The organism is Bartonella sp. SD1336NMGDW, from assembly GCF_042193565.1.
In the GTDB taxonomy this organism is placed as follows: Bacteria; Pseudomonadota; Alphaproteobacteria; order Rhizobiales; family Rhizobiaceae; genus Bartonella; species Bartonella grahamii.
In genome coordinates, this window is record NZ_JBHILW010000007.1 from 57,672 (window position 1) to 115,342 (window position 57,671).

The 57,671-nt window shown below is 36.7% G+C and carries 41 protein-coding genes, 2 tRNA genes and 7 pseudogenes (1 of these 50 only partly in view); 27 read left to right on the forward strand and 23 right to left on the reverse strand.

Features of this window, described 5'->3' with window-relative positions:
- The 3 genes and pseudogenes from ACFIKH_RS05515 to ACFIKH_RS05525 form a co-directional block, all read left to right on the forward strand.
- A pseudogene (locus ACFIKH_RS05515) lies at window positions 1-125 on the forward strand (YbfB/YjiJ family MFS transporter) (it extends 299 nt beyond the left edge of the window).
- 406 nt (window positions 126-531) lie between these two features.
- Entirely contained in the window at window positions 532-663 is a 132-nt protein-coding gene (locus tag ACFIKH_RS05520) for a hypothetical protein (RefSeq protein ID WP_375626221.1), read from the forward strand.
- A gap of 308 nt (window positions 664-971) precedes the next feature.
- Entirely contained in the window at window positions 972-1,100 is a 129-nt protein-coding gene (locus tag ACFIKH_RS05525; RefSeq protein ID WP_375671165.1) for a hypothetical protein, read from the forward strand.
- Between the two features lie 608 nt (window positions 1,101-1,708).
- On the opposite strand, the gene ACFIKH_RS05530 is transcribed toward ACFIKH_RS05525, so the two are convergent.
- Window positions 1,709-3,277 carry a TerC family protein gene (locus ACFIKH_RS05530; RefSeq protein ID WP_375627217.1) on the reverse strand — a complete coding sequence of 523 codons (1,569 nt, stop codon included), beginning with the start codon at window positions 3,275-3,277 and terminating at the stop codon, window positions 1,709-1,711.
- 437 nt (window positions 3,278-3,714) lie between these two features.
- Here ACFIKH_RS05530 and ACFIKH_RS05535 point away from each other — a divergent pair.
- Window positions 3,715-3,790, forward strand: a tRNA-Lys gene (locus tag ACFIKH_RS05535).
- A 1,308-nt stretch (window positions 3,791-5,098) separates the two neighbouring features.
- Here ACFIKH_RS05535 and ACFIKH_RS05540 read toward each other — a convergent pair.
- From ACFIKH_RS05540 to ACFIKH_RS05555, 4 genes are all read right to left on the reverse strand, one after another.
- The gene (locus ACFIKH_RS05540) at window positions 5,099-6,052 is read right to left on the reverse strand and encodes a YbhN family protein (RefSeq protein ID WP_375627219.1); all 954 of its coding nucleotides are present in this window, start codon (window positions 6,050-6,052) and stop codon (window positions 5,099-5,101) included.
- A 15-nt stretch (window positions 6,053-6,067) separates the two neighbouring features.
- Window positions 6,068-7,819 carry a YbaL family putative K(+) efflux transporter gene (ybaL, locus tag ACFIKH_RS05545; protein WP_375671149.1) on the reverse strand — a complete coding sequence of 584 codons (1,752 nt, stop codon included), beginning with the start codon at window positions 7,817-7,819 and terminating at the stop codon, window positions 6,068-6,070.
- Window positions 7,820-7,918: 99 nt separating this feature from the next.
- A complete protein-coding gene (gene secD / locus ACFIKH_RS05550) occupies window positions 7,919-10,432 on the reverse strand; it encodes a protein translocase subunit SecD (protein ID WP_375626215.1) in 2,514 nt (837 codons plus the stop codon).
- Window positions 10,433-10,523: 91 nt separating this feature from the next.
- Entirely contained in the window at window positions 10,524-10,901 is a 378-nt protein-coding gene (locus ACFIKH_RS05555) for a hypothetical protein (protein ID WP_375648630.1), read from the reverse strand.
- Window positions 10,902-11,080: 179 nt separating this feature from the next.
- Here ACFIKH_RS05555 and ACFIKH_RS05560 point away from each other — a divergent pair, with 179 nt between their 5' ends.
- From ACFIKH_RS05560 to ACFIKH_RS05570, 3 genes are all read left to right on the forward strand, one after another.
- Window positions 11,081-13,456, forward strand: a complete 2,376-nt coding sequence (locus tag ACFIKH_RS05560) for a mechanosensitive ion channel domain-containing protein (protein WP_375651892.1) — start codon at window positions 11,081-11,083, stop codon at window positions 13,454-13,456.
- On the forward strand, window positions 13,450-13,722 hold the full coding sequence (locus ACFIKH_RS05565) for a hypothetical protein (RefSeq protein ID WP_375626209.1): 273 nt from the start codon (window positions 13,450-13,452) through the stop codon (window positions 13,720-13,722). The genes ACFIKH_RS05560 and ACFIKH_RS05565 overlap by 7 nt, the downstream gene beginning before the upstream one ends.
- Before the next feature lie 560 nt (window positions 13,723-14,282).
- Window positions 14,283-15,239 carry an outer membrane protein gene (locus tag ACFIKH_RS05570; RefSeq protein WP_375671152.1) on the forward strand — a complete coding sequence of 319 codons (957 nt, stop codon included), beginning with the start codon at window positions 14,283-14,285 and terminating at the stop codon, window positions 15,237-15,239.
- Window positions 15,240-15,565: 326 nt separating this feature from the next.
- Here ACFIKH_RS05570 and ACFIKH_RS05575 read toward each other — a convergent pair.
- A pseudogene (locus tag ACFIKH_RS05575) lies at window positions 15,566-15,925 on the reverse strand (hypothetical protein); the annotation flags it as partial.
- 177 nt (window positions 15,926-16,102) lie between these two features.
- Here ACFIKH_RS05575 and ACFIKH_RS05580 point away from each other — a divergent pair.
- Window positions 16,103-16,296: pseudogene (locus tag ACFIKH_RS05580) on the forward strand (hypothetical protein); the annotation flags it as partial.
- 6 nt (window positions 16,297-16,302) lie between these two features.
- Window positions 16,303-16,602: pseudogene (locus ACFIKH_RS05585) on the forward strand (BrnA antitoxin family protein).
- A gap of 51 nt (window positions 16,603-16,653) precedes the next feature.
- On the opposite strand, the pseudogene ACFIKH_RS05590 reads toward ACFIKH_RS05585, so the two are convergent.
- A pseudogene (locus tag ACFIKH_RS05590) lies at window positions 16,654-17,180 on the reverse strand (antA/AntB antirepressor family protein).
- Between the two features lie 59 nt (window positions 17,181-17,239).
- On the opposite strand from ACFIKH_RS05590, the gene ACFIKH_RS05595 reads away from it, so the two are divergent.
- The 3 genes and pseudogenes from ACFIKH_RS05595 to ACFIKH_RS05605 all read left to right on the forward strand — a co-directional run bounded on the left by ACFIKH_RS05595 (window position 17,240) and on the right by ACFIKH_RS05605 (window position 18,424).
- Window positions 17,240-17,494: a hypothetical protein gene (locus ACFIKH_RS05595; RefSeq protein WP_375626205.1), complete on the forward strand. Its 255-nt coding sequence runs from the start codon at window positions 17,240-17,242 to the stop codon at window positions 17,492-17,494.
- Between the two features lie 68 nt (window positions 17,495-17,562).
- Window positions 17,563-18,151 (forward strand): annotated as a pseudogene (locus ACFIKH_RS05600) (lambda exonuclease family protein).
- 68 nt (window positions 18,152-18,219) lie between these two features.
- Window positions 18,220-18,424 (forward strand): annotated as a pseudogene (locus ACFIKH_RS05605) (helix-turn-helix transcriptional regulator).
- Between the two features lie 99 nt (window positions 18,425-18,523).
- On the opposite strand, the gene ACFIKH_RS05610 reads toward ACFIKH_RS05605, so the two are convergent.
- The 8 genes from ACFIKH_RS05610 to rpmH form a co-directional block, all read right to left on the reverse strand.
- A tRNA-Leu gene (locus tag ACFIKH_RS05610) sits at window positions 18,524-18,608 on the reverse strand.
- A gap of 112 nt (window positions 18,609-18,720) precedes the next feature.
- Window positions 18,721-19,341: a 2,3-bisphosphoglycerate-dependent phosphoglycerate mutase gene (locus ACFIKH_RS05615; RefSeq protein ID WP_375627231.1), complete on the reverse strand. Its 621-nt coding sequence runs from the start codon at window positions 19,339-19,341 to the stop codon at window positions 18,721-18,723.
- Between the two features lie 28 nt (window positions 19,342-19,369).
- Window positions 19,370-20,182, reverse strand: a complete 813-nt coding sequence (dapB, locus tag ACFIKH_RS05620; RefSeq protein ID WP_375626501.1) for a 4-hydroxy-tetrahydrodipicolinate reductase — start codon at window positions 20,180-20,182, stop codon at window positions 19,370-19,372.
- A gap of 1,041 nt (window positions 20,183-21,223) precedes the next feature.
- On the reverse strand, window positions 21,224-21,916 hold the full coding sequence (locus tag ACFIKH_RS05625) for a glutathione S-transferase family protein (protein ID WP_208439566.1): 693 nt from the start codon (window positions 21,914-21,916) through the stop codon (window positions 21,224-21,226).
- Between the two features lie 138 nt (window positions 21,917-22,054).
- Window positions 22,055-22,699: a ribosome biogenesis GTP-binding protein YihA/YsxC gene (yihA, locus tag ACFIKH_RS05630; RefSeq protein WP_273788101.1), complete on the reverse strand. Its 645-nt coding sequence runs from the start codon at window positions 22,697-22,699 to the stop codon at window positions 22,055-22,057.
- A complete protein-coding gene (gene yidC, locus ACFIKH_RS05635) occupies window positions 22,696-24,534 on the reverse strand; it encodes a membrane protein insertase YidC (protein ID WP_375671154.1) in 1,839 nt (612 codons plus the stop codon). Before yidC ends, yihA begins: the two co-directional genes overlap by 4 nt.
- Window positions 24,524-24,916, reverse strand: coding sequence for a ribonuclease P protein component (rnpA, locus tag ACFIKH_RS05640; protein ID WP_015856278.1), 393 nt, complete (start codon window positions 24,914-24,916; stop codon window positions 24,524-24,526). The genes yidC and rnpA overlap by 11 nt, the downstream gene beginning before the upstream one ends.
- A 117-nt stretch (window positions 24,917-25,033) precedes the next feature.
- Entirely contained in the window at window positions 25,034-25,168 is a 135-nt protein-coding gene (gene rpmH, locus ACFIKH_RS05645) for a 50S ribosomal protein L34 (protein WP_005864709.1), read from the reverse strand.
- A 602-nt stretch (window positions 25,169-25,770) separates the two neighbouring features.
- On the opposite strand from rpmH, the gene ACFIKH_RS05650 reads away from it, so the two are divergent.
- Entirely contained in the window at window positions 25,771-26,832 is a 1,062-nt protein-coding gene (locus ACFIKH_RS05650) for an Mrp/NBP35 family ATP-binding protein (RefSeq protein WP_375626510.1), read from the forward strand.
- Window positions 26,833-27,228: 396 nt separating this feature from the next.
- On the opposite strand, the gene ACFIKH_RS05655 is transcribed toward ACFIKH_RS05650, so the two are convergent.
- The 7 genes from ACFIKH_RS05655 to ACFIKH_RS05685 all read right to left on the reverse strand — a co-directional run bounded on the left by ACFIKH_RS05655 (window position 27,229) and on the right by ACFIKH_RS05685 (window position 34,805).
- Window positions 27,229-28,020, reverse strand: a complete 792-nt coding sequence (locus ACFIKH_RS05655; RefSeq protein WP_375627239.1) for a pyrroline-5-carboxylate reductase — start codon at window positions 28,018-28,020, stop codon at window positions 27,229-27,231.
- A 55-nt stretch (window positions 28,021-28,075) separates the two neighbouring features.
- The gene (locus tag ACFIKH_RS05660; protein WP_330168884.1) at window positions 28,076-28,321 is read right to left on the reverse strand and encodes a hypothetical protein; all 246 of its coding nucleotides are present in this window, start codon (window positions 28,319-28,321) and stop codon (window positions 28,076-28,078) included.
- A gap of 102 nt (window positions 28,322-28,423) precedes the next feature.
- Window positions 28,424-28,792 (reverse strand): YraN family protein, encoded by a 369-nt coding sequence (locus ACFIKH_RS05665; RefSeq protein ID WP_375627263.1) that lies wholly within the window; start codon window positions 28,790-28,792, stop codon window positions 28,424-28,426.
- 4 nt (window positions 28,793-28,796) lie between these two features.
- Entirely contained in the window at window positions 28,797-29,684 is an 888-nt protein-coding gene (rsmI, locus tag ACFIKH_RS05670) for a 16S rRNA (cytidine(1402)-2'-O)-methyltransferase (RefSeq protein ID WP_375648616.1), read from the reverse strand.
- A gap of 1,734 nt (window positions 29,685-31,418) precedes the next feature.
- Window positions 31,419-33,083, reverse strand: coding sequence for a 4Fe-4S dicluster domain-containing protein (locus ACFIKH_RS05675; RefSeq protein ID WP_375671157.1), 1,665 nt, complete (start codon window positions 33,081-33,083; stop codon window positions 31,419-31,421).
- A 3-nt stretch (window positions 33,084-33,086) separates the two neighbouring features.
- Window positions 33,087-34,007, reverse strand: coding sequence for an electron transfer flavoprotein subunit alpha/FixB family protein (locus ACFIKH_RS05680; protein WP_375653860.1), 921 nt, complete (start codon window positions 34,005-34,007; stop codon window positions 33,087-33,089).
- A 51-nt stretch (window positions 34,008-34,058) separates the two neighbouring features.
- Complete coding sequence (locus ACFIKH_RS05685; protein WP_375627246.1) at window positions 34,059-34,805, reverse strand: electron transfer flavoprotein subunit beta/FixA family protein; 747 nt, start codon at window positions 34,803-34,805, stop codon at window positions 34,059-34,061.
- Window positions 34,806-35,330: 525 nt separating this feature from the next.
- Between ACFIKH_RS05685 and ACFIKH_RS05690 the strand changes: the two genes are divergently transcribed.
- The 3 genes from ACFIKH_RS05690 to ACFIKH_RS05700 all read left to right on the forward strand — a co-directional run bounded on the left by ACFIKH_RS05690 (window position 35,331) and on the right by ACFIKH_RS05700 (window position 38,077).
- Entirely contained in the window at window positions 35,331-36,167 is an 837-nt protein-coding gene (locus tag ACFIKH_RS05690; RefSeq protein ID WP_375653862.1) for a hypothetical protein, read from the forward strand.
- Between the two features lie 177 nt (window positions 36,168-36,344).
- Window positions 36,345-37,265, forward strand: a complete 921-nt coding sequence (locus ACFIKH_RS05695) for a sulfite exporter TauE/SafE family protein (RefSeq protein ID WP_375627248.1) — start codon at window positions 36,345-36,347, stop codon at window positions 37,263-37,265.
- Window positions 37,266-37,267: 2 nt separating this feature from the next.
- On the forward strand, window positions 37,268-38,077 hold the full coding sequence (locus tag ACFIKH_RS05700) for a TIGR02186 family protein (RefSeq protein ID WP_375627249.1): 810 nt from the start codon (window positions 37,268-37,270) through the stop codon (window positions 38,075-38,077).
- Window positions 38,078-38,099: 22 nt separating this feature from the next.
- On the opposite strand, the gene ACFIKH_RS05705 is transcribed toward ACFIKH_RS05700, so the two are convergent.
- Complete coding sequence (locus ACFIKH_RS05705; protein WP_375651883.1) at window positions 38,100-38,381, reverse strand: DUF6460 domain-containing protein; 282 nt, start codon at window positions 38,379-38,381, stop codon at window positions 38,100-38,102.
- Window positions 38,382-39,476: 1,095 nt separating this feature from the next.
- Here ACFIKH_RS05705 and ACFIKH_RS05710 point away from each other — a divergent pair.
- From ACFIKH_RS05710 to ACFIKH_RS05760, 11 genes are all read left to right on the forward strand, one after another.
- Window positions 39,477-41,102, forward strand: a complete 1,626-nt coding sequence (locus ACFIKH_RS05710) for an ABC transporter substrate-binding protein (RefSeq protein ID WP_375653863.1) — start codon at window positions 39,477-39,479, stop codon at window positions 41,100-41,102.
- A 927-nt stretch (window positions 41,103-42,029) separates the two neighbouring features.
- The gene (locus ACFIKH_RS05715) at window positions 42,030-43,661 is read left to right on the forward strand and encodes an ABC transporter substrate-binding protein (protein WP_375671159.1); all 1,632 of its coding nucleotides are present in this window, start codon (window positions 42,030-42,032) and stop codon (window positions 43,659-43,661) included.
- Between the two features lie 830 nt (window positions 43,662-44,491).
- The gene (locus tag ACFIKH_RS05720; protein WP_375627253.1) at window positions 44,492-46,123 is read left to right on the forward strand and encodes an ABC transporter substrate-binding protein; all 1,632 of its coding nucleotides are present in this window, start codon (window positions 44,492-44,494) and stop codon (window positions 46,121-46,123) included.
- A gap of 401 nt (window positions 46,124-46,524) precedes the next feature.
- Complete coding sequence (gene xseA, locus ACFIKH_RS05725; RefSeq protein ID WP_375627254.1) at window positions 46,525-47,955, forward strand: exodeoxyribonuclease VII large subunit; 1,431 nt, start codon at window positions 46,525-46,527, stop codon at window positions 47,953-47,955.
- Complete coding sequence (locus ACFIKH_RS05730) at window positions 47,933-48,559, forward strand: DNA-3-methyladenine glycosylase I (protein WP_375627255.1); 627 nt, start codon at window positions 47,933-47,935, stop codon at window positions 48,557-48,559. The genes xseA and ACFIKH_RS05730 overlap by 23 nt, the downstream gene beginning before the upstream one ends.
- Before the next feature lie 1,612 nt (window positions 48,560-50,171).
- Window positions 50,172-51,797: an ABC transporter substrate-binding protein gene (locus ACFIKH_RS05735; protein ID WP_375671161.1), complete on the forward strand. Its 1,626-nt coding sequence runs from the start codon at window positions 50,172-50,174 to the stop codon at window positions 51,795-51,797.
- 365 nt (window positions 51,798-52,162) lie between these two features.
- A complete protein-coding gene (locus tag ACFIKH_RS05740; RefSeq protein WP_375627257.1) occupies window positions 52,163-53,764 on the forward strand; it encodes an ABC transporter substrate-binding protein in 1,602 nt (533 codons plus the stop codon).
- Window positions 53,765-53,876: 112 nt separating this feature from the next.
- Window positions 53,877-54,950: an ABC transporter permease gene (locus tag ACFIKH_RS05745; RefSeq protein WP_015856298.1), complete on the forward strand. Its 1,074-nt coding sequence runs from the start codon at window positions 53,877-53,879 to the stop codon at window positions 54,948-54,950.
- Between the two features lie 2 nt (window positions 54,951-54,952).
- Window positions 54,953-55,882 carry an ABC transporter permease gene (locus ACFIKH_RS05750; protein WP_375627258.1) on the forward strand — a complete coding sequence of 310 codons (930 nt, stop codon included), beginning with the start codon at window positions 54,953-54,955 and terminating at the stop codon, window positions 55,880-55,882.
- Window positions 55,875-56,759 carry an ABC transporter ATP-binding protein gene (locus tag ACFIKH_RS05755; RefSeq protein ID WP_375671163.1) on the forward strand — a complete coding sequence of 295 codons (885 nt, stop codon included), beginning with the start codon at window positions 55,875-55,877 and terminating at the stop codon, window positions 56,757-56,759. Before ACFIKH_RS05750 ends, ACFIKH_RS05755 begins: the two co-directional genes overlap by 8 nt.
- Window positions 56,746-57,528, forward strand: coding sequence for an ABC transporter ATP-binding protein (locus ACFIKH_RS05760; RefSeq protein WP_375653875.1), 783 nt, complete (start codon window positions 56,746-56,748; stop codon window positions 57,526-57,528). Before ACFIKH_RS05755 ends, ACFIKH_RS05760 begins: the two co-directional genes overlap by 14 nt.
- The last annotated feature ends 143 nt before the right edge of the window (window positions 57,529-57,671 follow it).

Below are 57,671 nucleotides of genomic sequence, written 5' to 3' on the forward strand. Positions count from 1 at the left end.
CAGGAGTTGGTATTCTATTAGGTAATGAATATGTTATTATTAGTTTGAACAGGGCGCGTGATGCGACAAACATTTGGTTTGAAGTATGCTATTCTTTAAGCGCATGCAATTTATGTTATCGATAATTTCAAACGATTACGTTTTTAACAATGCGATTTGTGTGTGATAAAAACGTATCATAAAGTTTATGAACTGTTATGAATGATAGCTGCTTTTCACTTTATTTGAATGTTTACATGCCTTATAACATTTGCATCATAATTTGCTTTTTATAGTCTATTCATACATGGCAATTGTTTATAAAAAATGGTCAATTGAATCACGTATAAAGTGTGAATTCTAAATGGAATTCATATGAAATAATTTCACACAAACTATTGACTTTGTTGTGTGTTTTTTATGATAAGATTCTTCTCTTATACGGCGTTATCAATTTTATTTGCAAAAATCTGCTTCGCTTTTGACTTTTGATATGGATACAACCTCTTTTGAGGTAGAGCAAAGAATTTTTTAGCCATGGAGAGTGCAACAGTGTTCTTCAAAAATCTTGATTGGTCTGTTGAAAAAATTAAAGAGGTAGATAATTATTCAGCACGTTATCAACTACCAGATTGTGAAGTACAAATTCTTTATAATGACGCAATTATCAAAGGTTATCCGTAATTTGATGTTGGAGTTTCGATTAGTACTGGTATTTTAGCTACTGCCTGCATGGTAATTGATCCCTATCAATTCTCAGCACTTACAAGATCTACAACTTGATTTTTATAAAAAGGGGTTGAGAGTTTGTGAAGAAGAAATATATGCGGATTGGTTGGAATTAAGCTTGATTATCTCTTGAAATAGGCGATAGAAAAAAATTGATCTTCATAAATGCTTTTATTCCAGATATGGAGCACTACCTTGGCAAAAGAGTGAAGTTGAGGCAATAAGGTTATCAAGATAGATGATGCAGATTATAGCTACTTCATATTGGTGCACTGGCTTTATTGGGTAATGTTGCAACCTTACAATCTTATTATCAAAGTTTCAGTGCAGGGGATCATTTAGCTTTGATGAAAATACCCAAAAGACTCATCGTGAACGTGCATTGGCTTTAGCCAAAGAAGTGGTGAAATCTAAGAAACTCAGCTACACTTTAATTGCAAAAGTAGCAAAAAATATGAGCCATGTGGAAGAAAAACAAAGTTCTTAATAAGAGCTTTCCAGAGAGGTGGAGCTTCATTCTTGGAAGGAAAAAAATAGCTAAATTTATCGAAACAAAAGATAAGAAATATCAAGAAGATCTCAAAAAATTATAGGAACCAGAGTCTAGTTTAACGCTGCCATTATCAGTTGAGTGAACCCAACAATGGCGGAGTTCTATCCATTGGCAGAAATCTGATGTTTGAAAGATGATTTCTTGATGTGAAGCTAATGTTATAATAAATAATTATTATAAATCAATATGTTGTATATATTCATAATTTTTGAGATTAATGACCATTGACAAATAATTTTGCATCATTTTTTCTCTTACAGCTTTTTGTAAATCATCAATGAAAATTTTTATAATGGAAAGTTTATTGATAACATAACTTTTGTATGTTCATTACTTTACGCTTAAAAAATATAAAAATAATGAAATGCAATTAAGTCATCAACTTCTTATTCTTTTCAATTTTTAATCATAAAAAAATCTTTTTATTCATCTTGCTTATAAAAAGAATTAGCTTTTTTCTGGTAAGACAATTGGAGAAATAAGGATTTTAGATATGTTTCGGCGTTCCATTTCAATCACTTTAAAGTGTAAACCATCAGTTTCAAAACTTTCTCCCTCATTTGGTAAATGACCAAACTGCCAAAGCATAAAGCCTGCCAGAGTCGTATAACGATCTGCTTCATCCACAAGGTTACGCCCAAGATAACCACTTAAACGGCGGATATCAGCATATCCCTCAACAAGAAGACTGCCATTTTCAAGTTGTTCTGCGATCATGAGTTCTTCATCGTCATCGGGAAAGTCTCCTGCAATAGCTTCAAGAATATCGGTTGGTGTTGCAATTCCTTCAAAAGATCCATGTTCATCAACAATAATTGCAAGCTGAATCGAAGAATGACGTAATTGCTCCATCAATCGTAAAACACTTGTATTTTCATGAACAACGAGGGGTTCTCGCATAGCTTTTTTCCAATTAATTTTTTTCCCCTCAGCCAAATTCAAAAGAAGATCTTTTGTCAACGCAACGCCAACAAATTCATCTACTTTTTCACGCGCAAGAATTAAGCGGCTATGTTTAACCTTTTGTAATTCTTCACGCATTTCATTTTCATCAGCATTTAAATCTAACCACTCAATCTCATTACGCGGCGACATGATAGAGCGAACAGGGCGATCAGCTAAATCGAGAACACCACGAATCATCTCCTTTTCTTCTGGTCTAAACAACTCAGAAGCTGCAGCCTGTTCAGCAATAACATCTACAGTCTCAGCAAGATGACTATCTTTACTTCCTCCTCCTAAGAGCCTCAAAACAGCATCAGCTGTTCTACTGCGTAGATCATTTGTTTTAATCATTTTTTCACGGTTACGACGTCCAATTTGATTAAAAGCTTCAATGAGAACAGAAAAACCAATAGCAGCATACAAATACCCTTTTGGAATATGAAAACCAAATCCTTCAACAATGAGAGTAAAACCAATCATCATCAAAAAACCAAGACAGAGGATTACAATAGTGGGATGACGATTAATAAAACGCATAAGAACACCAGATCCGCACATCATTACTCCCATAGCAGCTATGACTGCGATATACATAACTGTTGCCTGCTCTTTTGCAATCATCCCTGTTGCGGTAATAATACTGTCTAGTGAAAAAACGGCATCCAGCACCACGATTTGAACAATTACTTGCCAAAAAACAGCATAAGCAACGCCTGTTTTTCTTTCATGTGATACCCCTTCTAATCTTTCATGTAATTCTAGCGTTCCCTTTGCGAGCAAAAAGGCTCCACCACCGATTAAAATAAAGCTATGCCAACTAAAGACAAAAGATGAAAATGAAAGAATTACCCTATCGAGTCTCATAACCCATCCGATAACTGTAAGAAGGAAGAGCCGCATAATTAATGCTAAAGTAAGACCTAGAAAGCGTGCGCGGTCACGCAAATGCAGTGGCAATTTTTCAGCTAAAATTGCAATAAAGATAAGGTTATCTATTCCTAAAACAATTTCGAGAAAAACCAACGTGATCAAACCAAACCACGCATGGGGATCAGTGATCCATTCCATCATTCCTTACCTTTTAGAAGCTTAAAAGCGCGCGATTGACAAAAAAAATTCATAGGCTTTTATTCGTATATTGGATCATGAACATTGAATGTAAAAAAATTTATATTCAACGAAAAAACCAGCAAAATATTGCTTGAATGCATGTGATTACTGATAAAACAAAATGATGCCCCATCCCGCTTAAAACCACAAGAAGGTTCCTCTAAATTTTGCTCGGGCATTATGCTCGATAATCCTCCAACTATAGATTCTGTATAACAATCAGAACATTTATTTATAAAGCTTCTTATAATGGGTTTATTTTTATATAAGATCAAGTGGAGAATATCATATTTTTAACCTTACAGACAATGAGTCTATATAACAAACAACAAAATATCTGGACATCCATCCTTAGGAGCGTTATAGAAACGCTCATTCTCATCTTTTGGGAAGCTTATGGGTGATTAGCTCAGTCGGTAGAGCAGCTGACTCTTAATCAGCGGGTCGTGGGTTCGATCCCCTCATCACCCACCATTCGATTTTATACCATAAATAACTTAATTGATTGCGTAAATTTTTTAAGATACGAGTTGCTAAATAAAATTGGGAAGTAGGATTTCCCCATATGCGTTTGTTTAAAAGTGAAGATTGTTGATATAGCTTAGTCATCAGGTTTTGTACTTTTAGAGGGCTTAAAGAACTTCCAAAAGACATTTAAAGATCTTTTAATGCGTATTGTTTCTTTTTTTTAATCGCAATTGGTAAGGAGAAGTTTCTTACCGACAATTGTGTTATTAAAGGGGTATAAAAATCAACAGTTTTCACTTCTTTTAATATAAATTGATTAAATTTTTTTTGGATTTTTGGCATATTGTTTAAAGATAGAAGAAACTTTACATTTTAGTTGTGTCAGTAGCGTGGATATTTTTTGATAACTCTCCTACTTAAACAAAAAATCTCTGTAATAATCATCAGTATTCCAAGAGGATAAATCAAGATAAAACAAAGTAGTTAGATGGACATAACAGGAATAAAATTAGATCAGTTTAATTGTTTAAAGCTAATACCTGCTAAACGACAGAAAATAAGCTTTAATAAGGCTTCAAGTTTTTAAATATTAGACCTTACAGTTACGCTATACTGTTTTGCCTTTAGCTTAACCGCTAAAAAGATAAACATTAAGAAAGCTGCTCAGAATCATTATAATATATTGATTTATAATAATTAATTATTCTTTTTTGAAAAAAAACTTTATTGTAATAAACTTCTTTTGTTTCAATCCCTCTTATAATGAATTAATTAAAATTATTATTTTTGCATCATAAATGAGATTAACGTGTGGATAAAGACTATTGAAGAAAAGCATAAAAATGATTCTTATTAACGTTCTGAAGCGCTAAAAGTTATCACAACATTGGAAAAATAGTATAATGGTGCAGGCTTGCTCTTTCATTAAAAGGGTTCTTTAGGTATTCTTTATCTATAATAAATTTTCTTTTCAAACAATAAAATGAAATTATTTTCAGATAGAGGTTTTTAATTTTGCGCATTTGTTTTTTGCAAAAAGTTTTGCAATCATGTGCTTTATCTAACATAAAAATCGATTACACTATGAAATAGTACTTTTAGTATCCAATTTTATGGGAGTTTTTTTGAAGGAAAATAGATAAATATTTCTATGTTTTTCGTAAAGTAAGATTCTTATAAAAGGGGACCTTCAAGTTTCAATATAAAAAAGATAAATACAAATAATGATTGTATTAATTTACATATACAATCGAATTTAGTATAGATTATAATCTTTATAGGCATACAAAAAAGAAGTCGTTGATAGCCTTTTATTTATTCAGGTGGTGTTTTGGAGGCTCTTTTCCAATATTGATGCGCTTCAAAAATGGCGACCACAAATAATGAAATGATGAGCGGTATAATCAAATAAAACATTCTAAAGACAATAAGTGCTGCAATAACATCGGTTGGATTTATATTGGGCATACCTGTTATGAAGAGAGCTTCAAGAACTCCTACTCCTCCTGCTGGAGCATTGGAGAGAAGAGTTATCGTAAAAGATGCTAGGAAAACACCAAGAACAGAGATAAAATGAATATCTGCATTGTGTGGGAGAACAGCATATATAATTCCTGCTGCTCCTAAAAGCTCTAGAGGGCTAATGAGAAGCTGTTGAATAACAATTTTCAACCGTGGATAAGAAAGTTGAATTTTCTTACCTAAGCGTAAGGGTTTTAACTGAAGCCAGCTACCAAACGTATAAAGTGCTATACAGCTGAGTAAAATTGCTCCAACCGTTGTTCCTAACCATTCAGGAAGTTCTTTGTGAATGAGGGTGATAATTTCGGGTTGCAGCACCAAAACGATTCCCAAAAGTAAGATTGTTCCGATTACAAAAGTAAAAGAGCAAAAACCTACTAATATTGCGATTTCTGTTCCGTTTAATCCTTTCATTTTATAGGCACGATAGCGCACAACGGCACCAGAAAAAACTGAAGCACCGATATTGTGTGAAAGAGCGTAGGTTGTAAATGAACATATAGCGATAAAAATCCAAGAAATTTTATGCCCTAGATGTTGCAAGGCAATTCGATCATATCCAGCAAGAGCAGCATAAGCTAGGAGAGAACATAAACAGGCTAGTAACCAATGCTGTGCATTTAAATCGCTCAAGCGCTCCAATACATCCCCAAATGAAATGGCAGAGAGTTTCATATAAAGAATCCGAATAGATATCAGCATTGCTAAGATACCAATCAAGGGCCATATAAATTGCTTTATTTTCACGATTCTTTATCCATTTTATGTTTTCTGTAAATTTTCATGGTTGAGCGTATTCCGTACAGATCTTCGTTCCGTTATATACTCCATAATGCCATTGGCAATTTCTTCATCATCCGTTACTACAACATCAGCACCTAAATCAATGAGATATGCTGTTTCTGTGTCGGATAATGCATGTGTGATTATATGAATATCTTTCTTCATATCACGTATATTCACGATACATTCTCCTACTTCAATGGTGCTTCGCATTGTAATAACAACTTTATGTGCATTATTTATATTTGCTGCGTCCATTATTTCTTGTTGAATGATATTGCCGCAAATAGCCTCAAAGCCATCTGCAATCGCTTTATCAGAGAGGCGTTTTGATTCTTCTACGATCACTACAGGTTTACCTCTATTTATTAAAGATAATGCAACACACTTACCAATACGACCATAGCCAATAATTACGATATGGTTATTTTTTAAGGTCATCGGTAAAAAATCTTGGTCGGGATCTTGTGGATCAATATCAATAATTGTTTGGGCATTTTGTGAAGATGCAGAATTTTTTTCTAGACGTTTTTTAATTTTATTACAGGCAATGAAAACAAGAGGATTGAGCAAAATAGAAAAAATTGCTCCTCCAAGAATTAAATCATGAGCGTCATTGTTTAAAAGTCCTAAGCTTAAACTTAAACCAGCAAGGATAAAGGAAAATTCTCCGATTTGGGCAAGGCTTGCAGAAATAGTCAAAGCTGTTGCATTAGAATAGCGAAAAGCCTTAACGATGAAAAAGGCAACAGCAGATTTTCCGATTACGATAATGAATAAGGTTGCTAAGAGAGGAAAAAAATGAGTTAAGAGTTTCTCTGGGTCAAATAACATGCCTACAGAAACAAAAAAGAGAACAGAAAAGGCATCGCGCAGTGGTAAAGATTCTTCTGCGGCACGGTGGCTTAATTCTGATTCGCTCATGACCATACCAGCAAAAAAAGCACCAAGAGAAAGGGAAACACCAAATAAATGAGCGGCTCCGAAAGCTACTCCTAATGCAATAGCAAAGACGCTAAGACGAAATAATTCACGGGATCCCGATTGTGCGCTCATTTTTAAAAGCCATGGGATAACGCGTCGCCCAATGACGAGCATAAGTGCAATAAATACAATCACTTTCAGGATGGTGAGACCAAAAATACCCCAAATACTTAAATCCAACCATTGAACAAGAGGATCAAACGCTTCTTTTTTGGTATTGCTGATGGCACTTGCCAAGGAAGGGATGAGAACAAGTATAAGGACCATTGCTAAATCCTCAATAATCAACCATCCAACTGCAATGCGTCCTTTTTCTGTTTCAATAAGATGACGCTCCTGCAAAGCACGTAGCAGGATAACAGTACTTGCTATGGATAAAGCAAGACCGAAGATCAAACTACCACTGAAGCCCCATCCCATAATCAAACCAAGGCACAAACCTAGAAAAGTAGAAAATGCCATTTGTGCAATAGCAGCGGGGATAGCAATAGCTTTGACAGATAAAAGATCTTTTAATGAAAAGTGGAGCCCAACACCAAACATCAGCAAAATAATGCCAATTTCAGCAAGTTGATTAATGATGACGGAATCTATTTTAAATCCGCCTGTATTGGGTCCCACAATAACACCAGCTAACAAATAGCCTACAAGTGGTGAAATACGCAAACGGCTAGCAATCATTCCCAAGAGAAATGCTAAACATAAACCTGCAACAATAGTTGTGATAAGTGGTGTGTCGTGGAGCATGGATTATTTACTATTCTTGATCAAAAAGCGAATGAATGAAAATGATTATATTTCTATGAGAAGAGAGGCGAAATGTATCATACGTATTAAAGGGCATTTTTATTTCACTTTGGTATTCGCACGATTATTTCGTTCACGCCACCAATTTCCTAGCAGGAGTAAAATAGGAGCAGCAATAAAGATAGAGGATGATGTTGCAATAATAATCCCAAAGACCATGGGCAATGCAAAATTATGCACAGCACTTCCACCCCATATCGCCATGGGGAGCATAGCAAGAATTGTTGTGGCTGATGTAAAAAAACAACGTACAAGAACCTGATTAATTGACAGATCAATCAGCTCGCGCAACGGCATTTTTTTATAAAGACGCATATTCTCGCGCATCCTATCATAGACGACAACTTTATCATTTATAGAATATCCAACAATTGTTAAGAGTGCAGCGATAGCCGTTAAATTAAAATCAAATTGAAATAAAGCAAAAAAGCCAATCATTTTTGTGGTGTCTAGAATGAGAGTGATAATTGCTCCAATGGCAAAGAACCACTCGAAGCGTAACCATATATAGAGAGACATGGCAATAGCCGCAAGAATAACAGCAGTAAAAGCAGCTGTGGCAAGCTCGCCTGAAATTTTGGGACCAACAACTTCTATTTGATCGAATGTGGTATCGGGATAGATATTTTGTACAGCTGTTTTGACCTTATCAATGGCGATGGTTTGTTGTGCTTCGCTACCGCTTTGTTTCTGCATGCGAATTAATACGGTATTTTCGTTATCAATATTTTGCAAGGTAACTTCACCAATATTAAGAGTAGAAAGCTTGGAACGCAGAGTTGCTAGATCTGCTGGTGCTTTCGTGGTAATACTCATTTGGCTTCCGCCAATGAAATCAATTCCGAAATTCAATCCAGGCTTAAAAAAGAGAAAAACTGAAGCCATTGATAAAACAATTGAGACGCCAATACCAATGAAGCGTGCTTTCATAAAGTGGAAAGTTGTGTTTTGTGGCAGGATGTTGAAAGCAGAGTGAATATGCAATTTTTTAATTTTCCATTTACGAACGATCCAAATCATGATGATGCGTACAATGGTGATATTTGTAAACATGGAGATGATAATACCAAGCAACATTGTTACGGCAAAACCACGAACGGGACCAGTACCGAACCAAAATAGTAAGACGGTCGCTATAATTGCTGTAACATTTGCATCAACAATGGTTGCAAAAGCGTGTTTAAATCCACGATCTAGGGCTGCAAAAGCACCCACACCTTTTCGACTTTCTTCACGGATACGTTCATTGATGAGAATATTAGCATCAACGGCAATACCGATGCCTAAAATAATACCAGCAATACCAGGCAGGGTAAGCGTAGCTCCCAAAAGACTCAGTGCAGCAAATGTTAAAATCGTGTGTAGAGCTAGTGCTATATTGGCAATTAATCCCCAAATGCGGTAGAGAAGAAAAATAAAAATTGCAACAAGAATAAAGCCAATTATGCCGGTGTAAAGTCCCATTTGGATGGCATCAGCACCAAGATTTGGACCTACGGTTCTCTCTTCAATGACCGTGAGTGGTGCGGGGAGGGAACCAGCACGAAGCAAAGCAGCCAGAGTTGAGGCTTCTTTTGGGTCAAAGTTTCCTGTAATTTGGCCTTGTCCATTGGGAATGACACTATTGATGGTCGGAGCGGTTAAAACCTTATTATCTAAAACAATAGCAAAAGGACGGTTAATATTTTGTCGTGTTATATCGGCAAATATTTTTGCACCAGCGGAATCTAGAGTAAATGAAATAATGGAACGTCCTGGTATTTGGGGGTCAAAACCTGCACGGGCATCTTTCAGGACATTTCCATCTAAAGCGATTTGATCATAAATCGCATAATGTTGTGTTGCATCAGTATATCCAGGAAGAATAGAAACACCTATAGGGGGATTATTGGGGTCCACATTAGAAGGAACAAGATGAAAACTCATCTTAGCGGTTGTTCCTAAAAGATCACGTAGTTGTTTTGGATCTTGTAGTCCGGGCAATTGGACCATAATACGATCATTTCCGACCTTTTGGATGGCTGGTTCTGAAACACCAACTTGATCTATACGGCGACGGATGATTTCTAAGCTTTGTTCAATAGCATTGCTTACACGGTCTTTTATACCAGCTTCCGTTAATGTGACGCGGAGAGTTTCATTTTGAGCACTGATCGTGATGTTATGTTCTGTTGTACCAAAGCTACTGTGTATGGGGGTTATTAATGTTTTCAAAGCAGAGAGTGCTTTTTCAGTTTGCGATGGATCAGAAATAAGGGCAATAATGCTATCTTCAACGATACGCACACTTGAGGTGCGGATTTGTTTTTCACGCAATACATTGCGTACACTGCCTAAAACTATGTGTAACTGATCGCGTTTTAACGTTTTGCTATCAACCTCGAGCAGGAGAGAAGAGCCTCCTTGAAGGTCAAGACCAAGTGCTACACGGGTGTCGGGTAAGAATTTCGAGTTTTTAACTTGTTCGTATGAAAATAAATTGGGTAAGGCAACATAAATGCTGCTTAAAAGAATAAAACAATAAAGGGTAGTTAACCAACCAGGTGTACGCATGATATATTCCGCTAATAGGCAATCTAACAGTTATTCAAAGTTAAAAGCACAAGTAAAATAAGATGATCGTTTTATATTCAAGGAAGAGAATTTAAGTGTGTTCATTAGGAGGAGCGCGTTTATTTGAGAAATATTGCGTTTTAACGCTACGAAATCGCGTATCAATAGCTGGAATCTTTATTAAAAAGAAATCCAATATTAGGATTTTTTGAAGGGTTCTCGTAAAAATAGATTCTGTATGGAGTGTTACAAGTTTTTTGTTTTCAGTTGTGGTAACATTCAACTGATCACGCTTATTGTGTAAATCAAATCTATTCGTTTTAATGGTATTATTAGTGTGTGACTGTTTGATTAAATAGGCACGCGTTCCTAGGTTGCTCGTCAAGAATACACCTAAACTGGATAGAAAAATCCAAGTTGTCAAAGGAAGAAAATTTTCTTTTTTGCAATAGAGGTGCAAAAAACACATGCTAGAGTGCCTTCTTTAATCTTATTGAGTTCAGCTTATTTATTATCCTTTTCTCTTATTATCAGTATTATAGGATAAGGGAAAGCTTTTATAAGATTATTCTACAAAAGTTGAAAATATCTGCTTTATACCATATTAAGGAGGGGGGATAAAATCCTTTTTGTGCGCATAAGGTCGATATGTATTCATTTTGTAGAGAAAACATCCACATACTTTTCCTTCTTTTGGGGATTATCTTTGTATTTAATTCTGGTGCATGGGGGAATAGGGGTGCACAAAATACAATTGTCGAACAAACAATAGATTCTTATTCAGTTGATGAAATTATTCAACAACAACAGTTGATTATTGAGACTCTTGAAGAAAATAGTGAAACTTTAAAAAGAGATTTTGACAGAAAGTCAGAAGATGAGCGTTCTTTAGAAGAATTGCGGTTACGTGCACAAGATATCAGTGAACGTGCTATTGAGGCAGCATTTGTTTTGCGTCCTCCTCTTAATGAGATTAATACACTTCTTGATCAATTAACAGAGCTTCATCGTGACGTAAAAAAACTGAAAAGCTCAGTGAAAGAGTATTCTTACTTGATAGAGCAAAAAGCTAAAATTAACAGTATCATGCTTCGTTTTGAAGAAATTTTCTTAGCGGCAAATGGGATAGCTGAACTTTCTATTTCTCAATCTCGGGAGCTTTTTAAACGCACGCTTACGTATAGGTTTGAGTTTTCGATTCCGATGGTTAAACAGCTCGCCCAAAAAACAAAAGAGGCTTCATCAGATTTTCTTTTGTTGTTAAATTCTTGGTGGAATTTTATATTTTATTTCAAGTTGTTACAACTATTTCTTTCCTTTTTAATTCCACTTTTTATCACTTTGGGTCTTTCGTATTTTTCTCGAAAAGTTCTTGTTCATGTGTATTGCCACTTTAGGAAGTCTAATGAGGAAATATCTTATTTACAACGCTTATTGATCGCCTTTATTTCAGTTCTCTTACCTTCGCTTATATGTACTCTTTGCGTTTATCTTGTGTTGTTTTTGTTTCGTAGTTTTAACTTAGATCTAGGTAAGCTTACAACAGTTTTTGATATGATAGGTTGTCAGATTATTTTAGTATTTTTAATCAATCGCTTAGCAATTGTTCTTTTATCTTCGAATATGCCCCATGCGCGTCTTCTCAGTATTGCACCATCGTCTGCTTATCAATTAGTGATTTTACTCACTTCTTTAGCGGGTGTGTTGGCATTTGATGCTGTTCTTGATAGTATTTATCAAATCATTTCAGCGCCTCTATCTTTGACAATTGCTAAAAGTTTTATTGCTGTTTTTCTTGTAGCGATATTGCTGTTTATAATATCATTTGTACCTTTGCGATTTAGACGTAAGCGTTTTCAAGGAGAAAAAAAAGAACCATACTTTTGGCCATTTTATATACGCATTCCTCTTATTGGCTTGGGGGTACTGCTCTTTGTGTTAAATCTTTTAGGTTATGTTGGTCTTGCACGTTTTATTATGCAGCAAATTATGATTGGTGGAGCATTTTTAGTTCTCATGTATTTAGGAATACAAAGCGCTCAAGCACTTGGAACTAAAGGCCAATTTATGAAAACAACGGTTGGTCATCTTTTGATGCAGAGGTTTCATTTAGAAGAAAAAACGATGAATCAATTGGGAGTTTTTGTGAGCGTTTTTCTTAATTTATTTGTTGTTGTATTTTGTGCAATGCCAATTGCTGTACAGTTTGGATTTTCCTATTCTGATTTGAAAGCAGTATTGTGGCAATTGGTTACTGGTTTTCAGATTGGAAATATTACTCTTTCTTTGATTTCTATTATAACAGGAATTATTTCTTTTTGTGTTTGCTGGTTTCTTATTCGCCGATTTATTGGTTGGTTAGATAGTGTGGTGTTGGTCCATGGAGAGTTTGATTCTGGTATACGGAATTCTATCAAAACAGTGATAAGTTATGGAGGCGTTGTTGTGTCTGCTTTGACGGGATTGTCAATGGCAGGTTTGGATCTTAGAAATTTCGCTCTTATTGCTGGAGGACTTTCACTTGGTATAGGTTTTGGTTTACAGAATATTGTCCAAAACTTTGTCTCTGGACTTATTATTTTAGTTGGCAGACCGTTTAAAATAGGAGACTATATAGAATCTGGATCAGTAGGTGGTGTTGTTAAGCGTATTAGTGTGCGTGCAACGGAACTTGAGACCATTCAGCGTAAGACGATTATTATTCCCAATTCAAGCCTTATTAATAACAACGTTAGTAATTGGACTAGACGTAATAAAGTAGGACGAATTGATATACCAGTTACTGTATCATCTAAAGTTGCTCCAGAGCATGTTGCTGAAATTTTGTTGGAGATTGCTTTTGCAACAGAAGGCGTTTTAAAAAATCCTACCCCGCAGGTGAGTTTTACAGCATTTGATCATAAGAGTTTTTCCTTTAATTTAGCTATTTATGTGCCTAATATTACCTCACCTTCTCATGTAACCAATGCTCTTCGATTTGTCTTATATAAGCGTTTTGCTGAGGAAGGAATCTTAGAATGCTGAAATATATTTATGCTTTGATTACAGTTATTCTATTGAATATTTTTACCATAACAGCTTTTGCCGCAACAGTGAAGAATACAGATTTAAAGGTACAGTCTCTCATTGTTGTCGAGGGAAGTATACCTTCAAAAGTTTCTTTAAATACTCATCAAACAATTACAATTTGTATGAAGGGATGTTTTATAACTTTTCCTAATAAAGACCGTTTTGCAATAAAGGCAGATGATAATATAGAAATCAGTAGGGGAAGAGCAATTTTTAAATAAAATGATTGAGAATTTTTATTTAGAGATAATGTTTAGAAGGATAATGATATTGTCGTATTAATAATCTCATCCTTTAGAAAATGGTAGAAAAAAGGTATGATTGTAGTATAAAATAGGTATATTTTTTATACTATATAGAATCTAAAGTATGCATTTTGGATATAAAAATATTGAGGTATTTATAATATTTTTAATGAATATCGATTTTTTAAAAATAGTTACATCATTTTTAGAATTTTTCTCATAAAAAAATTTATAAAATATACTATTTTGTTATTTTTTGCGTTTGTTTTGATACAAAATGCTTTATATTTTATCATTTAAAAAATATAATAGGTATTTTTATTAAATATTTATTATTTGAAGTATTCATTATTCTAATATTTTAAAATTTATTTGATAATATTAAATTTTGATGTAATTATATATTAATCTAGTGATAGATTTAAATGTAACTATAAAGGAGTACATGCGATTTTTCGGCATAAGATTTTATAAAACTTTGTTTTTCTAAATGTGATTTTTGATTATATTTAAATTTAGCAATGGGGTATAATTTTATGAATACAAAATTTATAACAGCATCTTTTTTTTCTTTGATTTCATCTTCTATAGTACAGGCTGCAGATGTGGTGGCTCATGAGGAGCCAGTACACGTTGCCTCAGAAGTTGTTGCTTCTTCACCTTTTTCTTGGGCAGGTATTTATTTCGGGGGGCAAGTGGGTGGCTTTTCAGGTAAGACTTCTGCAATGACGCGTGATGTTGATATTCCTCTCTATCCTGATGAGGAGAGTAAAAGTAAACCATGGATACCTGTCGAGAAACAGTATATGCCTGAGCTTTCTGGATTTATAGGTGGTTTTTATGCAGGTGTTAATTTTGATCTCGGTAATAATTTTATTGTGGGGATTGATACGGATATGCTTTTAACGGAAAAAAAGGATACAAAAACAAGATTTCATGCTGATGAATCGAGTGCTGGTGGAACGGGCACTGAAGGAGCGGGCACTGAAGGAGCGGGTACTGAAGGAGCGGGCACTGAAGGAGCGGGCACTGAAGGAGCGGGCACTGAAGAAAAAAGTCGAAAAAGGGCAAAACTTGTCAAGGGCCAGGGTAGAGGCTTTTCTCGCTCTCTTGCAGAGGGTAAAGAAGAGAAAAACAGTTTAACTTTTAATCATACGTTAAAACAAAAATGGACAGGTGCTACACGGGTGCGTGTTGGGTTTTCTGCGGGGCGTGTGATGCCTTATATTGCTGGTGGTGTCGCTTATGGACAGTTTCAAGATATTTTGTCGACAATAATTACGGGAGATGAGCCTTTTAATAGGACATCAGATGTAACAAAAACAATGATTGGTTATACTCTCGGTGGTGGTGTTGATTTTGCAATGACAGATCATCTTGTTGTGCGTGCGGAGTATCGTTATTCAGATTTTGGTAAAAAGAAATTTAAAGACGAGATTGAAGTTAAGTATAAGACGAATGATTTTCGCGCAGGAATAGCTTACAAATTCTAGTTTTGTAGGATAAAGGAGCTTAAATTTAAAAGGTTCTATCTCTTTGATAGGGCCTTTATTTTTTAAATGGTATGCATTGTAAATGCTATTTTATAGTGAAGAAAGGGTCTTTGATTTTGAGTGATGATGAGGAGATAAGAAAGAATTATTTAAATTCTTAATTGTTAAGAATAAAAATTCTTTGGTTCACAAGGTATAGTTAAAATATTTATTTGCAAAGAAGGAATGATTCGTTTTTTGTATTATTGCGGTTATCACATGATAATATCGTTATAGCGTTAAAAAAGTAAACTTAAAGATAGTTTTTCTATCTAAACAATTAGAAGATGAAGAAAATTCAACATGGCATTACGGTGCGCTCTTCCAAACTCACGGGCTGCTCTCTTTACTTCTTCACGGTCGACGGTTGTTTCGCGTAGTCGTTCAAGTGCAATTTTTTCGCTTTCAAGCGGAACTTGCATCTGCTCCAGTGTCTATTTTGTATTCATTGGCTCCATCTGTGGAGGCTTGTTTTATCTTTGTCTGTGGTTGTCCATCAGGCGCTAAAAGTGAAGCAGGGCGCTTTGTTGGATTCTCATTCCATATGGCGATTGCAAGAGCTTCATTGATAGAACCATCTTCAAAAAGAGCCTCATCAAATTTTCCTGTTTTAAATCGTGAAAAACCGTATTAGGAGAGACACGCATCTTTTTCACAAACGCACGAACCGATATGCTATGCCGTTTTTTTTATTCATAGTTTCTCTATTTTGAATGATTTGTCTGAATTATTGTACACTTTAATTTTATTGATGGTGTGATATTTTTCGTGTACATAAAAGTATATGAAGATAGTGTAGGATGGACCAATAAAGAGCTTTAAACATTGATAAACATAAGCTTGATTTTGCTGATGTTATTTACTTTGACTGGGAACATGCTCTTATTGATGCACAAATTCAAATCGCATGAGGGCTATTGGACATTTTTCTGATGGCATCGTAGTTGTTGTTTTTGCAAAGCTTGGCAATGAAGCGGTGTCCATTATCAATTTTCCTCAAGAGAATAAGAAAGAGAGGTTTTCAATGACTAAAAAAACCTTTGGAACAGGATGTGGCTACACAAAAGAAGATTGGGACGCTGTGGATTCCCCACCACTAACAGATGAAGAACTTGTAGGCCTAAAGCCAGCTAAAGAAGTTTTACGTGCTTCTTTTTTTATATGTAGCACAAGAACGCCGCAAATATGGGCGTCTACCAGTTGAATCTCCCAAATAGGCGGTTACTTTATTTCTTTACCAAAACGTTATTGCCTCTTTGTAAGAAACCGGGGAGAGATTGGCGCGTGCGTATGGGGAAGTTTTAAAAAAGCAAGTGGTATCTAAACCAACCACCTCCTCATTTTTAAGAAAGAGGAGGGGATTTCTGTTTTTTACTTATGCAGCTTTCATGAAAGATCTTTTTAAGACCTGTTTTACTTCTTTAATGAGAGCTTTATAATGTTCAAGTTCTTTTTCGAGTCCATTTGCATCTAACAAACGTTTTATCATCAATCCTAAGATCTCTTCAACACCGGCAGGTTTTTTTAAACACTCATAAGAAAATAATTCATAATCAACAGATTGGCTTTTCAACTTTTTTCGCATTCAATAAAATAGCGACATGTTTGACGTCCTTTCTTATTGCGTTTAACCATTGAGAACTCTTTTGCTATATCTAATCTAAGGTGATAATTAATTGCTGTAACAGCCCTAGATTTTACGCTTCCCAATTTTGGGAACCGCAAATCTTGTGTTTTTATGAAATCTTTTCCTTCTTCAAATTTATACTGATTAATACGATCTGTAATCCAATTAGAAAAACGTTTTCCTATTCCAAAAAATGTGTGCAACTCGCGTGCGTTTACTGTTTGAACAGCTTCCGGATTAATAACCTGTTCTCTAATTTCTATAAGATTGTTCATAAATAACTCCTTGTGTTTAGATGTTTTTGATTGACACTCAATAAAAGGAATATTTCCTTTTGATGCTACAGGGAGCAAAAATAACATCCAAGCGGTTGGTTCTACTCTCACCTACGCACGATGGAACAATGCTTCTTTCAGGTGTCTCTCTTGAACAAATGAATGAGATCAGAGAATTAATAGAACAGACAAGATCGGATGAAAGTAAGCTTCTCTCTTTCATAGGAGTAAAAAACTTCACAGATATGTCTTATAAACAAGCACAAACCGCTTTGTTTTCTTTGAAAAAAAGCAATGCTCTCGCAAATGAATAAAGCACAACAAGAGCAACAAACGGCGGTGTGAGATGGAGCAACGAACAGCAGAATAGTTTCAAGCACGCTTGGGTAAAGTCACCGCATCTAATGTCTACAGCGTACTCAGTAAGGCAGCAAAATGTTTTCTGAAAAGCAAATGTGAAGATTACAAAATGAAACTCATAATAAGAGCGCTTAACAGGAGAAATAAGCCAATCTCATACAACACCTGCTATGCAATGGGGCATTGAACATGAGGATGATACCTTGAAAGAATATGCATTCATTTATAATGTCGATATAATAGAATGTGGATTCATCCAACATCCTACAATAGAAATAGTTGATGCAAGTCCTGATGGGTTCATTGGAGAGGACGGTTTAATTGAAGTCAAATGTTCACAATCAACGACTCATCTTCGTTTTTTTGTATATGACGAAATCAAGCCAGAATATCACGTACAGATGCAATTCCAAATGGCATGCACCGGACGCAAATGGTGTGATTTCATGGACTATAATCCAAACTTTGTAGGTAAATCTACTGGTTTGAGAATGAAAATCAAACGCATCCTCCATGATGAGAAACACATTGAAGAGATTAATAAAACTGTTGAAACCTTCTTAGCGGAAATAGAACAAGAGATGCACAAGATTTTGACAAAAGCCGCTTAAACCTATGGGGGTGCTTCCCCCAACACCCCCGCCCATTTAATTAATATAAAAAAGAGAAAGGCAATGAGATGATACTTGATGATGGAGATAGATATGTAACAACCCGTGAATGTGCAAAGCTTTTTAGTGTATCCACAACCACAATTTGTAATTGGGTATTTCAAAGGGGTATTTCCAGAACTATATAAGCTAGGTAGAGCAGTGAGGTGGAGAAAGAAAGAGATCTTAACCGTCACTCCAAAGAAAAATAAGGAGAAAATAGGAGTAAATTAGGTAAAGTTGTATAAACCGTATAAGGTGGTCTAAAAGCTGGTCTGAAAATGGCTATTTAAAGAAAAAATCTATATATTTCAATATGTTTAATAAATAAAATGGTGCCCAAAAGAGGACTCGAACCTCCACGCCTTGCGGCACAGGTACCTGAAACCTGCGCGTCTACCAATTCCGCCATCTGGGCTCATAAAATTGATCTAAGCGTATGAAGCAATTCTGTCAATGAAATTATAGAATTTATTTTTTTAGCTTAAAACGATTGAATTGATTTTTTGGGAGATCATGATTTTAGAAGTTTAAGGTGCGAGGACTGTCTTCGATAAAATTGTTGAATCCGGACTAAATGTATAAATAATAGGAATGCCGGTTGCTAATTCTTGAGATATAATTTCCTCACCGGAGAGGCCTTCAAGCGCCATAATAAGAGCACGAAGAGAGTTTCCATGCGCTGCGATCAAAACAGTTTGGGAGCGCAAAATATGAGGCTGGATGTGGTAAAGATAATAAGGCCAGATGCGCGCACCGGTGTCGCGTAGGCTTTCTCCATTCGGGGGCGCAATCGTATAAGAGCGGCGCCACATTTGCACTTGCTCTTGTCCCCATTGTTGGCGTACTTCATCTTTATTTAAACCAGAAAGATCACCATAATTACGTTCATTTAATGCGGGATTTTTTATCACTTCTAAATCTGATTGTCCCATTTGCTCTAAAATGTGCTGAGCCGTTTTTTGAGCACGCTGTAAGGCAGATGTATAAGCGATATCAAACTTCAAACCATATTCTTTCAGTTTTTTTCCTGCTTCTATCGCTTCTGCATGACCTTTTTCTGTTAAATCGGGATCTTTCCAACCGGTAAAAAGGTTTTTGAGATTCCATTCACTTTGTCCATGACGAATTAGTACAAGTATGCGTTCCATTATGAATTGCCTCTATTCTATTGATTGTTTAAAATTCATCGTTCAATCCCAAAACATCGAGCATTGAATAAAGACCGTTTTCATGATTTTTTGCCCACAAAGCTGCTTTTAATGCGCCATTGGCAAAGATAGAGCGTTCTTGCGCTGTATGTGAAAGAACAATGCGCTCATGGGAACCGGCAAAAATGACACTGTGTTCTCCAACAACTGTTCCACCACGTGAACAAGAAAAGCCAATGGAGCCTTTTTCGCGTTTACCTATATAACCATTGCGTTCGTTGACACGCACATTTTTAAGCGTAACATTGCGCCCTTCAGCTGCTGCTTGGCCAAGAAGAAGGGCTGTTCCAGAAGGGGCGTCAACTTTGTTCGCGTGATGCATTTCATAAACTTCGATATCAAAATCATTGGCTTCTAATGCTTTAGCGGCTTTCTTTACAAGGTTGGCCAAAAGATTTATTCCAAGGCTCATATTTCCGGATTTGACAATTGTTGTATATTTCGCAAAATCTGCAATTTTTTCTTCTTCTGTTTTGCTAAATCCTGTGGTGCCAATAATATGGACAAGGCTTTTTTGAGCAGCGTAGTTAGCATAAAGAATACTGGCTTCTGGTTGAGAAAAATCTAAAATACCTTCTGTGTTAGAAAAGGCATTTTCAGGATCGTCAGTAATGCCAATCCCAAGAGAATCTGAACCAATTAAGGCACTGGCATCTTTTCCTACAAACGGTGAGCCTTTGCGTACAAGAACAGCACAAAGCTCTACATCTTTCCTCTGTTGGATTGCTGTAATGAGTTCACGTCCCATTCTCCCATTTGCACCAACAACTGTAAGGCGCATTCTTATCTCCTTATAATACTTCACTGTGCAGTATAGGCAAATTCTTGCCTTCTTTCCAATGGTTCTTTTTCTTTATAGGAAAAAATTTTTCCTGCTTTAATTTATCTTCTTGTGCTGTAAAACACTGTTGTTTAGAGCAAGTGATATAAGATTTACAAATTTAAATTAGAGATGTTTTTCGTTAGAGTGTGTCATGAATATTCCTAAATAAGGTTTGCTTATGAAACCTAATGAAGATTGTGTATTACTTCACGTTTTTGTTTCTTTCGTTCTTTAAGGGGGGCGTTCTTTATGCAAAACAAGATCTCCCAAACAAATACACCTATGTTGTCAATTTATGCTTTTCTTTAATATTTTTTCACACACCAATTCCATGTGTGATGCTTAAGCAAGCGATATTGATTGTTTCAAATTTGATGAAGGTAATGAGAAAAAGGTATTTGGAATTGATGATTCAAGTTAAAAAAACGATTATTTAATCATTTTATATCAATATGTTATCCATTAATAAAATCACGTAAAAGGGGGTAGAAATAAGGGACCAACAAGAAGTTGAATTGTTTATACATGAGAATTGGTCGGATTCTTTATCTTTTAGGAAAGTCAGTTGAAAAAATTGTTATGTTGTAAAAACGCATGATGAGGCTTTGTTTGTTATAGAGAAAATAGTATATATGTTATGTAGTGCGTTTTTTCATATATTGAGGAGAATGGAGGATAACATGTGTTAAGTATTGTTATTTTATTTGCCTAGCTTCCAGTGATGCTACAGCTCTTATATTTAAAGAGATTCTTTAAAGTCTTTTCTTAAATAATTTTTATTCCTATGCTAATCTTTTTTGTGATACGTCAAGAAAGTGATTTTTTTCATGCATTATAAGGGGGGATGAAATAAGAAAATATTATGGGGGGCTTATTCTCTGTTTAATATGATTCTAAATCAATGTATTACCGTATTGTTTATACGCATGCATAAAAATTCATAAGCCTATAAATATCCTTTAGATAAAATATCGTTTTTACTTTTTTTGTGGAAGAAGGCTAGAAATCAAGATCTGCATAGTGAGCACTTGCAACAATTCCGCGGACGCGATCTGTTAAAAGAGAACGAAAAGAAGGGCGTGATTTAATTCTCATATACCAGTCTTTGGCAGCAGGAGATTGTTCCCAGTCAATTTCCCCTAGAAAGTCAAGTACAGAAATAGAGGCTGCTGCTGCTAGGTCTGCATAGGACAAGGCAGAACCGACTAAGCTATCGCGAGAGGCACAGAGCCAGTTGAGATAGTTCATATGTGGTAAAATATTGGCACGTGCATTGCGTAAAATTTGTGAATTAGGAGCACCACCACCAATGGCAAGTGGCATTTCACGTTTATGGATTCGTTCTCGTACGATATGGCGCGTTGCTTCATTTTCGAATTTATTTAAGAACCAGTCATTGAGACGGCGTACTTCCGCACGATCTAAAGGATTTTCCGGAAAGAGCTTATTGTCTTGTCGTAAACTTCCATGTGTTTCGTCTAAATATTCGCAGATAACAAGAGGACCTGATAATGGAACCTCGTGTTCATCGAGAAAAACAGGAACATGACCAGCGGGATTGAGGGCTAGAAATTCGTGTCTTCTTGCCCATTCATATTCTTCAATCAGTTGAGTGGTTACACCATATTCCCCAAGAATGAGGCGTATGAAGCGCGAGGCAGCGGATAGGGGAGAGTGAAAAAGTGTCAGCATAATTTACACTATCAAATAGAGTTGATGAGAATTCTTTCAAGTAATCATTTTTATAAAGATGCTTGACTAGAAGTACAAGATCATTAGCAGCTGCTAGTAATTATAATTAATAAATTGTTAATAATAGCAATTGTTCTTTTATGCGATGGTTTGCAAAATGGCAGCACGTAATTCTTCTAAACCGAGAGCTTTTTCTGAAGAGGTTACAAGAAGCTCAGGATAAGCTGCCGGACGTTTGAGAAGCTTTGTTTGTGTGCTCATAATTAATTTTTCCAAGGCATTTGATTTGATTTTATCGCTTTTTGTCAAAACAATTTGATAAGAAACGGCTGCTTTATCAAGGAGAGCAAGAACATCTTCATCATTGTTTTTGATTCCGTGTCGTGAATCAATTAAGATATATACACGTTTTAATGTTGTGCGCCCCCGTAAATAGCTAAAAATCAAATTTGTCCACGCATCGACCAGATTTTTAGGAGCAGCAGCGAAACCATAACCAGGCATATCTACTAATGCTAGAGGGGGAAGATCTCCCAGCTGTCCACTGAAGCCATCGGGGACAAAATAATTAAGCTCTTGAGTCCGTCCTGGTGTATTTGAGGTGCGTGCTAAGCTTTTTTGTTGGACGAGTGCGTTTATTAAAGATGATTTTCCAACATTGGAACGTCCTGCAAATGCAATTTCTGGTGGTCCTTCAGGGGGGAGAAAGCGTATTGCTGGTACACCACGAATAAAAATCCAATTGCGAGAAAAAATTCCAGAAAGGGAAGAATCTCTTGTCATTCATGCACTTCTTTTTTGGGTGATTTTCTCCACATGGTTTTCAGATTATCGAAAAGCTCAATTTTAACTCCTTGGCGCTTCATCATGATACCTTGCTGAATGATTGATAATATATTGTTCCATGCCCAATAGATAACGAGACCAACAGGAAAAGAGGCGAGCATAAAAGTAAAGACAACAGGCATCCATGTGAATATCATCGCTTGCGTTTGGTCTTGAGGAGCGGGATTCATACGCATTTGTAAAAACATCGTTATTCCCATAATCAAAGGCCATGCACCAATCATAAGGAATGTTGGAGTTGTATACGGTAAGAGACCAAACAAGTTAAAAAGAGAAGTTGGATCGGGTGCCGCTAAATCTTCAATCCAGCCAAAGAAAGGGGCATGGCGCATTTCAATGGTGATATAGAGAACTTTATAAAGAGCAAAGAATATTGGGAATTGAACCAACATTGGCCAACAACCAGCAAGGGGATTAATTTTTTCGGTTTTATATAGTTCTATTATTGCTTGTTGTTGCTTGGTTCTATCATCGGGATATTTTTCTTTTATTTCTAGCAACCGCGGTTGTAAAAGCTTCATGCGTGCCATAGATTTATAAGATTTATTGGCTAGAGGAAAAAGAAGAGTTTTTAAGAGCACCGTGACAAGAAGGATGGCGATACCAAAATTTCCTGTTTGTTTATAAAGGACATCAATGAGAGAAAACATTGGTTTGGTGATGAAATCAAACCAGCCCCAATCAATTAAAAGAGCAAACTTTTTGATTTTTAGGTCATTTTGATAGTTATTAATAATTTCAACTTGTTTTGCACCAGCAAAAAGCCGATTTGTAATAGTTTTTGTTTCATTTGGAGCAATCGTTAAAAGCGATCCTAGTAAGTCAGACTGATAATGCGTTTGCAAACGATCAAAATAAATAAAACGGCTTGTATATTCTTTATTTTGCGGGGGAATAACTGCTACAGCCCAATATTTATCGGTAATACCAATCCAACCTCCTGTTACTTTGGAGAAAGTCATGCTCTTTTGCCCATTATCAGGATTTGGATCAAGCTCTGCTAAGGTTTTATATTTTTCAGTTTTGAGCGAATCTCCTGCAATACCTATCATACCTTCATGAAGTAAATAGGTTGCATTTGTATGTTCTGGTGGTGCTGCACGAGCAACGCGGGCATAGGATGAGAGATATATTGGTTGATCACTTTCATTGCTGATAGAATCTTCAATGGTAAACATGAAATGATCATCAACAGAAAGAATACGCCGGAAGATCTGTCCTTGTCCATTATTATAAATTAAAGTGATAGGTGTTGAAGGAGTCAGGATTGTATTGTTTCCCTCTATTTGCCATTGTGTATCCGATTGTGGCAAAGCTTTTGCTGGTAAAGATGCACTTGCAAAACCAAATTCAGCAAGGTAGGTCGTTTTGAAACCCTTAGGATTCAGCAAATCGATTTCCGGTGATTTTTTATCGACTGTTAAACGATATTTTTTGAGGTGAAGATCATCAAATTGTGCACCAACAAGATTAATAGAGCCTTCCAGTTCATTGGTTTTGATCGCAATACGCTTTGTTTTGGCCAATACAGCTTTCCGGATTTCAGGTGTCATTGGCTGTTCGATGATAGATGTTGCTTGATGCGTTGAGGTATCGTCAGAAAAATTCGTCGTGGTAGTAGAAAGGGTTGATTGTTCTTTTGACAATTGCTGTGTGATGACTTGTTGTTTTTGTAACTTTGCTTGTTTGGGAGCAACATGAAGAAATTGCCATGCGATGAGCACTACGAAAGATAAGCCAATAGCGATAAAGAAATTGCGGTTATATTCCATCCGTACACCCTTGTTGTTGTTGCTGATGTTTTATTTTTGGTTTTATTCGCCGATTTAATTCACTAATTAAGGATGTAAAAGGCGCATGTAACGCATCACGATATGCTACAATGACATAGTCTGTTCCTGCTTCCATGTGGTTTGTTACACCAACTCTTACGGCTTCACGCAAGCGCCTTTTGATACGATTGCGTTTCACAGCATTACCGTTTTTACGGGTAACCGTGAAGCCTACACGTGCAACAAGAGAATCTTTTCTTTCTGTTGTTTGTTCACGAGATTTAACTTCGAGCAAAAATAAAGGACCACGCCGCTTTTCTCCTGTACGGACAGCCAAAAAGTCTGCTCTTTTGCGAATACGGCAGGGATGTTTTTTCTTCATAAAAGAACATTTCGCAATTTCACTAAATGCCTGCAAGCAGGCATTAGAGGTTCATAACAAAAGTTTCACAACGAAGAAATGGTGAGCAATCCTCAACGGTTGTGAAAATTTAAATGGTTAAGCAGAGAGCCGCTTACGTCCACGAGCACGTCTTGCAGCAATAACTTTACGTCCTCCAGCTGTAGCCATGCGTGCACGAAACCCATGGCGGCGTTTACGGACAAGTTTAGAGGGTTGGTAAGTACGTTTCATTTATTTAAATACCGCGGAGTGCGGCCCTTCTTAATCTTCGTTTTATGAGCAGTTATGCGCGAGATGAACGATTTTATCCTATCATACGGCTGTTAACCCATAAGGAAAAATATAAAAAAAGTCAATCTTAGATTGTTTTTCTCGCTCTTGAAAGAATACAAAACACCTTACAACCGTCTGTGATATTTTTTTACGATACTGTAAGAGTGTCAGAAATAACGATTGAGTCTACAGAAAATAAATGACTAGGGCGTTAAAGAATTAAAGAAAGTGTGACTGATTACTGTATACTCAATTTAAAGTATCCTTTAATATTAAAAAAATTTTTTCAGTTTTTGTTTTTACAAAATTTTTATCAGAACATTCATTAAATTGGTTGTAGAAAAATACGATTGATAGGATTTTATAGCAGATTTTATGTTTGAGATTCTTTATTTAAGGATGGTTTCATATTTTTAAAGAGAAAAGAGAAAAGAGATAAGATATAAGTAATTTATACTTTATAATTCTGAGTAAAGTAGAAAATTATCAGGTGATGAACCTGTAAGTATTTTTCGTTCTTATGCTTGTATTTGCTGGTATTTTTATAGAGAGGAAAGAACTTGGATTCTATTACAAGTGAGGCTGTCCGCAACGTATTACGTAAAATCAAAGGACCAGATCTTGAAAGCGATATTGTGTCGTTGGGGCTTCTTTCAGAAATATTGATTGCTGATGGTAAGGTTTTTTTTTCCATTACAGTTCCTGATGGAGGTGTGCAAGAATGGGAATCATTGCGTCGTTCTGCTGAAAAGATGGTATGTGCTTTGGAGGGAGTGGAATCTGTTGTTGTCACACTTACAGCAGAAAAAACAACAAAGGCAGCACCTAGACGGAGAGCAAATCTCTTACCGATCAAAATGCCCATAGAAGGTGTGCGGCATGTGATTGCTGTTGCTTCTGGAAAAGGAGGGGTCGGAAAATCGACAATGGCAATAAATATCGCCTTAGCTTTACAAGATTCTGGTTTCAAGACGGGGGTGATGGATGCTGATATTTATGGTCCATCTTTGCCGCGTTTGACAGGACTTGTTAATCAAAAACCACAGCTCATTGAAGAAAAAAAGATTCAACCTCTTGAAAAATTCGGACTTAAATTGATGTCGATGGGATTTTTGGTTGAGGAAGAAAAGCCGGTAGTATGGCGTGGTCCTATGGTTATGGCAGCGGTAACGCAATTGTTACGAGACGTTTTATGGGGACCTCTGGACGTTTTAGTCGTTGATATGCCGCCCGGTACAGGGGATGCACAACTAACGCTTGCACAACAGGTACAGTTAACAGGTGCGTTGGTTGTCTCTACGCCCCAAGATCTTGCTTTAGTGGATGCGCGTAAAGCAATAGAAATGTTTATGAAAGTCAATGTTCCTATTTTAGGAATTATTGAGAATATGAGTTATTTTATCGCTCCTGATACGGGAAAACGCTATGATATTTTTGGCTATGGTGGTGCACGGGCAGAAGCGGAACGTCGAGAAGTCCCTTTCTTAGCGGAAATACCGCTTGATGCAGCTTTACGATTTTTTTCAGATGAGGGGACCCCTATTTTTGTTGCTAAGCCTAGTAAAGAGCATACTAAACTGTATCGTAAAATTGTTGATCAAATAAAAAATCAACTTTTTTAAATGGATATTTGTTTGAGAAAGTTTATTAAAACACAATCATGGAAGACGTAAAAATAGTTGCTTCTTTGTAAGGGGAAGTTTTAATGTGTGAGTAGAGTATATAGGTTAAATAAACAAAAAATTATTCATGCGTTTGGATAACCTGAAGGGGACCCAAATTAGAAGAGATAGAACCATGAGGTAGAAAAAATATTGGTATTGAGGATAAAAGAAGAAGACAGAAAATAAAAATAATTTAGAAAAATTGTAAAAGGTTGTAAAAAATATTTTAAAAATCAATTCTCTTCATAAGATGATATCTTTTTCAGGTGTAAAAAGCATTTTTCGATATGAGTTTTCTTGATATAAATCTTCAACATTTAGCTCTTTCTTATTGAGATGATAAAAAAATGTTGGTCAAGTCTTTTTAGAAGCATTCATTTTTTGCAAAGTAGCCTCAAGAGCCGTTGTTAAAGCATTCCTTCCCCCTTGATGAGAAAAGTAATTTGACAAAAATTCATTTGTTCCACCCTTTGTTGAAAACTCTTTTTCAAGCAGTGCAAAATCGAGAAGTGCAGAACGATCAGTTGCTATAGTTTTACGCATTTCATCCGTAAGATTTCCAAACATCATGGTAAGGAATTCTGCTGATTGCTGTTTTTTTAACCCTTGTGTTATAAACCACTGATGGGCTGTTTCTATAAAATTAAAATATACTCCCATCAGAGAACCAGCTGTCATAAAAAGATTAAACTGCTCTTCCTTATCCAGCACCAATGTGCCCCCCAATGCGTCAAATAAAGTGCGTAAGAAGGGATGATCGGGATAGATTGGTGTCAAATTTTTGCATTCTGCAACAAAAGGTAATGGAACAGCACGATAAACTTTATGATTAATCCACTCTTCTATTTCTGCTGCTTTTGCCATAGCAAGTACGGAAATAACCAGCTGTTCTGGACGAAAACGAAGAGAGCGCAAAACGTCTTCTGCAATTTGGTTGGGTAAGCAAAGAAAAACACAATCACTAACATCGAGCAATGTTTGGTTATTTTCAGCAATCATAACTTTGTTATAAGTGTTTGAAAGGCGCTCTGCTGTTTGTGCATTGCGAGGTGAAACAACAATAGAAGAAACATCAAAGGTGCTTGTCATTAAGCCATTCACCATTGAAGCACTGATTGTACCCGTTCCTAAAAAGCCAAGTCTCATTTCTATTTCTCAGTTTTACAATTTAAAAGGAATCTTAATCAACATCTCAAGTGTTTTAACTAACATAAACGCTAATTGAAGAAGCAACACATAACATAGCAAAAATAATCAAGCCCAAATAGATTTTAGGCTTGTCAAAGAGAACGGCAAAAGCAGAAAACCAACCAACAACAGCTGCGGCTAATGCAAATAAAAAACCTGGTTTATTCATAAGCACAATATGCATTGCCATTAAACCACCAATAATCAGCGCTCCAAAAACAATGAGCAAACCTGTTGCAAACTTTTCATAATCATCCATATTTCACTCCTTATAGCGCTCAATTATTACACACTTTTTAACGCACATGCACATAAAAACGAAATGTTTTTTATTGAATATGGTTAAAACGGGGGCTGCCTTTTATTGATCAGATGTAAAAAATGCAGGGATATGCTGTGGCCAACGCCAAGGTAAAACTGCAATTAAATCAAAGCGTACAGATAAAAGGGCATAATCTTTTTGCCGTGCGAGCCAAATATCGGCAGCTGCTTCAATTCGCCTTTCATTCATTCGGGAAACCGCTTCCATTGCTTCAGCCAACGATGAACGTGCTTTAACTTCAACGATTAACACAAGATTTCCACGTCGTGCAATTAAATCAATTTCCCCACATTTTGTTTTAAAACGCCTTTCGGCAATGTGAAACCCTTTGCAACGTAGCCACCAAGCGGCCAATTTTTCTGCACGAATCCCTCGATAAAAAGACTTTTGTCTACGTTTTTTTTGTATCATTTTACGCATTTTTTAAAAAGATTAATCGCTGAAAAAGTTCCTGCTTTTTAAAACCGGTCTCTTTTGCAACCAAAGCTGCTGCTTGAGCAGCAGAATGTGTCCGTGCGCGTTCTAATAGCATTTCATCAATTTCTTGATCACTTATCACATTTAAAGAAGAGGATGATTCTCCAACAAGCACAACAATCTCCCCACGAATATGTGCTTGTTTTCTGTAATTTTCCAACAAATTCCCTAAATTGGAAACATCTACTGTTTCAAACTTCTTTGTTAATTCACGACAAATGGCAGCAGGTCGATCAGCCGAAAAAAGAGTGACCATATCCTGTAAAGTTTCAACAAGACGATGCGGTGATTCATAAAAAATCAAAGTTGCTGGAATCTCTTTTAATTGTTCCAACCGTTTTCTGCGCTGTAGCTTGCGTGCACTCAAAAAACCTGCAAAAAAAAAGCTATCAGTAGGAAGCCCTGTCGGTATAAGAGCGGCTAAAAGAGCAGATGCTCCAGGAATAGGAATAATTTTATGACCAGCTTTACGGGCTTCTTCCACCAATCTAAATCCAGGATCAGAAATAAGTGGTGTTCCCGCATCTGACACAAGCGCTACTGTTTTGTTTTCTGCTAAAGCCGCTAAGAGCTTCGGACCCGCTTTTTGCGCATTATATTCATGATAGAGAAAAGGTTTTTTTTGAATACCGTAACGTTCCAACAAAACACGTGTTACCCGCGTATCCTCACAGGCTAAAATATCAATTCCTGCAAGCACTTGCAAAGCACGAAGCGTAATATCTGCAAGATTTCCTATAGGCGTTGCCACAAGATAAAGCCCTGATTCTATAACGGGTGCAGAATAAGCATGCGCACCTATAAAATATGCTTTTTCACACATGCTCTTTTCTTTTCATCAAATTTCCCTCACCACAAGATTTTTATCCATACTCATAAGTCATTTTGGCTCATTTTTACCAGCACATTTTTTATCCTTATAAAGGCTTACCTTACTCGAATAATCGATTACTCTCTAATAAGATAATCTCATCTTTAACGTCTTAATCTAACATTATTATCTATTTTGATCTGCGTTATCTTTTTTAGTAAAAAAAATTCCACCAATATTCTATCAGCTCCATGATTTTCTATAAAGTTTTTCCTTCGAGAACCAAAAAACAATTTTACCTATGCCACCATCTCACGCTTGGCTGTGCTCTTTTAAAACTAAGATTTTTAGATTATTTCCATAACGCCTATCTTTCAAATATTCTCTTGATATCCAAACTATTTTTCTGAGAAAATATAAACAGCCTGTTTTGAAACATAAACAGCTAACTGTATTGTTATTGATCAAATATAAGCCCTTATCAGCAAAATATTTGATTTTTTCATATTCTCTACAGCTTTAACAGTATGAATGAGTACCTTAGAAATGTTTAAGGCTAATTTTTATCTTAAAGATTTGATTTATAACGGAGAGTTTATCATTTTGCATATTGATTAAGAGCTATCTCTTAAAAACAAGCCCATAAATATAATGCGTAAAAAGCGGGGATAATCCGTGGTCTTTTCTTTTTAAAAGATATTGTGATTCTTTTGAAAGTTCTAAAACTGAATGGACAGATGATAGTAAAGAGGAAAACAGGTTTTTTCCTTTCAGATTTTATATTCTTGCTAAATGAAGCTGTATTTTCGTTTCAGAGATTACTCAAATAGAATAGGCAATATTTTTTCTCTAACTACAAAAGCTGGAACGGCGCGCAGAGCTTTCATTAACCTTAATCTTTCTTTTAAATATATCACTTGTGTTAAATTTGGATGTTGATTGACAAGCAACAGCGAAAGCACAAGCTTTATAAGAAAAACAACCCTATAAAACGCGTCATAGAGTGGTTATGAAAGCTATTTTGGTTTTTTATCAGATGGTTTTGCTAATAGCGATAGTCTCCATGGCTTGGCATCTGCTTATTCTTACGGTGTTTGTACACATTCATTGCAGTATATTGGTAAAGGTTAGATGCAAGGCGATTATCCTTGATGAAAAAATAAAAGGTTAATGTAAGGTTAAAGATTTTTTTCGTGTCATTATCAGTAGAACCATTGAAAGGGCTTGAACAAGCATGCTCTTTATTTCGTTATCTCGCAACGTTTTTTCTACATTTGTCTGTGGTTTTCTTTAGTGAGCATTACTTGGCAAAGTTTAGGAGAAAAAATAAACTTGAAACGCATCGTCATGGCTTTTGTTCTTGGCTAGTTAAAACAATTGATGTTTCTTATGAGGGGCTAAAAGCATTTTGGATCATGTGGGAGAGGGAGCAAAGTAGAGCGGACTTATTTTCCTTCTTTTCGAGAAGCGCGGCTGTTTCTTTATTGCAGAATTTTCAAGAATATATTCATTATTGTTTTGTCATCTAGATAAAAATTTTTGATAAAAATATGTTATGTTTTGCTATTGAAAAAAGTCATACGGTGGGGAGAGTATTTTATATAAGAATAGAGTCCTTTTTACATTGTGAAAGAACGTATGCAGGAAGGTGATTGATAGATTTCTGATCTGAGGAGAATATTTTTATTCATTGCGTTTTGTATATTTCAATTTTGGGAGAGTGAACAATGATTGTACATTGGGGCATTACATATTGGGATAGAAGGGGCCGTCATTGCCTTGCGGACAGATCCAAGTGATATTTTGGTTCGGATCTTTGATATCGCATGTTTTACAATGTATGCAATTTGAAGCGTTGATCATATAAGTCAGATGATCATTATACTCTAGCCACTCGTAGACAGCGGCGGGGCAATAGCGTGTAGAGGGTCCTCCATAGATTGCATATTCGGAGTCTTTTTGTTTTTTTAATGAGGCTATTTTTAAATGGCAAGGTTGATTTTCTTCATGGTGCGTATTGGAAAGGGCAACACTTGAAAGGCGATCAAAGGTTACAACGCCATCTGGTTTTGGGTAAGCAATGGGTTGAAATTTTTCTGCTGGTTCAAGATATGCATAATCTTCCTTTTTGTGGGGGAGTGTTTTAAATAAGGAAAATCCGAACAGTTGTTGCCACCACATATCAAAACCGGCAAGTTTAATTCCATATTTTGTCCCATATTTTGCCCAGAGCGGTTTGGCATTTCGCACTTTATAAAGATCTTTGCCAATGGGACCTTTTCGCCACTGTTCTTCGATTTCTTTGACCTCATCATGGGCACGCCCTTGGGCGAGAGCAGCAGCGATTTTATCGGCAGCTAATATGCCAGATAAGATGGCATTGTGTGAGCCTTTGATACGAGGAACATTGACAAAGCCAGCAGAGCAGCCAATAAGTGCTCCACCAGGAAAGGTGAGTTTTGGTACAGATTGCCAACCTCCCTCGCTGATAACACGTGCACCATAGGAAAGACGTTTTGCACCTTTGAAGATTTCATAGAGTTTTGGATGTGTTTTAAAACGTTGAAATTCTTCAAAAGGAGAAAGATAAGGATTTTTGTAATCTAAGTGCACAACAAAACCGGCAGAAATGATATTGTTTTCTTGGTGATAAAGAAAGCCACCACCACCGGTATTATTGTCCAAAGGCCAACCCGTGAAATGTTGCACTAAACCGCGTTGGTGTTTATGGGGATCAATTTCCCAGAGTTCTTTAAGGCCAAGACCAAAATTTTGTGGTTCACGATTTTTGCTAAGGTTGAAATGTTTTATCAGTTGTTTTGCAATTGAGCCGCGTGCTCCTTCCGCAATCAGAGTATATTTTGCCAATAAAGCCATACCAGGCATATAATTTTTTCCAGGGGTTCCATCTTTGTTAAGCCCCATATCTCCGGTGAGAACACCAATGATAGCTCCGTTATCTTTTTGGATGATGGGTTCTGTTGCAGCAAAACCAGGATAGATTTCAACACCCAACGCTTCAGCTTTTTTGCTTAGCCAGCGGCAGACGCTTCCAAGCGAAACGATATAACATCCGTTATTTGATAAGATTCTGGGATGCAAAATATTGGGCAATAGTGTCGCTTTTTGAGGCTTTAGAAAAAAAAATTGGTCTTGGGTGACGGGGGTTGTGAAGGGATGGTCGTTGTCATTTCTCCATTCTGGTAAGAGTGTATCGATACCAATGGGGTCAACAACTGCGCCCGAGAGAATATGTGCGCCAACTTCGGTCCCTTTTTCAACAATTGTGACAGAAAGCTCAGGATTAATTTGTTTAAAACGAATTGCGGCAGAAAGTCCCGCAGGTCCTGCTCCGACAATGACTATATCAAACTCCATACTTTCACGTTGGTCATGCAGAGGTGCTTTCATGGTTTATAAAGCTTTCTCCAATTCTGGAACAATTTGGTGGAGATCACCTACAAGGCTGTAATCCGCAATTTGCATGATGGGAGCTTCTTCATCTTTATTAATGGCAACAATAATTTGTGCATCCATTATACCGGCTAAATGCTGGATTGCACCGGAAATGCCAACAGCGATATAGAGTTCAGGGGCAACGACTTTTCCTGTTTGTCCAATTTGCCATTCATTGGGGGCGTAGCCTGCATCAACTGCTGCGCGGCTGGCACCTAAAGCGGCATCTAATTTGTTTGCAAGAGGAAGAAGAAGTGCCATAAATTGTTCTTGAGAACCAAGACCACGCCCGCCTGATATAATAACACGTGCAGAGGTAAGATCAGGACGATCACTTTTGTTGGTTTCTGCTTTTACGAAAGAAGAAAGATTTGGATTAGGAGCTGGTGTTATTATTTTAATGGGAGCAGAATTATTTTGGGAAGGCGTTGGTGTGAAAGAAGCTGTGCGAACTGTTATAATTTTTTTATAATCATTGGTGCGGACAGTTTCAAGTACATTGCCTGCATAAATGGGTCGTTTGAAGGTATCGGGTGAAAGAACGGCGGTAATGTCTGAAATTTGCATAAGATCAAGAAGGGCTGCTACGCGTGGCATCACATTTTTCCCAGTGCTGCTGGATGCAGCCATGATCACATCATAATCATTTGCTAACGTGAGAATTGTATCTGCCATAGGCTCGGCAAGTTGATGGGCTAAATAGTCTGCTTTTGCAATAAGAACTTGCCGCACACCACTAAGTTTAGCACTATTTTCCGCTATCGTTTGAATTTTTTCTCCGCAAACCAGAATATCGATATCATTACTGAGTGCGCGTGCAGCGGTGAGCACTTTTGCTGTTTCTTCTGTATTATGATCAGCCAATAAAAGAATTGCCATAAGTTTTTGCCCTTTTATGTGAGTGTTGCTTTTACTCTAGTGGTGAGAATATTAAATGCAGTTCTTTTGTTTTAGTGCACTGACAAGCTCTGCTACATTCGCCACTTTAATACCGGGTTGACGGGGTTTTGGCTCTTCAACGCTTAAAATTGTTAAGCGTGCTTCCGTATCGATGCCAAGATCAGCAAGAGATTTTTGTTCAATGATTTTCTTTTTTGCTTTCATGATATTGGGGAGAGAGGTGTAACGCGGTTCATTGAGCCGTAGATCGGCGGTCATAACCATGGGAAGGGGAAGACAAAGAGTTTGTGTTCCATTATCAACTTCACGAGTAACTGTAGCATGCCCATTTTCTATATTAAGATGTGAGGCAAAAGTTGCCTGTCCCCAACCAAGAAGAGCAGCGAGCATTTGTCCTGTTTGATTACTATCGTCATCAATTGCTTGTTTTCCTAAAAAGACCATATCGGGTTTTTCTTCATCAACAATAGCTTTGAGAACCTTAGCAATTGCTAAGGGTTCAAGTGTTTGATCCGTTGTGACAAGAAGTGCGCGATCAGCGCCCATTGCAAGTCCTGTTCGTAGAGTTTCTTGGGCTGCTTCTGGGCCAATTGAAACAAGAAGAACTTCTGAAATTTTACCGGATTCTCTCTGGCGAATAGCCTCCTCCACGGCTATCTCATCAAAAGGATTCATAGACATTTTTACGTGAGACAGATCAACACCTGTACTATCGGGTTTGACGCGTATCTTGATGTTATAATCAACAACACGTTTGACAGCGACAATTATCTTCATAATGATCCTCTTTGTTTGTATGCCCACAAGTTTATAGCAATACTCATAAGAAACCAAATTGTTTAGAATGAAGTCTCATTTATAACTTGTGTTCTCTTTGATATAAGCTTTTTTACGTTTACTTGTACTTTCTCGTCGTTATTTTCAACCTTCATATTTTGCATTGCTATAATTGCCTTATTTGCTTGAATAAAAAGTAAAAAAATCAATCTGTCTTGTGAGAATATTCTTTTTTAGTTTCTTATGCTTTGTTTATGATGGTGCAATAGGCCCTTTATACAATGAAAAATTAAGTGAAAAAGATAAAAATGGGGGAATGATTTTGCTCTTCAAATCTTGAAGACAGAAAAATTAAAGAACTTTCTTTCAAATATTTTGGATAAAGATTGGGGAAAAATATTTCTAACAAATGCGCAAAATAAAAAGTTTTTAGGAGTTCTTAAAGCTCTATTTACTAAAATAGACCACACTTTCTCATCATTTGTTGCGATTCTTTTCAAAAAGGTTAATGAGGGGTAAGCGTTTGTGAATACGAAGGGTCATACGATCGATCAGGCGACCAATCAGATTAGGCATGGTAAATTCTTTTCTTTTGTTGAACAGAAAGAGAGAATGGATACTTCTGTAGAAGTAACGATGTCAGATATTGCTCAAAAATTACGCACCGTTTATACGCAAATGCAAATGAAGCATCCGCCCCATTCTTTGATGCAGCAGAGTTCTGTAGAAGAGCATTTTAAATCTTACTTAGATGATATTAGTCGAGCCATTTTGGCTGAACATTATATGCGTCGTCAAAGAGAAAAAAAGCTTTTTGAGTCTTTAGAGCAGATTAAAACAATTGTTAAAAGTTTGCAGAGTGAAAAAAAAAGCTTAGAAGAAGAAGCGGTAACACGACGGGTATCTCGTTCAAAATCACCTGATTCTGTTGTACAAAAACTTGCTCATATGGAATGTAAGGACAATCAAGAACGTTTATTCCTTCAAAAGGTGCAAAATTTTTCGAAACAAAACGGTATAATTCCACTCCAAACAAATGTTGAAAATACGTTGCAGCAAGAAAATAGAAGCTCTTTGCCCAGTGATGCTATTTTGCTAAGTGATGCTCTGAAACCTTCTTTTAAAAAGGATGAGGGAGTAGTGAAGCGTGCTATAATAGAAGAAAAGGGTATGATGGGTGTTCAGGCATCTAATCATTGCAGTGAGAATGATTTTTCTTCTTTAAAGGTGCAGTCTCGGAAACATGTCTCGTTTTTATCTTATTTGGTAAAAAAAAGTGTTCTTTGTTTTTTAACCGTTGTATTTGTGCTAGCGATAACGTTATGTCTTTATAGCTTTTTAAAAGGAGCTCGTTTTTTTTAATTTGTATGATGTTGATGTTAATAGATGTGAAATGTATTGCGCATTCGTGTTTGTGCGAAAGCTATAGAAACTAAAATTATTCTTTTAAACACGCAACAGAAATTATTGGAAAAGAGGATAATTGGAGAAGGATTCTCTAGTTGTAAAAAACCTCAAATTATCTTGAAGGTTCTGTAAGTGAGTATTTATTTACCAATTGCTGAAATGTCACTCAATATGCTGATCTTGATTGGTATGGGAGTCGTTGCTGGTTTTTTTTCAGGCCTTTTTGGAATCGGTGGTGGGTTTCTCATCACACCGTTATTGATTTTTTATAATATTCCTCCTGCTATTGCTGTTGGAACAGGCGCTAACCAGATGATTGCGTCATCTGTAACAGGAGCAATTACACATTTTAGAAGACGTACGCTCGATATTAAACTTGGTATTCTTTTGGCGATTGGAGGAGGAGGTGGTTCTTTAATTGGGATTCAGGTTTTCTCTGTTTTGAAAAAGTTAGGTCAATTAGACTTAATGATTTCGCTTCTTTATGTGATTCTTCTTGGAAGTGTAGGAAGCTTGATGATCGTTGAAAGTTGGTATGATATGATGCGCAAGCGTAAGGCAGGAAAAGCCAATATTCGTCTTGCTGGTCGACATAACTGGATTCATCGCTTACCCTTAAAAATGCGTTTTCGGACATCTATGATATATGTTAGCATTATTCCAGTTTTAGGGATTGGTCTCATTGTGGGATTGTTGTCTTCTATTATGGGAATTGGTGGGGGGTTCTTTATGATACCAGCATTGATTTATCTTCTGCGTGTTCCAACCAGTGTGGTGATTGGGACTTCACTTTTTCAGATTACATTTGTGTCTTCTTTCACGACAGTTTTGCAAAGTGTGACTAATCAGTCCGTTGATATTGTCTTGGCTTTTTTGTTAATGCTTGGAGGAAGTATTGGTGCACAATATGGAACAAGGGCTGGACGGAAGTTAAAGGCTGAACAATTGCGTATGGCGCTTGCATGTTTAGTGTTGATTGTGTGTATGCGTCTTGCTTTTCAATTATTTATACGCCCTGATAATCTTTTCTCTTTGGATATTCTTATGAGATAAAAATGGGTAGATTATTTTCTTTATACATCATTGCAGGTTGCTTTTGTTTTATTTCTTTTTCTACATGGTCACATGTTGGGACGCCAGCTACATTCATTGATCAAGTTGACCACGAAACTGTCCAAATTATCGTAACAACGAATACGATTACTGTGGATGCAAATTTTGCTGGTCGTGATCTTTATATTGCTGGTGTTTTGGAAAATATTGATCCGTTATATTCTCGACAGAACCGTTATGATATTGTTGTAAGCTTGGAGGGACAAGATCGGACAATGGTGATGCGAGAAAAAAAACGCAATGCCGGTGTATGGGTTAATACAGATTCTCTTATTTTTAAAAAGGTTCCTCTTTTTTACTCTATGGTCACAACGCGTGAAATTGGCGATATTACGAGCATTGAAGATTATAAACGCTTGGGGTTAGGATTACTCTATTTGCCATTGCAGACGGATGAACAAGATCAGAAAAAAATACAAATCTTTCGCGATGAACTTATAAAGTTGCAAAAAGCTAAAAGCCTTTATTATGAGGAAGTGGGTGGGGTTCGTTTTGGTTCTGACACACTTTTCACAGCACATTTTCGTTTGCCAGCAAATATCCCGGTTGGACATTATAAAGTTCGTGCTTATCTTTTTCGTGATGGACAGTTTATTGATAGTGCAACAACGACTCTTGAAATTGTTAAAGCACATATCGCTTATACAATTTTTTATGCAGCGCACAAGTATCGTTTTTTATATGGTATTGTTGCAGTGATTATTGCTATTACTACAGGATTTTTATGTCGTTTGATTTTTCGAAAAGATTAACGCAAGGAAAATGTTAAGGCTTTTATTTTTTATGAAAAATTCGTAAGATAAGAAAAATAGGCACAACAATAATAGCTCCCGTCATAGTTATATGGAAGAAATTTGTAAGCGTTATAAATCCTGCTTCCCATAGTGATTTAAAAAAATCTACTATTTTGTGTATGAGGTTTCGGTGTGTCCATCCCAAAAAATTCATTACGATGCCAATGAAGAATGACAGGATAAGCAATTTTAGACTAACGCTGCTTAATTTTCTTCCAAGAAACGCACGAAAAGAATCTGATAATCTTTTTTTCCGCTTCATTTTAATATACTTTCGAAGATCGTGTTTCTTATTGTATTATCATAGTGCGGCGATGTTACTATCATAAAGCAAAAACATTTTTTTATTTTTTCTTACTTTGAGTTTATCACCTTTAGTCTGATTAACGGTGCTGGTTTTTGAAATATGCACATGTTTTATTGCATTTTTGCGATATTTTCATGGCGCTTCTTTTATTAAATGAAGGGAGATCCTTTCGTTTCTGAGAATTTGTAGAGAAATTTTATAACGTTTCGATATTTCGCATCAGAGTGAGAGTTTTAGTATATTGAAGATTTTGTAACAAACTTATTATTGTCGTGTATAGAAATAATATTTCAAGACAGTTTACTTAAAAAAAGACTATCTATTCTAATAAGGGTGTGCTTATATAGATATTATATTCAGATATTTCAACCTTAGTGCATTGAAAAGATCTTTTTTTCTGAAAAAATATAAGCAATGAATTGAGTGTTGTTAAAGGAGCAAAGATATTTAAAATACGATATTGAAAAAAGTTTTGTTATGTACGGACGCGTGAGGGAATGTTAGAGGTTTGTGGTGCCCGTGCTCCTTTTATTTGGAAATAAGATATAATGAGAAGCCGTTATTTAGTGGAGAATTATGGAAAAATTCAAAATTCCTTTTGCAGAAGAGGTAGAGGTGCTTGATGTTGGACGATGGGCAAATTTTTCTGTTTTGTTGAAATAATCAAGTTATTATGAAGGCTTTTTGTTATTAAGATTTTTGAGCTAACAGGGGATAGTTCTTTGATGGCATAAAAACGCTAGAGTAAAGAAGAGGTAAACTTGTTCGACAAGAGAGAAGAAATCTTTGTCTTATAGCTTTCAATGGTAGACGTTGTAATATTATCAATAGATTGGTGATGGGTTATGTCATTCATCATATATTAGATTGTTTCTCGGTGCATATTGGGGGTTGGTTTGTAACTATGGGCAGGAGGAGTGGTTGATAAGTGATGTTGTTTGAACGTTTTAATACTTTATCTCTCAGAGCCTATGGTTTGTCTGATTTTATTATTTTGCGCATTCTTGTTGCGTGGGGAATTTATACAATAAACTTTAAAAGGAAAAGTCTATGAACTTAAAAAGAAAGATATTGAAAAGTAGCAGCTCTATTGTTGCTGCTCTTATGGCACTGGGAGTAGTTGTACAACAGGTTTCAGCAAAAACACCGGCTGATACCCTTGTGATGGCTTGGAATCTTGATGCAATCAGTACGTTTGATCCTGCGCAGCTCAATGATGTTTATGGAAGTGAAATTGTTCGCAATGTTTGTGATAACTTAGTCAGTACTGCGACAGATGATCCTGCTAAAATGGTTCCTGCTTTAGCAACGCATTGGGATGTTTCAGGCGATGATCACAGTACGGTGATTACTTTTCATTTGCGTGATGGTTTGAAGTTTAATAATGGCAAACCAGCTAATGCCAATGATCTTGTTTGGGGGATGAAGCGGATTGTCAAATTGAAGATGGGTAATGCGGCAATTTTTAATGAATATGGAATTACAGAACAAAATGTTGATGATGCTTTGCAAGCTGTTGATGAGAAAACAGTGGTGATGAAATTTGATAAGCCTTATCCAGCAGAGCTCATTCTGAATAATGTTGTTGCGAGTCGTGCAACAGCTTTGCTTGATCGTAAGACGATTATGAAGCATGAAAAAAACGGTGATCTGGGAAATCAGTATTTGAAAACTCATGCTGCTTGCGTTGGCCCTTATCATTTAAAAAGTTGGCGCCCTGGAGAAGCGATTTTGTTACGTGCAAGCTCTCACTATTGGGGACAAGCACCTAAACTGAAGCAGATTTTAATTCGCCATGTTGCGGAGCCCGGAACACAGCGCTTATTGTTGCAAAAACATGATATTGATGTTGCTCGTAATTTGACACCTGAAGATCTTGCAGATTTGCAAAAAACAACAGATGTTAAAATCAAAGAAGTGTTAGAACCATCCATGATGTATTGGGGTTTCAATACGACGAATCCCATTTTTGCTAAGGAAAAAGTGCGCTTGGCGATGCGTTATCTTATAGATTATGAAGGTTTTGGCAAGAAGCTTCTCAAAGGGATTGGTATCCCACGGGCAAGTTTTATTCCTCTTGGCAATCTTGGGGCTTTGGATGAAAAAGAAGGGCAACCCTTTAAGCTTGATATTCAAAAAGCCAAACAGCTTTTAGCAGAGGCTGGTTATCCGAACGGATTTGAGGCAAATTTTCTCGTATCAAACACTCCTTATACTTTATTACTTGCTCAGTCACTCCAAGATAGTGCTGCGCAGGCGGGTGTGCGTCTTAAAATTGAACGATTGGCAGGTACACAGTTGTTTTCCAAACTTTATGCTCGAGCTTTTGATACAATTTTTGTCGGATGGAATAATGATTCTGCGGATCCTCATACAATGGCTTCACGTCTTGTTTATAATCCAGATAATCGGTTTGAGGCAAAAAATACAGCTTATCCTAGTTGGCAGCATGGGTATTTTGATGCCAAGATGAATCAAAAAGTTGAAGATGCGTTGTTTCAAAAAGATCCGCAAAAACGGGTGCAAATATATGCTGATTTACAACGTGAACTTATGCAAAAAGGACCTTATGCGTTTATCTATCAGAAATACGGCGTCGTCGCGATGACACCGGATGTCAAAAAGTGGGTTTGGAATAGTGCACCGCATATTTTTTATAGTAAAATTGAAAAATAAGCGTGTCTTCAATGCTGTTCAATAGATGAAGGACATTGTCATGATATATTCGGCGTATTGTATAAATTTTCAAGCTTTGCAATACGTCGAAGATTATAGGTAATGCGTGATATACTGTTGAATGTCTTTTTAAGACATTCGTTTAAAGGGATTTTTCATTCTCATTAGAGGTGTATTGGTGTGGATGTTAAGATTGAATATTTCAATTTCTCTGAATTGAAAAGTCATCAATTTATTTGTTAAAAGACTGAGTGTAACATAAAAAAACTAAGTGTAACAAATGTCGTGGAATTTAGTAGTGTTAAAGGTGTAAAGGTTTTTCGATGTTGAAGGAAAGTTTTGGTATGGGTGGGTACACAAGGGATTCAGTTTTTTATGGTGTTCATATTTTCTTTTGCTTTGAAAGATGATGAGATACCAATTGGAGGGTCTTATTTTACGGGGAGTGATGAAAAAAAACAAATTTCCTTTTGAAAAAGGAATAAAAGTCGTTGCACTTGGCAAACTAACGAATTTTCCTGTTTTATCAAATCGTCAAATTATTATGAAAGCTCTTTGTTATTAAGGTACGTGAGCCGAAAGGGCTAGTGCTTTGATGGTATACAAAACGCTGGAAGAAATAAAAGAGACAAGCTTGCTTAACAAGATAGAGAAAAAATATTGGTTTTATAGTCTTCAATAGTAGGCGTTATGATATCGTGAATAAGCTCTGTTGTTGGTGAGTGTTCATTATATACCAGAGTGTTTTCCTTTGTATGTTTTGGTTTGGCTTACAAGTGTAGGCAGGAGGAGTCATTGGCAAGAGGTGCTTGTTCTTAAATATTTTAAAGCTTGGTCTTTAGGAGCCTATAGTTCGTCTAAACTTAATTATTAAGCACGTTTTGCTGCATAGGGAATTTATACAATAAACGTTAAAAGGAAAAGTCTATGAACGTGAAAAGAAAAATATTGAAAAAGAGCTGTTCTTTTGTTTCTGCTGTTCTTGCAATGGGGATGTTTGTGCAACAAGTTTCAGCAAAAACACCTACCGATACGCTTGTGATGGCTTGGAATCTGGATCCAATAAGTACATTTGACCCTGCACAACTCAATGACCGTTATGGAATTGAAGTGGTTAACAATATTTGTGATAATTTGGTCGTTTCTGCTACAGATGATGCAGCTAAAATGGTTCCTTCTTTGGCAAAGAGTTGGGATGTTTTAAGTGATGACCAGAGTACGGTGATTACTTTTCATTTGCGTGATGGTTTAAAGTTTAACGATGGTAGATCAGCCAATGCCAATGATCTTGTTTGGGGTATGAAGCGGGTTGTGAAATTGAAATTGTCTAATGCGGCAACATTTAATGAATATGGGATTACAGAACAAAACGTTGATGAGGCTTTTCAAGCACCGGACGACAAAACGGTGGTGATGAAATTTGATAAACCTTATCCTTCAGGGCTTATTCTTAGCAATATTTCCACTAATCGCACTGCTGCCTTGCTGGATCGTGAGACACTCATGAAAAACGAACAAGATGGCGATATGGGAAACCGGTATTTGGCAAGTCATTCTGCTTGTGTTGGTCCTTATCAGTTAGAGAGTTGGCGTCCTGGAGAAGCTCTTTTATTGCGTGCAAGCTCCAATTATTGGGGGGAAGCGCCTAAACTGAAGAAGATTTTAATTCGCCATGTTGCGGAGCCTGGAACGCAACGTTTATTATTGGAAAAACACGATATCGATGTTGCACGTAATCTGATGCCAGAGGATTTGGCAGATCTCCAAGCAACAACGGATATTAAGGTTGAAAAAGTGTTGGCGCCCTCCATGATTATATGGGGTTTTAATACGACGAACCCTATTTTTGCTAAGGAAAAAGTGCGTTTAGCGATGCGCTATCTTATTGATTATGAAGGACTCAGTAAGACCCTTCTCAAAGATGTTGGTATTCCCCGTGCAAGTTTTATTCCTCTTGGTAATCTTGGGGCTTTAGATGAAAAAGAAGGACAACCCTTTAAACTTGATCTCCAAAAAGCAAAGGAACTTTTAACAGAGGCAGGTTATCCGGATGGTTTTGAGGCCAATATTTTTGCAGGGGCATCTCCTTATCCTTTTGCTTTACCTATTGCTCAGTCCCTTCAAGACAACGCAAAAAAGGTTGGGGTACATTTTAAAATTGAACGTTTTGTAGGTACGCAGTTGTTTTCAAAATTTTATGCGCGTGGTTTTGATACGATTTTTTTCGGATGGAATAATGGCTCTGCGGACCCCCATACAATGGCTTCACGTCTTATTTACAATCCAGATAATCGGTTTGAGGCAAAAAATACGGGCTACGCTAGTTGGTGCCATGGGTATTTTGATAAAAGTATGAATCAAAAGGTTAAGGATGCGTTGTTTGAAAAAGATCCCCAAAAACGGGTGCAAATGTATGCTGATTTGCAACGTGAATTTATGCAGAAAGGACCCTATGCTTTTATTTATCAGACATATGTTTCTGTAGCGATGACACCTGATGTCAAAAAGTGGGTTTGGAATAGTGCACCACGTATTTTTTATAGTGCAATTGAAAAATAAGAAGGTATCAGGTTTATAAAATATAAAAAACATGATCATGATATATTTGACGTATTGCAAAGTTCTTAAATGTTTTGCAATACGTTGAAGATTGTGAATAATAGAGGATATATTGCTGAGTGTCTTTGCAAGATTTCTATTAAGGGATCTTTCATTCTCATTAAAGATGTGCTTGCTTGGATGTTTAAACTTAATATTTCAACTTCCATGAATTGAAAAGAGATCAATTCATTTGCTGAAAAAATTAGTACAACAAATGTTGTGGTATTTAGCATTGTTAAAGGAGCAAAGACTTTGCAATGTTGAAGAAGAGTTTTGGTGTGGAGGCAAAGAGGAATATCAGTTTTTTATGATGCCTATGTTATGTTTCCTTTTGTTTTGAAAGATAACACTCCGCAATTGGGGTATTATTTTATGGGGAGTGATGAAAAAATTCAAATTTTCTCTTGAGAAGGAGGGTAAATGATCAATTTCAGCAAATTACAATTCATTCAAAATCATCAAAATATCAAATTTTTATTGAGGCTCTTGAAGTAACCGGACGTGGTGTTTTCGCGACACTTTTTAGAAAATCAAAAAAGAAATTTGAAGCAAAAGGTCTGATTGATAAAGCAAAAGGAAACTTTGCCTGATATGTCCCAAATTGTAAGCACTGTGATATCTCCAACAGATGCTGTTATGCCTAATACCTTCGTTTTATATCAGATCGTTTTCTGTTGAGTTTTTAATTTTATTTCGAGGAGGTATGTTTTCTAAGTCTAATCTTATTATTTATTGCACGTTATTGTTGCATGGAGAACTTATACAATAAATTTTAAAAGGAAAAGTCTATGAACTTGAAAGGAAAAATATTGAAAGGGAGCAGTGCTTTTGTTTCTGCTGTTATTGCACTGGGGATTTTGGTGCAACAAGTTTCAGCAAAAACACCTGCCGATACGCTTGTGATGGCTTGGAATCTTGATTCAATAAGTACATTTGATCCCGCACAAATTAATGACCGTTATGGTAACGAAGTTCTTGTCAATGTTTGTGATAATTTAGTTGAACCAGCTAAAGATGACGCAGCTAAACTTGTTCCCTCTTTGGCGAAGAGTTGGGATGTTTTAAGTGATGATCAGCGTACGGTGATTACTTTTCATTTGCGTGATGGTTTGAAGTTCAATGATGGTCGTCCTGCGAATGCCAATGATCTAATTTGGAGCATGAAGCGGGTTGTTAAATTGAAGATGGCTACTGCGGCGACATTTAATGAATATGGTATCACAGAACAGAATGTTGATGAGGCTTTTCAAGCACCGGATGAGAAAACGGTGGTGATGAAATTTGATAAACCTTATCCAGCAGAGCTTATTCTTAGCCATTTTGCCACTAGTCGTACTCTTGCTTTGCTTGATCGTGAGACACTCATGAAACACGAAAAAAATGGTGATATGGGAAACCGGTATTTGGCAAGCCATTCTGCTTGTGTTGGTCCTTATCAGTTAGAGAGTTGGCGCCCTGGAGAAGGGATTTTATTGCGTGCAAGCTCCAATTATTGGGGTGAGGCGCCTAAATTGAAGAAGATTTTAATTCGCCATGTCGCGGAGCCTGGAACGCAACGTTTATTATTGGAAAAACACGATATCGATGTTGCACGTAATCTGATGCCAGAGGATTTGGCAGATCTCCAAGCAACAACGGATATTAAGGTTGAAAAAGTGTTGGCGCCCTCCATGATTATATGGGGTTTTAATACGACGAACCCTATTTTTGCTAAGGAAAAAGTGCGTTTAGCGATGCGCTATCTTATTGATTATGAAGGACTCAGTAAGACCCTTCTCAAAGATGTTGGTATTCCCCGTGCAAGTTTTATTCCTCTTGGTAATCTTGGGGCTTTAGATGAAAAAGAAGGACAACCCTTTAAACTTGATCTCCAAAAAGCAAAGGAACTTTTAACGGAAGCAGGTTATCCAGATGGTTTTGAGGCCAATATTTTTGCAGGGGCATCTCCTTATCCTTTTGCTTTGCCAATTGCTCAGTCCCTTCAAGACAATGCAAAAAAGGTTGGGGTGCGTTTTAAAATTGAACGTTTTGTAGGTACGCAGTTGTTTTCAAAATTTTATGCACGTACTTTTGATACGATTTTTTTCGGATGGAATAATGATTCTGCGGATCCTCATACAATGGCTTCACGCCTTATTTACAATCCTGATAACCGGCTTGAGGCTAAAAATACAGGCTATGCGAGTTGGTGCCATGGGTATTTGGATGAAACTATGAATCAAAAGGTTCAAGATGCGTTGTTTGAAAAAGATCCCAAAAAACGGGCGCAAATGTACGCTGATTTGCAACGTGAATTTATGCAGAAAGGACCCTATGCTTTTATCTATCAGACGTATCATACTGTAGCTATGACACCTGATGTTAAAAAATGGGTTTGGAATAGTGCACCACGTATTTTTTATAGTGCAATTGAAAAATAAGAAGGTATCAGGTTTATAAAATATAAAAAACATGATCATGATATATTTGATGTATTGCAAAGCTCTTTAACACTTTGCAATACGTTGAATTTTATCGGGAATGGATTACTATGTTGTGTAGAGAATTTTATTTCAGGAATTCTTATGAAAGATGTGTTTGTGTGGATGTTAAGATTGAATATTTTAACTTCTATTGATACAGCTTTCGGATGGAATAATAACTCTGGAGATCCCCATACAACGGCTCCAAGCTTTTTTATAACTCGGATAATCGGTTTGAAATTCGAAATATAAGCTGTTCTAGCCGGTGTTATGGATATTTTGATGAAGCTATAAATAAAAATTTTAAAGATTGTGTTGTTTCAAAAAGATTTACAGAAACGGGCGTAAAGAATTGAAAAATGGTAAGTTTGTTTAGTGAAAAAACAGGTGTAACAAATGTGGCAGAATTTACTGTTTCCGAAATAGCAGGAGCTCTAAAGCGTGTTGTTGAAGAAAAGTTTGGTTATGTACGGGTGCGTGGGGAGATATCAGGTTACCGTGGTACTCATGCTTCAGGACATGCTTATTTTGCTTTAAAGGATGATAAGGCACGGTTGGAAGCTGTTATTTGGCGTGGAGTGATGGAAAAGCTCAAATTTCCTCCTGAAGAAGGGATGGAAGTGGTTGCTGTTGGTAAACTTACAACTTATCCAGGGTCATCGAAATATCAAATTGTCATTGAGGCTCTTGAACCAACGGGGGTTGGTGCTTTGATGACACTTCTTGAAAATCGTAAGAAAAAGTTTGTGGAAGAAGGCTTATTTGATGAAGCAAAGAAAAAACCTTTGCCTTATATGCCTCGAATTATAGGCGTTGTCACATCACCAACAGGTGCTGTTATTCGTGATATTATTCATCGTATATCCGACCGTTTTCCGTTACATATTTTGGTTTGGCCTGTACGTGTTCAGGGGGAAACAAGTGGGAGAGAGGTAGCTGTTGCTGTTGAAGGTTTTAATGCTCTTGCTCCAGGAGGACTTATTCCAAAACCTGATCTTATTATTGTTGCACGGGGAGGGGGAAGTTTAGAAGATTTGTGGGGGTTTAATGACGAAGCTGTTGTTCGTGCTGTTTATGCCTCTGCTCTTCCCGTTATTTCTGCTGTTGGGCATGAAACGGACTGGACTTTAATTGATTATGTCGCTGATTGGCGTGCTCCAACTCCTACAGGAGCTGCAGAAAAGGCTGTTCCCGTTAAGCTTGATCTTGAAGTGTGTGTTGCGTCTCTTGGGGCACGTTTGCGCAAGGGACTTGTACGTTCTTTTGATTTTCATCAACAAAAGTTGCGTGCAGTCAGACGTGGTCTTCCCACTGTCGACCAACTTTTCGCTCTACCACGGCGTGGTTTTGATGAAATTTCAAATCGATTACAGCGTGCTCTTTGTGTAAGCTACGATAAAAAACGTTTTTCTTTTCATACTCTTCGTTTACGTCTTTCGTTACGTTTGTTAAATAATGAAAAAGCACACCGCAATACAAAAGAATATACGGCGCGCCTTCATCGTGCTTTTGTGCGTAGTGTGGAAAAAAAACGTGCCCGAATGGAGCTTGCATTTAGGCTTTTAAAAAGCACTTCTTATCAGAATATTTTGGAGCGCGGCTTTGTTTTGGTTTTGGGGAAAGAGAATAAGCCCATTAAACGCTTGGCTCAGTTTCCTGAAACGGGGCACATAAATTTACGCTTTTTTGATGGTGATATCAATGTTGCAACACAAGAATCTGTTTCCGCTAAACGCTCAAAACACAAGCCGATAAAGTCGCCAAGCGATGATCAAGGAACTCTCTTTTAATACGGTTAATGCCATGCTTGCGGAAGGTCTTCTTAAGGGAGCGGATGGAAAAGTTCGTTGTGCATGGGCTGGAACGGATCCACTTTATTGTGCTTATCATGATAACGAATGGGGAAAACCTGTTTTTGAAGATACCTGTTTGTTTGAAAAAATTTCTCTTGAAGGTTTCCAAGCGGGGCTTTCTTGGTTTACAATTTTAAAAAAACGCTCTTTTTTTCGCATTGCATTTGATCACTTTGACTTTAAAAAGATTGCTCATTATGATGAGCTAAAGGTGAAAATGTTAATGCAGAATAAAGACATTGTTCGCCATCAAGGAAAAATTCAATCAGTGCTTAATAATGCACTTAGAGCACAAGAAATTATAACAGAGTGGGGGAGCTTGTCTCGCTATTTTTGGTCTTTTCAGCCACCACAATCAGAGCGTTATGAAAAGATAGACTTTCAAACACTGTCGGCTCATCCCACAACCCCTGCTTCTCTTCGTCTTTCTCAAGACTTGAAGAAACGTGGCTGGACATTTATTGGTCCCATAATTTGTTATGCTTTTATGCAGTCCGTAGGGATCGTTAATGATCATCTTGAAGGATGTTTTTGTCGATAAATTGGCCAACGTTCTTTTGTATGAGTAATGATCAATAGGATAATAATTAAATTGTTTAATAAATGTATAGATTATACAACTCCATTGTATAAGATAATTGAACTATACAATATCAATAATTTCCTACTGTTGTTGGCACTCAAAACGATAAAGGTATAATTTTGAAGATGAAAAAAACAGATGCAAAAAGGAGTGATATCTTAACTGTCATGTATCTGAAGTGAGATAATGGTAACGTCTTGTATGTTTTAAAGAAACATCTAGTGTACCAAAGCCCATTTTGCGACGCAGCTCATGAATGGTATAACAGTCAATCCATTGTGCACTCTATCTTTACACTTATGAAAGAGAAAATCAGCACCATCACACACTTTACTAGCTTTCAATGTTGTGCAACAGTTCTTGGCATTTGAAATGGTTCAGAAGAGATGTTTTTATTTCTGTTAATGACATGACCGTTATAATAAGTAATGAATATTTTATTCGTGTTTATTGACGAATGCAAAGTGGTTTTTAGAGGGGGGATGTTGTTGCATTGTTATATTTTACTTTGGTTGTATGACTGTTGGTTTATTTATGTGTAGGTCAATTGCTCAGTACTTACCTAGGGAATAAAAATAAAATGCAGTGATGAAAAATTGAAGTTAAATGACTTAAGCTGCTTGTGTTGGGTTTTATTATCTGATAGTTTTCTTCTATTAGAGAGTGATTTTGCCGCGTGTGCTCTCCAATTTTTAGGAAAATGATTAAGCTCACGCAGGCTTGTATCCACTACATTACTTAGTTGAAGCTCTGTATGTTTCTGCTGGAAACAAGAGTTTTGTTGCAGTGTGTTGTTTTCTGTTCTATTTTTATAGTGGTAAAGCAGTGATGCACACTAAAGTTTAGAAGGGTCTATATTCATTATGTCTTTGGGGGTAGTCTAATGAATTTTGTTTTTATCAATGGAGAAGTGCATTTTAGTGTGTATTCTTTTATTGCAATCTTTATCTCTCAAAAGACAAAGCTTGCAAGGGGTGATTCTTCTCATTATTCCTTTATTTTTGTTAACGTGTTTGGTTTTTTTGGTAAAAACGTAAAACTTTTGACACTTGGTTTTCAAAAGATTAAGCAGATTTTTGTGGGGGTAGAGTTTTGGAAAAGATCTTTTCTTATGCCTTTCTGCTGTTTTAGTGCAGTTTTGATCATGTAGTAAAGATGTGCCGCATCTTGAAATTGAGTGTTTGAGGAGAATGACAATTTTTGAAGTTTGCGTATTTTATTTTAAATACCGCCTAAAGTAATAGAGTGGTGAATTCATAAATTTTTGCGCAATGATTTTTTTTTAAAGCTTACCATTTTGGAGGCTAAAAGGCTTATCCTTTTGATGATTAATGGGGCTGGTATACGGCGTTATCGTATGCAAAGAAAGGTTATGAAAGAATGTGATACTGGTTAGCAAAACATATATTGCATGTTCGCTATGGTTTGATTGAGATGTAGTCAATGAATTTATAAAGTAGATGACTCTGTATAGGCGATTAGAATGTATTTGTTCAATGTGTATAATTATAAATTTGCCATGTTATTTCAGCGTCATTAATTAATAAAAAATAAATAAAGGGAAACGTTTATGAACTTGAAGAAAATAATATTGAAAAGTAGCAGCTCTATTGTTGCTGCTCTTATGGCACTGGGAGTAGTTGTACAACAGGTTTCAGCAAAAACACCGGCTGATACCCTTGTGATGGCTTGGAATCTGGATGCAATCAGTACGTTTGATCCTGCGCAGCTCAATGATGTTTATGCAAGTGAAATTATTGGAAATGTTTGTGATAATTTGGTCAGTACTGCGACAGATGATCCAACGAAAATAGTTCCGTCTTTAGCAACGCATTGGGATGTTTCAGGTGATGATCATACTACAGTGCTTACTTTTCATTTGCGTGATGGTTTAAAGTTTAACGATGGTAGATCAGCCAATGCCAATGATCTTGTTTGGGGGATGAAGCGGATTGTTAAATTGCAGATGGCTAATGCAGCAATTTTTAATGAATATGGAATTACAGAACAAAATGTTGATGATGCTTTGCAAGCTGTTGATGAGAAAACAGTGGTGATGAAATTTGATAAGCCTTATCCAGCAGAGCTCATTCTGAATAATGTTGTTGCGAGTCGTGCAACAGCTTTGCTTGATCGTAAGACGATTATGAAGCATGAAAAAAACGGTGATCTGGGAAATCAGTATTTGAAAACTCATGCTGCTTGCGTTGGCCCTTATCATTTAAAAAGTTGGCGCCCTGGAGAAGTGATTTTGTTACGTGCAAGCTCTCACTATTGGGGACAAGCACCTAAACTAAAGCAGATTTTAATTCGCCATGTTGCGGAGCCCGGAACACAGCGCTTGTTATTGCAAAAACATGATATTGATGTTGCTCGTAATTTGACACCTGAAGATCTTGCAGATCTGCAAAAAACAACAGATGTTAAAGTTGAAAAAGTGTTGGTGCCAACCATGATGTATTGGGGATTCAATACGACGAATCCCATTTTTGCTAAGGAAAAAGTGCGCTTGGCGATGCGTTATCTTATAGATTATGAAGGTCTTGGCGAGAAACTTCTCAAAGGGATTGGTATCCCACGGGCAAGTTTTATTCCTCTTGGCAATTTTGGGGCTTTAGATGAAAAAGAAGGACAACCCTTTAAGCTTGATATTCAAAAAGCCAAGCAACTTTTAGCAGAGGCTGGTTATCCGAACGGATTTGAGGCAAATTTTCTCGTGTCAAACACTCCTTATACTTTATTACTTGCTCAGTCACTTCAAGATAGTGCTGCGCAGGCGGGTGTGCGTCTTAAAATTGAACGTGTGGCAGGTACACAGTTGTTTTCAAAAGTGAATGCACGGGCTTTTGATACGGCTTTTGTCGGATGGAATAATGATTCTGCGGATCCTCATACAATGGCTTCACGTCTTGTTTATAATCCAGATAATCGGTTTGAGGCTAGAAACACTGCCTATCCTAGTTGGAAGCATGGATATTTTGATGCCAAGATGAATCAAAAAGTTGAAGATGCGTTGTTTCAAAAAGATCCGCAAAAACGGGCGCAAATATATGCTGATTTACAACGTGAACTTATGCAAAAAGGACCTTATGCGTTTATTTACCAGCAATATAGCGTTATAGCGATGACACCGGATGTCAAAAAATGGGTTTGGAATAGTGCACCGCGTATTTTTTATAGTAAAATTGAAAAATAAGAGTGTCTTTTCGTGTTGTCAAAGGTAAAAGTAGTTTGATCATAATAGCATGATGAAAATATTTTTTCACATAAAAGTCCTTCAGTTTTTTAAGGAAGAAACTGTGAGGGGTATTTGTGCTGTATATGGTGGAGGTCGTTTATTAAGGAGGGATGAATATAGAAAGTTATATTGGAGAAGATCTTTGTTTGTGGCTACAGATTCTATGCATCCCGAATGCAGATTGATATATGAGAGAATTATTTTATAGATGCTTAGTTTGATTAAATGAAGTTGATGTTTGATACTATGCTGTTTAAAAGATGAAAGAGCAAAATCACAACGACTATGTGTGAAAAAGGCACAAGAATATAATGGGGAAAAAAATGTTGAAAAAATTTTCTGTTTTATTAGGCATAACAGCTTTTTTAAATGGGGCTATAGCATCAGCATTTAGTGCTTCATCTAAAGATATATTGGTGATGGCATGGAATATTGATTCAATGAGTAGTTTTGACCCAGCGCAAACTGTTGAAGTTGTGACGAGTGAGTTATTGACGAATATTTGTAGCGCGTTAGTGCAATATGATGAGCATGATCCTACAAAAATTCGCCCTGCTATGGCAAAATCTTGGGATGTTTTAGATAATGGCAAAAGAATAGTTTTTCATCTTCGTGATGATTTAAAGTTTAATGATGGAAGAACAGCAACGGCGCAAGATTTGGTATGGTCGATGCGGCGGATTATTAAATTAGGATTGAGCTATGCCCAATCTTTAATGGATTATGGGTTTACTAAAAACAATGTTGAAACAAATATTCAGGCTCTTGATGATAAGACTTTGCAATTAAAATTAGATAAACCCTATCCTATTCAGCTCATATTGACTGTTATTGGACAATCTTATGCTTCTGCTTTGCTTGATCGGAAAACAATTGAAGCGCAGAGTATTAACGGTGATATGGGGAATAAATATTTAGCAACACATTCGGCTTGTGTTGGACCTTATAAATTGGTGAGCTGGTCTCCAGGAGATAAAGTTGTATTAGAGGCTACACAGCATTATTGGGGCGATGTGCCTAAAATTAAGAAGATTGTTGTGCAGCACGTAGCAGATTCATCAAGTCAAAGACTTCTTTTGGAAAAAGGTGATGTGGACATAGCGCGTGATCTTTCTTCAGAGGATATTTTAGATCTTGAAAAAAAGGGAGGCCTAGTCAAAATTAGTCGTGTTTTGCGCCCCCAGATTATTTATCTATCATTAAATAATAAGAATGCAATTTTTGCAAACGAAAAGGTCAGATTGGCACTTCGTTATTTGGTTGATTATGAAGGTCTTGGAAAAACTGTTTTGAAGGGGATTGCTATTCCGCGGGCAACTTATATGTCCTTGGGTGTTCCTGGTGCTTTGGATGAAAAAGAAGGGCTGCCTTTTAAGTTGGATTTGAAAAAAGCAAAACAGTTGATTACTGAGGCTGGTTATCCGAACGGTTTTAAAGCTAATCTTTTAGTTGGAAGCCTTAGTTATATGTCGTCTGTTGCACAGTCTATTCAAGCTAATGCACGTAAAATTGGTGTTGAGCTGACAATTGAAAAAATGGCACAAAATCAATTGTTGAGCCGTGTACGTGGTGGAAATTACGATACTGCTATTATGGGGTGGGGGAGTGCCGATCCTGATGGACATCCTGCCTCATTAAATCACGTGTTTAATCCTGATCCAACATTTACAAAAAAGCACAATATGTATTTGGCTTGGCGCGCTGGGTATTATGATGAAAATATTAATAACATGGTGATGGATGCTTTGTTTGAGAAAGACCCCAATAAGCGTATCATGCAATATCGTACTTTACAGCATTATGTGCTAGAGCATGGTCCTATGGTTTATTTATTTCAGACATATTATACCGTTGGTATGGGACCTGATGTCAAAAAATGGATTTGGAACAGTTATAGACTTTATTACAATGAAGCAGAAAAATAAAAAGAAGCATGTTATAGAGAAGGATTGTAGAACATGCTTAATAAGAGGTTGTTTTGTTATATAAAAAAAGGTATTTGCTTTATGTTTTGTCGCTACAGAGGGGATTTTTATAATGGTTTTGCCACTTTCAGAGACTGAAAGAGCTGTATCAGAAAAGCAGAAAAGATTATTTTTATGGGATTTTTTATGCAAAGGATTGAAACTTCTTATTTCAGTTTTTATCACATTGCTTGGGTTGGTGACGATCACTTTTTTTCTTGGTCATCTTCTTCCTCTAGATCCAGTTCTGTCTATTCTTGGTGATAATATCAGTCAGGAAGCTTATGATGCAATGTATTATAAGCTTGGTCTTGATAAGCCGTTGATTGTTCAATATTGGAAGTATCTTCATAATGTATTTTTATTTGACTTTGGAGATGCTTTAACTTCTGGGCGTCCTGTTCTAGCTGATATTATGCGTGTATTTCCTGCAACATTAGAGCTTGCAACCGTTGCTATTGTTATTGGCACAAGTCTTGGAATTCCATTTGGTGTTTTTGCAGCAATGTATCGCGATTCATTTATTGATTATGTTGTTCGTGTTTTTACACTTGTAAGTTATTCTACTCCAACGTTTTGGCTCGGTTTAATGGCTTTGTTAATATTTTACGCCAAGCTTGGCTGGGTTGGTGGTCCAGGACGTATTGATTTTCTTTATGAATATTCTTTCGAACCAAAAACAGGATTTTTCCTTTGGGATACTGCAAGCCAAGGACAATGGGAGGCTTTTGGTAATGTTTTTAGTCACATTATTATGCCTGCTTTGATCTTAGCTTTCGGTGCTATGGCTTATATTAGCCGTATGACTCGTGGGTTTATGATTGAGCAGCTTAATCAGGAATATATCATTACTGCACGTGTAAAGGGGTTATCGTGGGCGCGAACGGTATGGGGACATGCCTTTAAGAATGCTGCTGTTCAGGTTATTACCGTTGTTGCGCTTTCTTATGCTTTTTTATTAGAAGGGGCTGTTTTAACGGAGACAGTTTTTGCTTGGCCTGGTTTTGGACATTACTTGACAAATGCTCTTTTAGCCGGAGATATGAATGCAGTTGTAGGATGTACTTTACTTGTAGGATTTATCTTTGTCGCCATTAATTTATTTTCTGATTTGCTTTATCGCATTTTTGATCCAAGGACACGTTGAATATGACAGTAAGTAATCATCATAAATCGCAATCATCATCTTTTTTTGGCGGTTGGTTAAACGACCCTGTTCCAAGCTCCATAATTCAGGCGAACATACAAAGAATTTATCACGCACTGGTTAAGTTTTTTCATAACTTTTCGGCTGTATTTGGTCTGCTTATTATTTGTATTATTATCATATGTGCATTTTTTGCTCCTTGGATTGCTACGCATGATTTTCTTAGCAATGATCTAGGGCATCGGTTGCAGCCACCCTCTATGGCGCATTATTTTGGGACAGATGAATTAGGACGTGACATTTTTAGTCGCCTTGTTTTTGGTTCCCGTATTACTCTTTATGTTGTTTTTCTTACAACCATTATTGTAGGTCCAATAGGGCTTATTGTTGGAACCGTATCTGGTTATATGGGCGGATGGGTTGATACTGTTCTCATGCGCATTGTCGATATTTTTCTTGCTTTTCCAGGTTTGATTTTAGCTCTTGCATTTTCAGCCGCATTGGGACCAGGGATTGAAAATGCTTCTATTGCAATTTCAATTGCAGCATGGCCGCCAATTGCACGTTTAGCACGTGCTGAGACTTTGACAATACGTTCTTCTGATTATGTTTCTGTCGTTCGCTTGCAAGGGGCTTCTGCTTGGAGAATAATTTTGTTTCACGTTGCGCCCATGTGTATTCCTTCAGTGATTGTACGATTAACTTTAGATATGTCTGGAATTATTTTAACGGCTGCTGGTCTTGGTTTTTTAGGGTTGGGAGCTCAACTTCCAAGTCCTGAATGGGGTGCGATGCTTTCTTCAGGGCGGGAATTTATGATGACAAATTGGTGGTTGGCGGCAATACCAGGCTGTGCAATATTATTTGCAAGTCTTGCTTTCAACCTTTTAGGTGATGGTCTTCGTGATGTATTGGATCCACGCAATGGATAATAAATTATTAGAAGTAGAAGATTTACGTATTTCTTTTCCTACAACGCGCGGCATTTCAGAAGTTGTGCGTGGCGTTAGTTTTTCTGTTGGAAAAGAAAAAATTGGAATTGTTGGTGAATCGGGATCTGGAAAATCGATGACTGGGCGCGCAATACTAAGATTGAGTCCAAGAGCAGCCATTGTTAAAGCTAAAAAAATGCGCTTTGAGGATGTTGATTTATTGACCGCAAGTGAACCTCAGATGCGAAAAATCCGCGGGAAGCGTATTTCAATGATTTTACAGGACCCAAAATATTCACTTAATCCATTAATACGGATTGGTGAGCAGATTATGGAGGCTTACCGCATTCATTATCGTGTTTCAAAAGCCGAAGCGCGGGAGCGCACCATATCTATGTTAGAATCTGTTCATATTCGTGATCCTGAACATGTGATGCGTCTCTTTCCTCATGAAATATCTGGGGGGATGGGGCAGCGCGTGATGATTGCAATGATGCTCATTCCGAAACCTGATTTAATTATTGCCGATGAACCAACATCTGCGCTTGATATTACGGTCAGACGACAAGTTTTATCCGTATTAGATGAACTTGTTACAAAGTCTGGAACGGGACTTATTTTCATTAGTCACGATTTAAATATGATTGCTGATTTTTGTGATCGTATTTTGGTGATGTATGCGGGCCGTGTGTTAGAAGAGTTGCCTGCTTCTGATTTGTCTCACGCTTGTCATCCTTATACAAAGGCTTTGCTGGCGAGTTTACCACGGCTTGATAATCCTGTTGATATTTTGGCTGTTCCTGAGCGTGATCCTGATTGGTTGTATAATCCTACGATTGTTAATGGTGTTGAGGAGGTTCCTCATGACAAATTGTGAGAATATTATTGATGTTTCTAATTTATCTGTAACTTTTGGTCATAGACATAAGGCAGTAACAGTTGTTAAAAATGTTAATTTTCATATTAAGCGTGGTGAAGCTTATGGTTTGATTGGTGAATCCGGATGTGGAAAATCAACAATTTTGAATACATTGGTGGGGCTTATTCCAGATTATAGTGGAAAGTTCCTTTTTGCTGGACAAGAAGTTGAAAAGAAAAGAAGTAAGGATTTTTTACGCTGTATTCAAATGGTTTTTCAAGATCCTTATGCTTCTCTGCATCCAAGAAAAATGGTCCATACGGTTCTTTCTGAATCGCTCAAAATCCATGGGATGGATAATCAAAGAGAGCGGGTGGAGGATGCTTTAGATTCCGTTGGTTTAGATTCTTCATTTCTTTATCGTTATCCTCATGAGTTGTCTGGAGGACAGCGTCAGCGTATTGCTCTTGCACGTGCTTTAATTATCGAGCCAGAAGTTTTATTGCTTGATGAGCCAACATCTGCATTGGATGTATCGGTACAGGCTGAAATTTTAAACTTGTTGAAATCGTTGCGAGCGAGAAAAAAGCTTACTTATTTGATGGTATCCCATGATCTTGCTGTTGTTGCACATATTTGTGAACGTGTTGGAATTATGCATAAAGGGATTATTCTTGAAGAGCTTAGCAATGATGAATTGCGTAATTTACACGCGCAACACGATTATACAAAGGAGTTTTTTGAAGCAAGTATAGAGCCTATTGTCCATAGAGAGCAAAGAGTATGATCGATTTTCCAAAAGAAAAAATACATTTTTCTGTTTTAGGTTTCGAGAAGTATTTAGTATCTTTGTTGTAATAGAGAGTTTTTGTATTTTTTATAGTGTGAAATCTTATCGATATAATTTATTGAAAGAAATTTTAGCTCTCA

Coding starts and splice junctions, on each gene's coding strand:
- ACFIKH_RS05530 (WP_375627217.1), bottom strand. CDS start 3,277: ATGATGGAATGGATCACTGATCCCCATGCGTGGTTTGGTTTGATCACG.
- ybaL (WP_375671149.1), bottom strand. CDS start 7,819: ATGCTCCACGACACACCACTTATCACAACTATTGTTGCAGGTTTATGT.
- secD (WP_375626215.1), bottom strand. CDS start 10,432: ATGCGTACACCTGGTTGGTTAACTACCCTTTATTGTTTTATTCTTTTA.
- ACFIKH_RS05555 (WP_375648630.1), bottom strand. CDS start 10,901: ATGTGTTTTTTGCACCTCTATTGCAAAAAAGAAAATTTTCTTCCTTTG.
- ACFIKH_RS05560 (WP_375651892.1), top strand. CDS start 11,081: ATGTATTCATTTTGTAGAGAAAACATCCACATACTTTTCCTTCTTTTG.
- ACFIKH_RS05565 (WP_375626209.1), top strand. CDS start 13,450: ATGCTGAAATATATTTATGCTTTGATTACAGTTATTCTATTGAATATT.
- ACFIKH_RS05570 (WP_375671152.1), top strand. CDS start 14,283: ATGAATACAAAATTTATAACAGCATCTTTTTTTTCTTTGATTTCATCT.
- ACFIKH_RS05615 (WP_375627231.1), bottom strand. CDS start 19,341: ATGGAACGCATACTTGTACTAATTCGTCATGGACAAAGTGAATGGAAT.
- dapB (WP_375626501.1), bottom strand. CDS start 20,182: ATGCGCCTTACAGTTGTTGGTGCAAATGGGAGAATGGGACGTGAACTC.
- ACFIKH_RS05625 (WP_208439566.1), bottom strand. CDS start 21,916: ATGCTGACACTTTTTCACTCTCCCCTATCCGCTGCCTCGCGCTTCATA.
- yihA (WP_273788101.1), bottom strand. CDS start 22,699: ATGACAAGAGATTCTTCCCTTTCTGGAATTTTTTCTCGCAATTGGATT.
- yidC (WP_375671154.1), bottom strand. CDS start 24,534: ATGGAATATAACCGCAATTTCTTTATCGCTATTGGCTTATCTTTCGTA.
- rnpA (WP_015856278.1), bottom strand. CDS start 24,916: ATGAAGAAAAAACATCCCTGCCGTATTCGCAAAAGAGCAGACTTTTTG.
- rpmH (WP_005864709.1), bottom strand. CDS start 25,168: ATGAAACGTACTTACCAACCCTCTAAACTTGTCCGTAAACGCCGCCAT.
- ACFIKH_RS05655 (WP_375627239.1), bottom strand. CDS start 28,020: ATGAGACTTGGCTTTTTAGGAACGGGTACAATCAGTGCTTCAATGGTG.
- ACFIKH_RS05660 (WP_330168884.1), bottom strand. CDS start 28,321: ATGGATGATTATGAAAAGTTTGCAACAGGTTTGCTCATTGTTTTTGGA.
- rsmI (WP_375648616.1), bottom strand. CDS start 29,684: ATGTGTGAAAAAGCATATTTTATAGGTGCGCATGCTTATTCTGCACCC.
- ACFIKH_RS05675 (WP_375671157.1), bottom strand. CDS start 33,083: ATGAAAGCACCTCTGCATGACCAACGTGAAAGTATGGAGTTTGATATA.
- ACFIKH_RS05680 (WP_375653860.1), bottom strand. CDS start 34,007: ATGGCAATTCTTTTATTGGCTGATCATAATACAGAAGAAACAGCAAAA.
- ACFIKH_RS05685 (WP_375627246.1), bottom strand. CDS start 34,805: ATGAAGATAATTGTCGCTGTCAAACGTGTTGTTGATTATAACATCAAG.
- ACFIKH_RS05700 (WP_375627249.1), top strand. CDS start 37,268: ATGGGTAGATTATTTTCTTTATACATCATTGCAGGTTGCTTTTGTTTT.
- ACFIKH_RS05705 (WP_375651883.1), bottom strand. CDS start 38,381: ATGAAGCGGAAAAAAAGATTATCAGATTCTTTTCGTGCGTTTCTTGGA.
- ACFIKH_RS05710 (WP_375653863.1), top strand. CDS start 39,477: ATGAACTTAAAAAGAAAGATATTGAAAAGTAGCAGCTCTATTGTTGCT.
- ACFIKH_RS05715 (WP_375671159.1), top strand. CDS start 42,030: ATGAACGTGAAAAGAAAAATATTGAAAAAGAGCTGTTCTTTTGTTTCT.
- ACFIKH_RS05720 (WP_375627253.1), top strand. CDS start 44,492: ATGAACTTGAAAGGAAAAATATTGAAAGGGAGCAGTGCTTTTGTTTCT.
- xseA (WP_375627254.1), top strand. CDS start 46,525: ATGGTAAGTTTGTTTAGTGAAAAAACAGGTGTAACAAATGTGGCAGAA.
- ACFIKH_RS05730 (WP_375627255.1), top strand. CDS start 47,933: ATGATCAAGGAACTCTCTTTTAATACGGTTAATGCCATGCTTGCGGAA.
- ACFIKH_RS05735 (WP_375671161.1), top strand. CDS start 50,172: ATGAACTTGAAGAAAATAATATTGAAAAGTAGCAGCTCTATTGTTGCT.
- ACFIKH_RS05740 (WP_375627257.1), top strand. CDS start 52,163: ATGTTGAAAAAATTTTCTGTTTTATTAGGCATAACAGCTTTTTTAAAT.
- ACFIKH_RS05745 (WP_015856298.1), top strand. CDS start 53,877: ATGGTTTTGCCACTTTCAGAGACTGAAAGAGCTGTATCAGAAAAGCAG.
- ACFIKH_RS05750 (WP_375627258.1), top strand. CDS start 54,953: ATGACAGTAAGTAATCATCATAAATCGCAATCATCATCTTTTTTTGGC.
- ACFIKH_RS05755 (WP_375671163.1), top strand. CDS start 55,875: ATGGATAATAAATTATTAGAAGTAGAAGATTTACGTATTTCTTTTCCT.
- ACFIKH_RS05760 (WP_375653875.1), top strand. CDS start 56,746: ATGACAAATTGTGAGAATATTATTGATGTTTCTAATTTATCTGTAACT.